The 55877-nt window shown below is 61.0% G+C and carries 58 protein-coding genes (2 of these 58 only partly in view); 20 read left to right on the plus strand and 38 right to left on the minus strand.

What is annotated here, in order from left to right; genetic code table 11:
- The 3 genes from HF949_RS11055 to HF949_RS11065 all read right to left on the minus strand — a co-directional run.
- Positions 1-320 carry the 5' portion of a LysR family transcriptional regulator gene (locus HF949_RS11055; RefSeq protein ID WP_292895165.1) on the minus strand. Its footprint begins 646 nt before the window's first position, so the window shows 320 of its 966 coding nt (coding positions 1-320); it begins with the start codon at positions 318-320; its stop codon lies off the left edge, out of view.
- Between the two features lie 65 nt (positions 321-385).
- Positions 386-2587, minus strand: a complete 2202-nt coding sequence (gene purL / locus HF949_RS11060; protein ID WP_292895168.1) for a phosphoribosylformylglycinamidine synthase subunit PurL — start codon at positions 2585-2587, stop codon at positions 386-388.
- A gap of 107 nt (positions 2588-2694) precedes the next feature.
- Positions 2695-4107, minus strand: a complete 1413-nt coding sequence (locus tag HF949_RS11065) for an aminotransferase-like domain-containing protein (RefSeq protein ID WP_292895171.1) — start codon at positions 4105-4107, stop codon at positions 2695-2697.
- Positions 4108-4188: 81 nt separating this feature from the next.
- Here HF949_RS11065 and HF949_RS11070 point away from each other — a divergent pair, with 81 nt between their 5' ends.
- On the plus strand, positions 4189-4416 hold the full coding sequence (locus HF949_RS11070) for a DUF1127 domain-containing protein (protein ID WP_404933195.1): 228 nt from the start codon (positions 4189-4191) through the stop codon (positions 4414-4416).
- 116 nt (positions 4417-4532) lie between these two features.
- On the opposite strand, the gene HF949_RS11075 is transcribed toward HF949_RS11070, so the two are convergent.
- The 6 genes from HF949_RS11075 to purC form a co-directional block, all read right to left on the minus strand.
- Positions 4533-5171, minus strand: a complete 639-nt coding sequence (locus HF949_RS11075) for a Pr6Pr family membrane protein (RefSeq protein ID WP_292895174.1) — start codon at positions 5169-5171, stop codon at positions 4533-4535.
- Between the two features lie 235 nt (positions 5172-5406).
- The gene (locus HF949_RS11080; RefSeq protein ID WP_292895177.1) at positions 5407-5847 is read right to left on the minus strand and encodes a hypothetical protein; all 441 of its coding nucleotides are present in this window, start codon (positions 5845-5847) and stop codon (positions 5407-5409) included.
- Positions 5847-6515 carry a phosphoribosylformylglycinamidine synthase subunit PurQ gene (gene purQ, locus HF949_RS11085; RefSeq protein WP_292895179.1) on the minus strand — a complete coding sequence of 223 codons (669 nt, stop codon included), beginning with the start codon at positions 6513-6515 and terminating at the stop codon, positions 5847-5849. Before purQ ends, HF949_RS11080 begins: the two co-directional genes overlap by 1 nt.
- Positions 6512-6778: a hypothetical protein gene (locus HF949_RS11090; protein ID WP_292895182.1), complete on the minus strand. Its 267-nt coding sequence runs from the start codon at positions 6776-6778 to the stop codon at positions 6512-6514. Before HF949_RS11090 ends, purQ begins: the two co-directional genes overlap by 4 nt.
- A gap of 20 nt (positions 6779-6798) precedes the next feature.
- Positions 6799-7041, minus strand: coding sequence for a phosphoribosylformylglycinamidine synthase subunit PurS (gene purS, locus HF949_RS11095; protein WP_292895185.1), 243 nt, complete (start codon positions 7039-7041; stop codon positions 6799-6801).
- Positions 7042-7070: 29 nt separating this feature from the next.
- The gene (gene purC, locus HF949_RS11100) at positions 7071-7859 is read right to left on the minus strand and encodes a phosphoribosylaminoimidazolesuccinocarboxamide synthase (protein WP_223020479.1); all 789 of its coding nucleotides are present in this window, start codon (positions 7857-7859) and stop codon (positions 7071-7073) included.
- 271 nt (positions 7860-8130) lie between these two features.
- Between purC and HF949_RS11105 the strand changes: the two genes are divergently transcribed.
- Positions 8131-8454: a DUF1476 domain-containing protein gene (locus HF949_RS11105; RefSeq protein WP_292895191.1), complete on the plus strand. Its 324-nt coding sequence runs from the start codon at positions 8131-8133 to the stop codon at positions 8452-8454.
- A 4-nt stretch (positions 8455-8458) separates the two neighbouring features.
- Positions 8459-9241 (plus strand): HpcH/HpaI aldolase family protein, encoded by a 783-nt coding sequence (locus tag HF949_RS11110; RefSeq protein ID WP_292895194.1) that lies wholly within the window; start codon positions 8459-8461, stop codon positions 9239-9241.
- A 6-nt stretch (positions 9242-9247) separates the two neighbouring features.
- Here HF949_RS11110 and HF949_RS11115 read toward each other — a convergent pair whose 3' ends face one another.
- Positions 9248-9796, minus strand: coding sequence for an RBBP9/YdeN family alpha/beta hydrolase (locus tag HF949_RS11115; protein WP_292900130.1), 549 nt, complete (start codon positions 9794-9796; stop codon positions 9248-9250).
- A gap of 220 nt (positions 9797-10016) precedes the next feature.
- On the opposite strand from HF949_RS11115, the gene HF949_RS11120 reads away from it, so the two are divergent.
- On the plus strand, positions 10017-10826 hold the full coding sequence (locus HF949_RS11120) for a VOC family protein (protein WP_292895197.1): 810 nt from the start codon (positions 10017-10019) through the stop codon (positions 10824-10826).
- 80 nt (positions 10827-10906) lie between these two features.
- On the opposite strand, the gene purB is transcribed toward HF949_RS11120, so the two are convergent.
- The 5 genes from purB to HF949_RS11145 form a co-directional block, all read right to left on the minus strand.
- Positions 10907-12214, minus strand: a complete 1308-nt coding sequence (gene purB, locus HF949_RS11125; protein ID WP_292900131.1) for an adenylosuccinate lyase — start codon at positions 12212-12214, stop codon at positions 10907-10909.
- 61 nt (positions 12215-12275) lie between these two features.
- Positions 12276-12773 carry a hypothetical protein gene (locus tag HF949_RS11130; RefSeq protein WP_292895200.1) on the minus strand — a complete coding sequence of 166 codons (498 nt, stop codon included), beginning with the start codon at positions 12771-12773 and terminating at the stop codon, positions 12276-12278.
- A 38-nt stretch (positions 12774-12811) separates the two neighbouring features.
- Positions 12812-13537 (minus strand): DUF2259 domain-containing protein, encoded by a 726-nt coding sequence (locus HF949_RS11135; RefSeq protein WP_292895203.1) that lies wholly within the window; start codon positions 13535-13537, stop codon positions 12812-12814.
- A gap of 30 nt (positions 13538-13567) precedes the next feature.
- Positions 13568-14581, minus strand: a complete 1014-nt coding sequence (locus HF949_RS11140; RefSeq protein WP_292895206.1) for a P1 family peptidase — start codon at positions 14579-14581, stop codon at positions 13568-13570.
- Positions 14581-15639, minus strand: coding sequence for a branched-chain amino acid ABC transporter substrate-binding protein (locus tag HF949_RS11145; RefSeq protein ID WP_292895209.1), 1059 nt, complete (start codon positions 15637-15639; stop codon positions 14581-14583). Before HF949_RS11145 ends, HF949_RS11140 begins: the two co-directional genes overlap by 1 nt.
- Positions 15640-15891: 252 nt before the next feature.
- Between HF949_RS11145 and HF949_RS11150 the strand changes: the two genes are divergently transcribed.
- Genes HF949_RS11150 through HF949_RS11180 form a run of 7 tightly spaced genes read left to right on the plus strand, consistent with a single transcriptional unit; the run spans position 15892 to position 22128 of the window.
- Positions 15892-16386, plus strand: coding sequence for a flavin reductase (locus tag HF949_RS11150; RefSeq protein ID WP_292895212.1), 495 nt, complete (start codon positions 15892-15894; stop codon positions 16384-16386).
- Between the two features lie 41 nt (positions 16387-16427).
- Complete coding sequence (locus tag HF949_RS11155) at positions 16428-17345, plus strand: AAA family ATPase (protein ID WP_441338364.1); 918 nt, start codon at positions 16428-16430, stop codon at positions 17343-17345.
- Positions 17346-18608 carry a vWA domain-containing protein gene (locus HF949_RS11160; protein ID WP_292895215.1) on the plus strand — a complete coding sequence of 421 codons (1263 nt, stop codon included), beginning with the start codon at positions 17346-17348 and terminating at the stop codon, positions 18606-18608.
- On the plus strand, positions 18601-18939 hold the full coding sequence (locus tag HF949_RS11165; RefSeq protein WP_292895218.1) for an XdhC family protein: 339 nt from the start codon (positions 18601-18603) through the stop codon (positions 18937-18939). The genes HF949_RS11160 and HF949_RS11165 overlap by 8 nt, the downstream gene beginning before the upstream one ends.
- Positions 18939-19643, plus strand: coding sequence for an XdhC family protein (locus HF949_RS11170; protein WP_292895221.1), 705 nt, complete (start codon positions 18939-18941; stop codon positions 19641-19643). Before HF949_RS11165 ends, HF949_RS11170 begins: the two co-directional genes overlap by 1 nt.
- Entirely contained in the window at positions 19640-21247 is a 1608-nt protein-coding gene (locus HF949_RS11175) for a molybdopterin-binding/glycosyltransferase family 2 protein (RefSeq protein WP_292895224.1), read from the plus strand. Before HF949_RS11170 ends, HF949_RS11175 begins: the two co-directional genes overlap by 4 nt.
- Positions 21244-22128, plus strand: coding sequence for an alpha/beta hydrolase (locus HF949_RS11180; protein WP_292895227.1), 885 nt, complete (start codon positions 21244-21246; stop codon positions 22126-22128). The genes HF949_RS11175 and HF949_RS11180 overlap by 4 nt, the downstream gene beginning before the upstream one ends.
- 9 nt (positions 22129-22137) lie before the next feature.
- Here HF949_RS11180 and HF949_RS11185 read toward each other — a convergent pair whose 3' ends face one another.
- Positions 22138-23169, minus strand: a complete 1032-nt coding sequence (locus HF949_RS11185; RefSeq protein WP_292895230.1) for a DUF1176 domain-containing protein — start codon at positions 23167-23169, stop codon at positions 22138-22140.
- 234 nt (positions 23170-23403) lie between these two features.
- Here HF949_RS11185 and HF949_RS11190 point away from each other — a divergent pair, with 234 nt between their 5' ends.
- On the plus strand, positions 23404-23880 hold the full coding sequence (locus tag HF949_RS11190; RefSeq protein WP_292895233.1) for a hypothetical protein: 477 nt from the start codon (positions 23404-23406) through the stop codon (positions 23878-23880).
- Here HF949_RS11190 and HF949_RS11195 read toward each other — a convergent pair.
- The 3 genes from HF949_RS11195 to HF949_RS11205 form a co-directional block, all read right to left on the minus strand.
- The gene (locus HF949_RS11195; RefSeq protein ID WP_292895236.1) at positions 23846-25255 is read right to left on the minus strand and encodes an MATE family efflux transporter; all 1410 of its coding nucleotides are present in this window, start codon (positions 25253-25255) and stop codon (positions 23846-23848) included. The two genes, HF949_RS11190 and HF949_RS11195, sit on opposite strands and share 35 nt — an antisense overlap.
- Positions 25256-25392: 137 nt before the next feature.
- Complete coding sequence (bmt, locus tag HF949_RS11200) at positions 25393-26421, minus strand: betaine--homocysteine S-methyltransferase (protein WP_292895239.1); 1029 nt, start codon at positions 26419-26421, stop codon at positions 25393-25395.
- Between the two features lie 80 nt (positions 26422-26501).
- Positions 26502-27353, minus strand: a complete 852-nt coding sequence (locus HF949_RS11205) for a helix-turn-helix domain-containing protein (protein ID WP_292895242.1) — start codon at positions 27351-27353, stop codon at positions 26502-26504.
- A gap of 185 nt (positions 27354-27538) precedes the next feature.
- Here HF949_RS11205 and HF949_RS11210 point away from each other — a divergent pair, with 185 nt between their 5' ends.
- Positions 27539-28552, plus strand: coding sequence for a fatty acid desaturase (locus HF949_RS11210; protein ID WP_441338365.1), 1014 nt, complete (start codon positions 27539-27541; stop codon positions 28550-28552).
- Between the two features lie 39 nt (positions 28553-28591).
- The gene (locus tag HF949_RS11215) at positions 28592-29299 is read left to right on the plus strand and encodes a phosphate/phosphite/phosphonate ABC transporter substrate-binding protein (RefSeq protein ID WP_292895245.1); all 708 of its coding nucleotides are present in this window, start codon (positions 28592-28594) and stop codon (positions 29297-29299) included.
- On the opposite strand, the gene HF949_RS11220 is transcribed toward HF949_RS11215, so the two are convergent.
- Both HF949_RS11220 and HF949_RS11225 read right to left on the minus strand, forming a co-directional pair.
- Positions 29296-31860 carry a GcvT family protein gene (locus HF949_RS11220; protein ID WP_292895248.1) on the minus strand — a complete coding sequence of 855 codons (2565 nt, stop codon included), beginning with the start codon at positions 31858-31860 and terminating at the stop codon, positions 29296-29298. The two genes, HF949_RS11215 and HF949_RS11220, sit on opposite strands and share 4 nt — an antisense overlap.
- A 28-nt stretch (positions 31861-31888) precedes the next feature.
- The gene (locus HF949_RS11225; RefSeq protein ID WP_292895251.1) at positions 31889-33457 is read right to left on the minus strand and encodes a trimethylamine methyltransferase family protein; all 1569 of its coding nucleotides are present in this window, start codon (positions 33455-33457) and stop codon (positions 31889-31891) included.
- A gap of 347 nt (positions 33458-33804) precedes the next feature.
- On the opposite strand from HF949_RS11225, the gene HF949_RS11230 reads away from it, so the two are divergent.
- Positions 33805-35184 carry an aspartate aminotransferase family protein gene (locus HF949_RS11230; RefSeq protein WP_292895254.1) on the plus strand — a complete coding sequence of 460 codons (1380 nt, stop codon included), beginning with the start codon at positions 33805-33807 and terminating at the stop codon, positions 35182-35184.
- Between the two features lie 238 nt (positions 35185-35422).
- Here HF949_RS11230 and mmsB read toward each other — a convergent pair whose 3' ends face one another.
- Positions 35423-36349, minus strand: coding sequence for a 3-hydroxyisobutyrate dehydrogenase (mmsB, locus tag HF949_RS11235; protein ID WP_441338403.1), 927 nt, complete (start codon positions 36347-36349; stop codon positions 35423-35425).
- A complete protein-coding gene (locus HF949_RS11240) occupies positions 36349-37518 on the minus strand; it encodes an isobutyryl-CoA dehydrogenase (RefSeq protein WP_292895260.1) in 1170 nt (389 codons plus the stop codon). Before HF949_RS11240 ends, mmsB begins: the two co-directional genes overlap by 1 nt.
- A gap of 125 nt (positions 37519-37643) precedes the next feature.
- On the opposite strand from HF949_RS11240, the gene HF949_RS11245 reads away from it, so the two are divergent.
- The gene (locus HF949_RS11245) at positions 37644-39113 is read left to right on the plus strand and encodes a cobyric acid synthase (protein ID WP_292900136.1); all 1470 of its coding nucleotides are present in this window, start codon (positions 37644-37646) and stop codon (positions 39111-39113) included.
- Between the two features lie 2 nt (positions 39114-39115).
- Here the strand turns inward: HF949_RS11245 and HF949_RS11250 are convergent, their stop codons facing one another.
- The 4 genes from HF949_RS11250 to HF949_RS11265 all read right to left on the minus strand — a co-directional run bounded on the left by HF949_RS11250 (position 39116) and on the right by HF949_RS11265 (position 41522).
- Positions 39116-39550 (minus strand): VOC family protein, encoded by a 435-nt coding sequence (locus HF949_RS11250; protein WP_292895263.1) that lies wholly within the window; start codon positions 39548-39550, stop codon positions 39116-39118.
- 64 nt (positions 39551-39614) lie between these two features.
- Positions 39615-40475: a helix-turn-helix domain-containing protein gene (locus HF949_RS11255; RefSeq protein ID WP_292895266.1), complete on the minus strand. Its 861-nt coding sequence runs from the start codon at positions 40473-40475 to the stop codon at positions 39615-39617.
- A gap of 40 nt (positions 40476-40515) precedes the next feature.
- Entirely contained in the window at positions 40516-40686 is a 171-nt protein-coding gene (locus HF949_RS11260; RefSeq protein ID WP_292895269.1) for a hypothetical protein, read from the minus strand.
- Positions 40687-40736: 50 nt separating this feature from the next.
- Entirely contained in the window at positions 40737-41522 is a 786-nt protein-coding gene (locus HF949_RS11265; protein WP_292895272.1) for a TSUP family transporter, read from the minus strand.
- Positions 41523-41792: 270 nt separating this feature from the next.
- Here HF949_RS11265 and HF949_RS11270 point away from each other — a divergent pair, with 270 nt between their 5' ends.
- Positions 41793-42209, plus strand: a complete 417-nt coding sequence (locus HF949_RS11270) for a TerB family tellurite resistance protein (RefSeq protein ID WP_292895275.1) — start codon at positions 41793-41795, stop codon at positions 42207-42209.
- A 29-nt stretch (positions 42210-42238) separates the two neighbouring features.
- Here HF949_RS11270 and HF949_RS11275 read toward each other — a convergent pair whose 3' ends face one another.
- The 5 genes from HF949_RS11275 to HF949_RS11295 form a co-directional block, all read right to left on the minus strand.
- Positions 42239-43873: an ABC transporter ATP-binding protein gene (locus HF949_RS11275; protein ID WP_292895278.1), complete on the minus strand. Its 1635-nt coding sequence runs from the start codon at positions 43871-43873 to the stop codon at positions 42239-42241.
- Complete coding sequence (locus HF949_RS11280) at positions 43870-44742, minus strand: ABC transporter permease (protein WP_292895281.1); 873 nt, start codon at positions 44740-44742, stop codon at positions 43870-43872. The genes HF949_RS11275 and HF949_RS11280 overlap by 4 nt, the downstream gene beginning before the upstream one ends.
- Positions 44739-45686 (minus strand): ABC transporter permease, encoded by a 948-nt coding sequence (locus HF949_RS11285; protein WP_292895284.1) that lies wholly within the window; start codon positions 45684-45686, stop codon positions 44739-44741. Before HF949_RS11285 ends, HF949_RS11280 begins: the two co-directional genes overlap by 4 nt.
- Positions 45687-45740: 54 nt before the next feature.
- Positions 45741-47222, minus strand: a complete 1482-nt coding sequence (locus HF949_RS11290) for an ABC transporter substrate-binding protein (protein ID WP_292895287.1) — start codon at positions 47220-47222, stop codon at positions 45741-45743.
- Between the two features lie 82 nt (positions 47223-47304).
- Positions 47305-48588, minus strand: a complete 1284-nt coding sequence (locus HF949_RS11295; RefSeq protein ID WP_292900138.1) for an acetylornithine deacetylase/succinyl-diaminopimelate desuccinylase family protein — start codon at positions 48586-48588, stop codon at positions 47305-47307.
- A gap of 190 nt (positions 48589-48778) precedes the next feature.
- Between HF949_RS11295 and HF949_RS11300 the strand changes: the two genes are divergently transcribed.
- Entirely contained in the window at positions 48779-49210 is a 432-nt protein-coding gene (locus tag HF949_RS11300) for a L,D-transpeptidase (RefSeq protein ID WP_292895290.1), read from the plus strand.
- 15 nt (positions 49211-49225) lie between these two features.
- On the opposite strand, the gene HF949_RS11305 is transcribed toward HF949_RS11300, so the two are convergent.
- From HF949_RS11305 to HF949_RS11330, 6 genes are all read right to left on the minus strand, one after another.
- Entirely contained in the window at positions 49226-50146 is a 921-nt protein-coding gene (locus tag HF949_RS11305; RefSeq protein ID WP_292895293.1) for a lipid A biosynthesis lauroyl acyltransferase, read from the minus strand.
- 10 nt (positions 50147-50156) lie between these two features.
- Positions 50157-51185, minus strand: coding sequence for a zinc-binding dehydrogenase (locus tag HF949_RS11310; protein ID WP_292895296.1), 1029 nt, complete (start codon positions 51183-51185; stop codon positions 50157-50159).
- 39 nt (positions 51186-51224) lie between these two features.
- On the minus strand, positions 51225-52445 hold the full coding sequence (locus HF949_RS11315) for a beta-ketoacyl-ACP synthase (RefSeq protein WP_441338404.1): 1221 nt from the start codon (positions 52443-52445) through the stop codon (positions 51225-51227).
- Between the two features lie 86 nt (positions 52446-52531).
- Positions 52532-53719 (minus strand): beta-ketoacyl-ACP synthase, encoded by a 1188-nt coding sequence (locus tag HF949_RS11320; protein WP_292895301.1) that lies wholly within the window; start codon positions 53717-53719, stop codon positions 52532-52534.
- Positions 53720-53753: 34 nt separating this feature from the next.
- The gene (locus HF949_RS11325; protein WP_007009717.1) at positions 53754-54032 is read right to left on the minus strand and encodes an acyl carrier protein; all 279 of its coding nucleotides are present in this window, start codon (positions 54030-54032) and stop codon (positions 53754-53756) included.
- Between the two features lie 107 nt (positions 54033-54139).
- A complete protein-coding gene (locus HF949_RS11330; RefSeq protein WP_292895309.1) occupies positions 54140-54691 on the minus strand; it encodes a histidine phosphatase family protein in 552 nt (183 codons plus the stop codon).
- Between the two features lie 130 nt (positions 54692-54821).
- Between HF949_RS11330 and HF949_RS11335 the strand changes: the two genes are divergently transcribed.
- Together HF949_RS11335 and HF949_RS11340 are read left to right on the plus strand one after the other, a co-directional pair.
- Positions 54822-55763 carry an AEC family transporter gene (locus HF949_RS11335; protein ID WP_292895312.1) on the plus strand — a complete coding sequence of 314 codons (942 nt, stop codon included), beginning with the start codon at positions 54822-54824 and terminating at the stop codon, positions 55761-55763.
- Positions 55764-55832: 69 nt separating this feature from the next.
- A protein-coding gene (locus HF949_RS11340; RefSeq protein WP_292895314.1) for an NAD-dependent succinate-semialdehyde dehydrogenase crosses the window boundary here: on the plus strand, positions 55833-55877 show its 5' portion. The gene runs 1413 nt beyond the window's last position; 45 of the gene's 1458 nt are visible here — the first part of the coding sequence; its start codon is at positions 55833-55835; its stop codon lies off the right edge, out of view.

The raw sequence follows: 55877 nt of genomic DNA on the forward strand, positions 1-55877 counted from the left end.
AGGAGATGGGCGGCAAGCAGTGGGGTGGTTGAAACCCTCAAAACCTGACGCGAATGACGGGCGTGGGCGCTGGCGAGATCGGAAAGCCGGGAGGCTCTCTCTTCGATCCGCTCGGCGAGAGGCAGAAGGTCCATTGCCAGTTTCGTAGGCCGAAAACCTTCCGGCATCCGCTCGAACAACGGGGTGGAGAGGGCGTGCTCCAGAGCATCAAGCCGGCGTGCGACCGTGGTCTGGCTGACGCCCAGCGATCGGGCGGCGGCAGCGGTGGACCCGGCACGTATCACAGCCAGGAGATACTTCAGATCGTTCCAGTCGTACATCGGCGCGCCTCCGGCCGAACTTTGCCTGAATCTAACAGGAGCGGAGACGCGCTGACAGACTCTTGTCAGGCCCCGTCCATGAAGTGTGGGAACCAGGCCTCGTGCGCCTCTTTCAGGGTTGTGACCGCGACAGGTGACGCTTCACCCAGCGTGAGCGCATCGCCACCGGTCCTGCCGATGACCACGGCCGCAACGCCCGCCGTTCTGGCGGCTGACAGGACCTCGTCGACGTTTGCGGTCGTCGCGACATACCGACCCTGATCCTCGCCGAAAAAGGCGGCAATCGGATTTTCGGGCGTTTCGATGGTGGCGCCGATGCCAGAGGCGATGGCCATCTCTGCCAGCGCAACGGCAAGACCACCATCCGAACAGTCGTGGGTGGCGGTCAACGCGCCGGAACGGATGAGGCCGCGCACGAGATCGCCGGTACGCTTCTCGTGGACGAGGTCGACCGGGGGAGGCGGGCCTTCGGCACGGCCATGAATATCACGCAGATAGACCGACTGGCCAAGATGCGAGCCCCAGCCTTCCGGCGCGCCGATGAGAACGATCGCTTCGCCTTTCGCGGAGAAGGCGGCGCGGCTTGCCTTTTGCCAGTCCGGGATAAGGCCGACGCCCGCAATGGTCGGGGTCGGTGGGATCGCCTCGCCGAGTGTTTCGTTGTAGAGCGAGACATTGCCCGACACGATCGGGAAGCCAAGCGCGGTGCAGGCCTCGCCGATGCCCTTGATGGCGTGGACGAGCTGGCCCATGATCTCCGGCTTTTCGGGATTGCCGAAATTGAGATTGTCGGTGGAGGCGAGCGGTTCGGCACCGGTGGCGGTGATGTTGCGCCAGCACTCGGCCACGGCCTGCTTGCCGCCTTCGTAAGGGTCGGCCTCGCAATAGCGCGGTGTGACATCAGACGAGAAGGCGAGGGCCTTTTTCTCCTGTCCGTCCACGCGGACAACGCCGGCATCCCCACCGGGGAGGTGCAGCGAATTGCCCTGAATGAGCGTGTCATACTGTTCCCACACCCAGCGCCGGGAGGAGAGATCGGGCGAATTGAGAAGCTTGAGCAGGCTTTCTGCGATGTCGGCTACCGGCACCGGCCCTGCGAGCGGTGCTTTCTGCTTCGGCTCGACCCACGGGCGGTCATATTCGGGTGCCTCGTCGCCAAGCTCCTTGATGGGGAGATTGGCCACTTCCTCGCCCTGATGCATGATGCGGAAACGCAGATCATCGGTCGTCTTGCCGACAATGGCGAAATCCAGCCCCCATTTGCGGAAGATGGCCTCGGCCTCGTCGCGTTTTTCGGGCTGGAGCACCATGAGCATGCGCTCCTGGCTTTCCGAGAGCATCATTTCGTAGGCGCTCATGCGTTCTTCGCGCACGGGAACCCTGTCGAGGTCGAGCTCGATGCCGAGATCGCCTTTCGCACCCATCTCCACGGCCGAGCAGGTTAGCCCCGCTGCGCCCATGTCCTGAATGGCGATGACGGCGCCGGTGGCCATTAGTTCGAGGCAGGCTTCGAGCAGGCATTTTTCGGTGAAAGGATCGCCGACCTGAACGGTGGGCCGTTTTTCGTCGATGCCCTCATCGAACTCGGCAGACGCCATCGTCGCCCCGCCGACGCCATCACGTCCTGTCTTGGCGCCGAGATAGACGACGGGCAGGCCAACACCTTCGGCCTTCGAGTAGAAGATCGCGTTGGTTTCGGCGATGCCGGCTGCAAAGGCATTGACCAGAATGTTGCCATTGTAGCGGGCATCGAAATTGACCTCGCCACCGACCGTGGGAACGCCGAAGGAATTGCCGTAGCCGCCAATGCCCGAAACCACACCGGCCACAAGATGCTTCGTCTTGGGATGATCGGGTGCACCGAAGCGCAGCGCATTCATGGCCGCGACCGGGCGCGCGCCCATGGTGAAGACATCGCGCAGAATGCCGCCGACGCCGGTGGCCGCGCCCTGATAGGGCTCGATATAGGAGGGGTGGTTGTGGCTCTCCATCTTGAAGACCACGCACTGGCCGTCTCCGATATCGACCACGCCGGCATTTTCGCCAGGGCCCTGAATGACCTGCGGGCCCGAAGTGGGGAGCGTACGCAGCCATTTTTTCGAGCTCTTGTAGGAACAGTGTTCGTTCCACATGGCGGAGAAAATGCCGAGCTCCGTGAAGCTCGGTTCACGACCTATCAGATCGAGGATGCGCTGATACTCGTCGGGCTTGAGGCCGTGGGCGGCGATGAGATCTTCGGTGATGGGGATGTGATTGGGAATGGTCATGTGGTCGGCATGGTCCCTGCAAAGGGTTGCTTTAGCTGTCTGAGGCTATCTGGGGCCTGCGTTACAGTATTGTGCCGGGATAATCCACTTCCCTTTGCCGGTTTTCATCAACCGTAATTGTCAAACCCGCTGATCGGATTGTCGAGAAGGCTTCTGAGCTTCCTCAGCCCCCGTGTCACGGTCTCCCGGCTCTCGGGTACGGTGAAGGCAATGCGGACACGGTGCAGGGGGCTGCCGGTCCGCCCCACCTTGAACTCGTCTTCGTCATCAACCAGGACATCCTCCTCCATTGCCGCCTGTTTGAAGGTGCTCGACAGCCATGGCTCGGGCAGTCTCAGCCACACAAATGGCGCATCCGGATGAGAAGTGAAGTCCTTTCCTGCAAAGACGGAGGCGGCAATTGCCTCTCGGGCCGCGATCTCCGCACGCACGCGGGCGTGAATGCTTCGGGCTTCTCCCGAAAGCACGAGCTGGGCTGCGAGTTCGGCAAGCAGAAAAGGTATGCCGCCGGTGATCATTTTGTGCGCAGTAAGCACACGCGAGACATAGGGCAGGGGGCTGGCGATCCAGCCGCCGCGCACGCCCGCAGCAATGGACTTGGACAGGCTCCCCACATGAAACGTGCGCTCCGGCGCCAGGGAAGCGAAAAGAGGCGGCGACTTGTCGAGAAGCGCGCCGTAAATATTGTCCTCGATCAGCCAGACATTGTGCGTCCTGGCGATATCCACAATGGCCTGCCGGCGCGCTTCGGGCATGATCGACAGTGTTGGATTGTGTAGCGAAGGAACCAGAAACACCAGACGGGGGTGTTGCTGGGCGCAAACCCGCTCGAAATCCTCTGGCACCATGCCCTCCTCGTCGATGGCGACCGAAAGCAGACGGCGGCCTATCACCGTGGCGCTACGGGCGACATGCGAATAGGTGTATTCCTCGAAGGCGATCCGGTCACCCGGCACGGTCATGGCTGCAATGGTTGCCAGAATGCCGGCATGTCCGCCGAGCGTGGGGACAATGGTTTCCGGCTGCGGGTTCCAATCGCCGCGCGCAAGCCACTGGCTGCCGGCTTCAAGCCAGCGCGTGGGGAGTGTGCGCGTGTAGCTGGCCACATCCGCCGGATAATCGCGGGCGATCCGTTCTGCAATCCTCGTCAGGACTTCAGCCTGGCCAACATTGGGCGCGGCAGTGGAATCCATGCGGGTCTTCCCCGGCTCTGGCAGTGGGCTGCGTGTTCCGCCGAATGGCTGTGCCTGCACACCATCCGGACGGACGGTGCGTATGCGCTCAAGCACATAGGTGCCGCGACCGACCTCTCCTGAAACCAGCCCGCGCTGGCGAACCAGAGAATAGGCCCGGCTTACCGTGCCAATCGTAACGCCAACGTCATAAGCAAGATTGCGCTGTGGCGGCAGCTTGGTTCCGGGCGTGAGCGTACCATTCTCGATATCGCGTTCGATCTGGTCTGCGAGACGCACATAAAGCGGGCCGGATCCGCGCTGAAGGTTTGGGAGCCAATTTGTCATGGTGACAATTATCTATATTGCACCCATATTGGAGTCAATGCATAGGTTCAATCGCTCCATTCCAGTAGAAGGAGTGATGCAATGGATGCAATCAAAACAATTGATCAGGGATGCAGGTCGGAGGCGCCGGAGCCAGCGAAGAAGTCATTCAGACCTGGTCTGCGCTCCGCTGTAGCACGGATTGAAGCCCTGTTTGACAAGCGCCGCAGCAGGCTGGCTCTGCTCGACCTCACGGACGAACAATTGCGCGATATAGGTGTCTCGCGAGAAGAGGCCCGTCGGGAAGGTCTCCGGTCGTTCTGGGAATGATCAGGCTGGTTTCGTCATCGCCATAACGATGGGCGCAGTCAATCCATTGGCTCAGGCTCTTGCCCAGAGCATTTCGCAGCCGGGAGTTTGTGAGGTTTGGGCGCGCTGGCCTGCTTCTATACGGAGGCGTTGGCGCGAGAGGGCTTTCCGCTTGCGATAAGGCGGTCCGCCAGCATTGCAATACGCCCAAGGAAGGCAAAAGTGACCAGAATGGCGGCTAGATAAAAGAGCACACTGGGCCATCCATTCAACCGTGCATCCAGAAAGTAATAGGGTACTTCCCCCGCGATCGGAGCGCGAACCAGGACATAGGTGACATAGAGAAGCGGATAGGCGAGCCAAAGGGGGAGGTGGCGCCAGGAAAGGCTGCCATCCGTACCGGCCACCAGCCACCAGATGAGATAGAGCACCGGCGCGACGTAGTGAAGCGCGACATCGCACACAAGGAAAAGGCCCTCTGGCTGCCAGATCCCGGACAGAAGCTGCCAATAGACGATACCGACCAGAAGGATCGATACCGCGACTCCGGCGCGAACCCAGGCCTGCGTGAAGAAGCGCGGAACACCCGAAAAGGCAGCCAGGTGGACGAGAACCACCAAAACATTTGTCAGAATGGTGAAATACGAAAAGTAGTGGAAGACCGACCCGACGAGACTGCGCCCTGCTTCCATGGAAGCCGGGATGGTCAGAGCGAATTGCACGACAAGCGCAAGCAAGCCGACTACGAAGCCGGCGATGTTCAGGATTTTCGTCATGCGGGTTCCCCTGGGCCGTTTGCGAGCGCTTGCATTAGTATGAGAATCTAAATTTAAAGTTTAAGTCTAAAGCATCAGCGCGAGAATCCACAGGGGTTCCTTACAAATCGCTGGCTGGACGCAAGCGCGACCAGAGCACCTGCATCGTCCAATACGGTCACCGTAGCGAGCCCATCGTCAAACTGCAAACGTCATCAAAACGGCGTTCGAAACTCAATTGCGTGGTTTTCCTGGCTCAGCAACCGGTTGTTCCGCCCGACCAGCGCATGATATCGGCGTTGATCCGGGCGCCGGTCTGCGTCGACGCCAGCGGTCCATAGGTCGAAATTGTCGTCGGGGATCCGGAAGCTTCAATGACCAGCAAGGGCAGCCCCTGCTGGTTCTTGCTGCGCATGATCAACAGCCGCGGTCGCCCCACCCGGGTATCCAGCTCCGGAATCATGTGGAGATTACGGAAGCGACGATCCCCGGAGCGCATCCAGCATTTTGCGCCATTGCTGTTGATCTTCTGAAGAGCGGCTACGGGAGTGGAGGCATCGACCTCGAGATTGAGTGCGCCACCCATAGGTTCGGTCTGGCATGCCGACAGAAGAAGCAGCGCTGTCATCAGTGCCGCACAGGTGGCACGACGTACCGGGTTTTGCGGATCTGAACCGGAATGTCCGGCGCGGCCCATCAGGCGGCCTTTCCAAGGACGCTGGCGAAGAGCGCGCGGCCGTCATCGCCGCCATGGGCGGCTTCGATCAGGTTTTCGGGGTGAGGCATCATGCCAAGCACATTGCCGCTGTCGCTGACAATGCCGGCAATGTCGTTCACCGAGCCGTTGGGATTGGTGCCCTCGGCGTAACGGAAGGCAACCTGGCCTTCGTCCTCGATCCGCTTCAGCGTCTCGGCGTCCGCGAAATAGTTTCCATCGTGGTGGGCGACCGGGCAGCGGATGATCTGGCCCTGCTGATAACCTCGCGTGAAGGGCGTGCTGGCGTTGGTGACTTCGAGCTTCACCTCGCGGCACACGAACTTCAACGAGGCGTTACGCATCAGTGCGCCGGGCAGGAGGCCCATTTCGACGAGAACCTGAAAACCATTGCACACACCCATGACGAGCACGCCCTTGCGGGCCTTCTCGGCCACGGCCTGCATGACCGGCATGCGGGCGGCGATTGCGCCACAGCGCAGATAGTCGCCATAGGAGAAGCCGCCCGGAATGACCACGAGGTCGACATCTGGAAGCTCGGTCTCCGTCTGCCAGACGGTGATCGGCGCCTTTCCGGAAATCTTGGTAAGCGCGGCGATCATGTCGCGGTCGCGATTGAGGCCGGGAAGCTGGATGATGGCTGATTTCATGGGGTCTGATCGCTTGGGCTGGGATCGTATGGTTTCTGCGGGCCTTCGGGCATTTCACGGAGTTCGAGGCGGCGTTCTATGCTGTCGTCATGGCGTTCGAGCATACCGTGGATATTGCGGGTGTCCTGCTGGATCGCAATCATATGCCCCTGGATGGAGACCAGCTCCTGACGGATCTCCGATTGAACGGCTTCGAATTTGTCCAGGCGACCCTGCATGCTCTTGAGAGCCTCATAAAGCAGCGCATTGGTGACGTCGCCCATGACGGTCTTTCTCCACAACCTCAGGTAACTGAGACAGTGTAGTCCTCAATCACGGTGTTCGCCAGAAGCTTTTCGCACATGGCGCTGAGGTCGCTCTCGGCCTTGGCCTTGTCGGAACCCTCAAGCTCCAGATCAAAGACCTTGCCCTGGCGCACCGAGCCGACACCGGGGAAACCAAGCGCATCGAGTGCGCCTTCAATGGCTTTTCCCTGGGGGTCCAGAACGCCGTTCTTCAACGTCACGGTGACGCGGGCCTTGATCACTTTGATACTCCCTGAATTTCCTGCCACGCCTAATGGCGTGTCTTGTTGTCTTTGGAGGATACGAGGACAGGGCCGTTGCCGCGCGGCGGCTCGTTCTCGTTCATGATGCCGAGACGACGGGCCACTTCCTGATAGGCTTCCACGAGCCCGCCCATATCGCGACGGAAACGGTCCTTGTCCATCTTGTCCTGCGTGGTGGTGTCCCACAGGCGACAGGAATCGGGAGAGATTTCGTCGGCCACGATGACGCGCATCATCTCGTTTTCCCACAGACGCCCGCATTCCATCTTGAAGTCGACGAGCTGGATGCCGACTCCGAGGAAAAGGCCAGTGAGGAAATCATTGACGCGAATGGCGAGCGCCATCATGTCGTCGATTTCCTGAGGACTTGCCCAGCCGAACGCGGTGATGTGCTCTTCAGAGACCATTGGATCGTCCAGCGCATCGGCCTTGTAGTAGAACTCGATGATCGAACGGGGCAGAACGGTGCCTTCTTCGATGCCCAGCCGCTTGGCGAGCGAGCCGGCAGCGACATTGCGCACAACGATCTCGAGCGGAATGATCTCCACTTCCTTGATCAGCTGCTCACGCATGTTGAGCCGGCGAATGAAGTGAGTCGGGATGCCGATCCGGTTCAGATGCTCGAAAATATACTCCGAGATCCGGTTGTTGAGCACGCCCTTGCCATCGACAATCTCGTGCTTCTTCTTGTTGAAGGCTGTGGCGTCGTCCTTGAAGAACTGGATCAAGGTGCCGGGCTCGGGGCCTTCATAAAGAATTTTGGCCTTGCCCTCATAAATGCGGCGACGACGGTTCATGGCTTTTCCTGGTCCGTTGCCTAGACAGGGAAACTTCGCGCGGAAGTTCCGCAATGCGGCAGTTTCATGGATGCATCGTTTCACGCGGTCTCTAGCGCAAACCCACTCATACCACAATTGCCATTTGTGATAGCCAACGAGTTTGTGCCCCACCGGCAAAGAACGGATGCGCCAAACGAGCGTATTGACCCGGGACGGGGCTTCTGGTTTCTGCTTCCCAATCAGATGTTTCCGCATCGCCAGACGATGCCCGAGCCGGAGGATTTGCGAAATGGCCAATATGAAAGACCGTGAAGACGCGTTCGAGAACAAGTTCGTTCACGACGAGACCCAGAAATTCAAGGCCATGGCGCGCCGCAACAAGTTGCTCGGCCTGTGGGCGGCCGATCTCCTGGGCAAAAGCGGTGACGATGCCGAAGCGTACGCACGCGAAGTCGTGAATGCCGATTTCGAGGAAGCCGGCGATGACGACGTGTTCCGCAAGGTGCGCAAGGATTTCGATGCGGCAGGCGTTCAGCAGTCGGATCACCAGATTCGCCGCACGATGGACGAATTGCTCGCCACGGCGATCGAGCAGGTCAAGAACAGCGAGTAGGCCCGTGTCAACACCGTCACTGGCCGCCCGGCTTGAAGCAGGCGAGAGCGTTTTCTCCGCCTGGTCTTCCATTCCCGATTCGCAGACTGTCGAGCTCCTTGCTGGCCTCGACTTCGGTGCCGTCACGCTCGATATGCAGCATGGCGGGCACCATGAAGACAGCGTGCTGCGCGGAATTGGCGCCATCCGGCTGAATGACAGACATCCTCTGGTGCGTATCCCGGTAGGGCGTTTCGACATGGCAAGCCGTGCGCTCGACATGGGCGCGGAGGCGGTGATCGCGCCGATGGTAAACTCGGTCGACGATGCTCGTGCATTCGCAGCGGCGATGAAATATCCGCCCGTCGGGCTCCGATCCTGGGGGCCTAGTTTCGCAATGCCCCGTGAAGGCGCGTCTGACGGTCAGGCCTGGCTTGAGACGGCCAATGCGGGCACGGTCGCCTTCGCCATGATCGAGACCCGGCAAGCGCTTGCCGCGCTTGACGACATTCTTGAAGTGGAGGGTATTGACGGTGTTCTGGTTGGCCCGTCGGATTTCTCCATCGCCTGGACGAACGGCAGGACGGTTGATCCGGCTCTTGAAGAGATGATGCCCGCGATTGCGTCCATTGCTCAAAAGGCCCGGGCTCTCGGTAAACACGCAGCCATTTACGTGGTCGATCCGCGCCTTGTCGGGCGTTTCTACGCCATGGGTTTCAGATTGTTCGCCATGGGATCGGAAGCGGCGTATATGGCTCAGGGCGCGCCGGCCATGCTTCAGGCCGCCCGCGATTCCGTTCAAAACTGAAGGCGTTCAGAGCTGCTGCAGGAATTTGGCGAAGGTCATGGAGCCTTCCGGCCACGGGCCAAATCCCGATTCGGCGTTGATATGGCCGGATTCGCCTGCATCCAGAAAAAGCGACCCCCACGCCGCGGCAATATCCTCTGCGACGTCAAACGCGCAGAAATGGTCGTTTCGGCTGGCGATGGTGATGGACGGGAAGGGTAGCGGGTCGCGCGGATAGGGGCCGAACGTCATCAGGTGTTTCGGCCTGATCCTGCTGTTGGCCACGTCCGGCGGTGCTACAAAGAACGCGCCGGCGACGGGTTTTGTAAATTCAGGAATTGCCTGCACGGCGGTGGCGACACCCAGCGAATGTGCGACCAGAACAACCGGCTTCTCCGCTTCATTGACGGCTTTTGCGACATTGGCGACCCAGTCTTCGCGCACTGGTTTCGACCAGGCTTCCTGTTCGACACGTCGCGCCGTGGACAGGCGGGATTGCCACCGCGTCTGCCAGTGATCGGGTCCCGAATTGGTGTAACCGGGGATGATGAGGATGTCTGCATCGGAAGCTTTCATGGCCGGCCATGTAGCCATCGTAACGGTTGCATGCAAGCGTTCGCCAATTGGAAGCACGATTTTGAATTGTCTCGAACGATAATTCATAATTGGTGTTGAAATTGTGAACGAAGTGTTCTCCCGACACATGCTTGTGCGCCCGGGTATGACACGCCAGTTTCAGGGAAACGCGAGGTGGCCCGTCGAAACGGCCGGCTGCCGCATTATTGGAGATATAGCCATGGACGGGTTTCCCTTCGCTGCAACCACCCCGGTGAGCATCGGTCGCGTGGGCCTGAGAGCACGCGATGCGCGGGCATTGGCCGCATTCTATGCCGATATCCTGGGCTTTCAGGAAATGGAAAGCAACGATGGCGCGATTGCGCTGGGGGCGGGTGGTCGCACGCTGCTGGAGATCGCCGAGGACCGCTTTGCCGAACCGGACAACCCGCGTGAGGCCGGGCTCTTTCACACGGCATTCCTGCTACCCGACCGCACCGATCTGGCGCGCTGGGCGCTTTTTGCGCGTGACCGGAACATGCAGATCGAAGGGGCTTCAGACCATCTGGTGAGCGAAGCCCTCTATCTTTCGGACCCTGAAGGCAACGGTATCGAGATTTATGCCGACCGCGACCCCGAAAGCTGGACAAAAAACGAAGACGGCATTGCAATGGCAACGGAACGGCTCGATTTTTCCAGCCTGCTGTCCACGTTGCCCGCGGGGGATAAAGGCTGGCAGGGCGCGCCGGAGAACACCGTCATCGGCCATGTGCATCTGCGCGTGGGCGACCCGAAGACGGCGGAGGCCTGGTGGCACGAGGCACAGGGCTTTGAGACGATGACCCGCTACGGATCGCAGGCCGTGTTTCTGGCAACAGGTGGCTACCACCACCATATCGGCGCGAACAGCTGGCGCAGCGCCGGGGCAGGAAAACGCAATCCCCACCGCGCAGGACTTTCCTGGCTGGAACTGAAGAGCAGGACTGCGACGGCGGGCATGGAGTTTGCGGATCCCTGGGGCACGGTGATCCGCGTTTCACCGGCGAGCTGATCGAGCTCCCAGCGTTCCACACAATAAAGCGCCGGCGTATCGGGTGACGCGCCGGCGTTCTTGCGTTCAGGGCGGAAAGATCAGCTTTCGCCGAAAACCCGCTCGAAGATCGTGTTCACATGTTTGGTGTGGTAGCCGAGGTCGAATTTCTCGCGGATGTCTTCTTCCGAGAGTGCGGCGCGAACGTCCTTGTCGCCCAGAAGTTCCTCAAGGAAATCGGCGCCTTCTTCCCAGACTTTCATGGCGTTGCGCTGCACCAGCCGATAGGCATCCTCGCGCGACACACCTGCCTGGGTGAGCGCCAGAAGCACACGCTGCGAATGGACAAGGCCACGGAACTTGTTGAGGTTTTTCTCCATCGCTTCGGGATAGACCACCAGCTTTTCCATCATGCCGGTGAGACGCATCAGCGCGAAATCGAGCGTGACGGTGGCGTCCGGGCCGATCATGCGCTCCACCGAGGAGTGCGAGATGTCGCGCTCGTGCCAGAGCGCCACGTTTTCCATGGCGGGCATGGCATAGGCGCGCACCATGCGGGCAAGACCGGTCAGGTTTTCCGAGAGCACAGGGTTGCGCTTGTGCGGCATGGCTGACGAGCCCTTCTGGCCCGGCGAGAAATACTCCTCCGCTTCCAGCACCTCGGTGCGCTGCAGATGCCGGACCTCGACCGAAAGACGCTCGATCGAAGAGGCAATCACCGCGAGGGTGGCAAAATACATGGCGTGACGGTCGCGCGGGATAACCTGTGTGGAGACGGGCTCCGGCTTCAGGCCCATTTTCTCTGCCACATGTGCCTCGACGCTCGGGTCGATGTTGGCGAAAGTGCCGACGGCGCCTGAAATGGCGCAGGTGGCAATCTCCTCACGCGCATTGACGAGGCGGGTGCGGCAACGCTCGAACTCGGCATAGGCCTGCGCCAGTTTGACGCCGAATGTGGTCGGCTCGGCATGGATGCCGTGGCTGCGGCCGATGGTAACGGTATCCTTGTGTTCGAAGGCGCGTTTCTTCAAAGCCGCGAGCAATTTGTCGAGATCGTCGAGCAGGATGTCGGTGGCGCGCACGAGCTGGACGCTAAGACAGGTGTCGAGCACGTCGGAAGAGGTCATGCCCTGATGCACGAAGCGGGCCTCGGGCCCGACAATCTCCGCCAGATGTGTCAGGAAGGCGATGACGTCGTGCTTCGTCTCGCGCTCGATCTCGTCGATCCGGTCGATGTCGAATGTGGCGTTGCCGGCCTTGTCCCAGATGGTCCTGGCAGCCTCTTTCGGGACAATGCCGAGTTCAGCCATCGCGTCTGCGGCATGGGCCTCGATTTCGAACCAGATGCGGAACTTGGTCTCGGGCGACCAGATGGCGGCCATTTCCGGCCGCGAATAGCGCGGGATCATGCGTGCCTTGCCTTCCATGAAAGTGGGGTCGGCGCCTGACTAGCAGAGCTGCGCGATTTCCTCAACGCGGCTTGGCGGCATAGAGGTAGGAGAGGGCAAAAAGTGCAGCCAATCCCCAGGGAAAATAGACGCGAAGCCCTATGACGGCAAATTGATAGACAGCACCCGCAGTGGTGAAAACGAAATGAAGTATCCACCGGATCGAAAAGGGATCACCGTGCCACTGAGCGTAATAGGCACGATACTGCAACGCGTACAGCGCTGCTGTGATGCAGATGGTGGCGGCCGCGAAGGAGACAAACGCGGCAGCGAAGCGAGTTTCCGGTTCGGATCTGCGTGCAAGAAGCGCCTGAAAAGTGTGGCCGAGAGGAAAAGCGAGAGCCGCACCAAGCGCAAAGATGAAGGTCAGCGCCGTCACTTGCGGCAATGTCTGCCATCCGCGTGACCACAGGAACACGAGCATGTTGACGCCCATGAGCACGCCCCAGACGAGTGCGCCCTTCAATGCCAGTATCGGCGACGGCAGCGCCTGCCGGAGTCTGACCAGACACCGCCTCACGGAGAAACCAGGCTTTCGTCGCCGCCGAACATCAGCGTCTAAAGCCGACCGGTAACGGCGATAAATCGATGGTCAGGCCCTTCAAAGCCCACTTTGCGCACGGCAATCATCACTGCGAAGACCGGTGTGCCACCGTCCGGATAGAAGGTCTGGATGCCGCTGATTGCATAACCGAGAGGGCAACCGCGGCTCTGTGGGATCGCACTGTCTTCATGCACAAGCACGGTTTCAGCCCCGGCCTCTGTGGCAATGCGGGTGAGGCGGAAGCCGGCCGGTTCGCCAAAACCATAACATTCTGCTCCGTCCGGCATGGGCAGTTCAGCCAGGCGGAATTCAAGAGGGCTGTCGATGGCGGGAAAAACCGGACGCGGATTGACGGCCATCCGGAAAGGATCTGCGGATTGCTCCGTCACGGCGTTCCAACCCGCAGTGAAACCACGATTTTCAGCAAGTATGGTGTCGGCAATGACGGATTGAGCCTGCGTTCTTGCCAGAGCGCGTGCATCGGAAATGCCAGCACCATCCTGCTCAAGGGTCACGCGGATGGGTGTGCCGGGGAGGAAACTGTCATTGGCGGTGTCGATGTAATAGCGATTTGCGTAGGGGAAGCCGGATCCGTCCTGAATGCCGAATTCCTCGAAGGCGAATGTGGCACCGTCCGCTGAAAAGCCGAGGACCTCGACCGAGGCCGTATCTCCCGCATGAGCCGAAGATGAGGTGGCAAGAAGTGTGGCGGCGCACAGTGCCATGAGAAAGTGCTTCATGATGAAATTCCTTTCGGCTGAATGCTGGTCTCACTGCCCTACGACAGATTTTTCCGCCCAAGTGGGAAATATATCACTTTTGTCCGGTTTCGCCGCGAAAACGCCCCTGGCAATGGCTCGTGCCATAGTTGCTGCGGCAGCGGCGTTGAGATCGATCACGGCTTCAAGGTCAAGGGGCGTTTCGCTGCGGCCGGTCGATAGCGCAAAGACAAGGTCACCGTCGACCGGTGTGTGCGCCGGCCAGATGGCGCGCGCGAAACCGTCATGAGCAGCGATGGCGAGACGTTTTGCGGCAGGTTTGTCGAGCTTTGCATCGGTGGCGATGACTGCAATGGTTGTATTGCCGCGCGCCGCCGTGCGCATCTTGGTGGTGACGGCGGAAGCATCCGCCGGCATTGGATGAGGCAGGCCGAGACCGCCAAACTCGTCATCGAGTTCAAAGGGGGCGGCCCAGAAGTGCGGTGTGTCGCCCACGGTGACGGAGCCCACCGCATTCACGGCAACGAGCGCACCGACAGTGATGCCATTTTCAAGCAAGGTGGAAGCAGAGCCGAGGCCGCCTTTAAGCGTGGCCGTGGTTGCGCCGGTGCCAGCACCAGCCGTGCCAATCTCGAAATCCCGTGATGCGGCCATGGCGGCCGAAAAGCCGAAATCCCGGTAGGGGGAGAAACGACCCCAGTCCTTGTCGCCACCATTCGGCAGGTCGAAGAGGATGGCGCCGGGCACGATGGGCACGCGAAAACCCAGAATTTCAAAACCCCGGCCCATCTCGCGCAGCGCCGCCTGAACGCCTGCCGCCGCATCGATGCCGAAGGCCGAACCGCCCGACAGTGTGATGGCGTCCACCCCGTCGACCAGGTTATGCGGCTCCAGCGCATCGGTTTCGCGTGTCCCCGGTGCGCCGCCAAGAACCTGAACACCTGCCGTCGCAGGTGTTTCGCACAAAATTGTCGTGACACCGGATTTGACGCGCTGGTCGGTGTGATTGCCGACCGTGAGCCCCGCCACATCGGTGATCAGGTTGCGGGGCCCCTTGCGCCACATCACTCAACCTCCTCAAACGTCTGCCCGTCAAAGAGGAACAGCCGGTAAAGGGGTTGCTCCAGATCGCCCTTCTCATCGAAGGAATAAGGTCCGAGCGCTGTCTGGAACGTGCCGGACTGGAGTGCCTGGACGATGGGGCCGGACCCGGCACGAAGCGCGGCGACGGCAAGTTCGGTGGCTGCAAAGGCAGGCAAAACGTATCCGTCGGGAACGATGCCTGCATCATCGAGGGCGCTTCTGGCGGTCTCGGTGGCAATATCGGCCCACCGCGGCAGACCAATCATCAGCGTTCCCTCCGCAAGCGGTATGGCGCTTTCCTCCGCGCGCAACGCTTCGCCGCCGGCAATGACCAGATCGTACTCCATGCCCGCTGCGTCGCGAGCCAGAATGGCAATATCGCTGCGATCACCACCCACGAATACATGGGTCGCGCCCGAGCGTTTCAGGCGGCCGGCCAGTGCGATCTGGTTGTCGAGCTGCGGGCGGAACGTATCGAGGAAGACGGGCTTGAGTTCCTGCAGCTCGGCAGTGGCGCGCAGGTTTTCCGCCAGTTCGCGCCCATAGATCGTCCCATCGTCCACAACGGCAAAGAAGGCATCACGCCAGCGGGGCAGGAGTAGACGAGCCACGGCATCGCGCTCCGCATCAGCTCGCGGTGCCGTACGAAAAATCGGCCAGCCTGTGCGCTCGCGCTGATCGGTCAGGGCTGAGGTGCGCACCCCGGGCGTTATGACGGGAATGCCGGCTTCCGCCAGGAGAGGGAGAGCTGCGTCGATGGCGTCTGTACACAGAAAGCCCACCACCACTGACACTTTCTGATCGATGAGTGAGCGGGCCGCGGCCTGCCCACCTTCAGTGCTGCACTGCGTATCGGCTTCAACGATCTGCGCACCGGTGGACTGAGCCGCCACACGCGCTCCGTCACGCATCTGCTGTCCAAGCAGCTCAAAATTCTCGGTCAATGGCGCGGCCAGCCCCACGAGCGGCTCCTGCGCATGGGCGGCAGGCTGACTGAAGGCAGCGAGGCTGCAAAAGATGAAAATGGCGAAGCGACGCATATCGTGGTTCAGTTACCCGTTTGACGGTCACGCAGTAGCATGGGAATCAGCCCGCCGGCATCAGAACTTAACCGCAAAGCTGCTGAACTGGTAAATAACTGTGTCATAAAGCACTTCTGGTAATAGTCTCGTGCCTGAAGTGTTCGGCTGGCGTACCGCTTTTTCTGCTTTTTGCACTGTCGGGTATCGGTGCGCCTTGGTATGGCTCTCCACCGACCCTATATCGCGCATGAGAGTTGAAAAGAGTTGACTGTGCTTAAGACCAACGAGATCGAGCCACGCCACTATCGCGATGCCATGGCACGTTTTGCCGGCGCCGTTCATGTGGTCACCACCGATGGGCCGGCTGGCAGGCGCGGCGTGACGGCCATTGCAGCCTGTTCGGTTTCCGACAATCCACCCACGGTGCTGGTTTGCCTCAATCGCGAAAACCCGAACAATGACAGCTTTGTGAAGAATGGTGTGTTCGCACTCAACACATTGACGGCGGACCATCAGGATCTCTCCAACGCATTCTCTGGACTAACCGGGCTTTCGCCCGAAGATCGCTTTGCTCTTGCGAATTGGGAAACGATCGCCACCGGCGCGCCCACACTTCCCGACGCGCTGGCTGTTTTCGACTGCCACGTGGTCGAGACCGTGGAACTGGGCACGCACCGGGTCTATTTCGGCCGGGTTGCCGGTCTCAGCATCGGCGAAAAATCCAGCCCGCTCCTCTATCATGAACGCGGCTACCGGGTATTGTAGCTTCTCGATCCTGAGCTCCATCCGGGAAACACTTTGGGGGAATGATGGCCCAATCGAGCACCCGCGGCCTGCCGCAATCCATCGATGAAACACTGGCGCTTCTGACCGAGGGCGGCTATGTGGCCGACCGCTCGCTTGCCACCGTGCTTTTTCTCAGCCTGACCATGCAGCGGCCGCTGTTTCTGGAAGGCGAGGCGGGTGTCGGCAAGACAGAGATCGCCAAGGTGCTTGCCGACCGGCTCGGCCGTAAACTCATCCGGCTGCAATGTTATGAGGGTCTCGACGTCTCCTCCGCCGTCTATGAGTGGAACTACGCCGCGCAGATGATCGAGATCCGCATGGCCGAGGCATCGGGCATTGATGACCGCGCGGAAATGGAAAGCGGTGTTTTTTCTGAAAAATACCTGATCCGGCGTCCAGTTCTGGAAGCGCTGGAGAGCAGCACCGGCGGACCGCCGGTCTTTCTGATCGATGAGCTTGACCGGGCCGACGAGGCATTCGAGGCTTATCTTCTGGAAGTGCTATCCGACTTTCAGGTGAGCGTGCCGGAACTGGGCACGATAAAGGCTGCCGAACCGCCGATTGTCGTCATCACCACCAACCGCACGCGCGAAATCCACGACGCGCTGAAGCGGCGCTGCCTATACCACTGGGTCGATTACCCGGACGCGCAGCGCGAGCTCGATATTCTTGCCCGCAAGGTGCCGAATGCCAACGCGACGCTCGCAAAACAGGTCGTGGTGTTCGTTCAGAAATTGCGTGAGCTCGATCTCTTCAAGGCCCCCGGCGTTGCCGAAACGATCGACTGGGCCACAGCGCTGACCGCGCTGGGCAAGGAGGCGCTCGATGCCGAAACCGTGTCCGACACAATGGGCGTTCTCCTGAAATACCAGGACGATATTGCACGGATGGAGGAGGGCGAGGGCGTGCGGGTTCTGGAAGAGGTGAGGGTCGGCTGAATGGCCGCCGCCCCGGCAATGCCCAAAGACGCCCTGCCAGAACCCGAGGGCGCGCGGCTTGCAAACCGCATTGTCGGCTTTGCCCGGATGCTGCGCCGCGCCGGTCTCAGGATCGGGCCTGCGTCAGTGATGGATGCGGTGCGCGCCGTGCTTTCGGTCGGCATTGAGAATCGCTCCGATTTCTACTGGACGCTGCATTCGACCATGATTTCACGGCGCGAGGACCACGCAGTGTTCGATGCCGTGTTCCGTCTTTACTGGGCCCGTCGCGAGGATCGCGACGATGCGGACGGCGGCGAGGATGGCGAGGAGGCGGAAGTGCTGCGCGAGAAAAAGCGCGCCGGCGACCGCCGTGCGGAAGATGCGCTCGAGGAGGAACGGCGCGCGATCATCAGGAAACGCCCGGAATTCGAGCTGGATGCGCGCCTTTCCTTTACGGCGATGGAGGTGCTGCGCGGCAAGGATTTCGCGCAGATGTCGGCTGCGGAGCTGGCGGAGGCCCGCCTTGCGATGCGCGACCTTGCCCTGCCGTTCGACAGGATAGCGACGCGCCGCTTCAGACCCGATCCCCATGGCGTGCGGATCGACCCTCACGCCATGCTGCGGTCGAGCCTGCGCACGGGCGGGGACCTGATCCTTCCGAAATTCCGCTCACCGCGTGAGACCGCCCCACCGCTGGTGGCGCTGGTGGATATTTCGGGCTCGATGAGCCAGTATTCGCGTGTTTTCCTGCATTTTTTGCATGCGCTGACGGAGAAGCGCAGGCGCGTTCACAGTTTCACCTTCGGCACGCGTCTGACCAACATCACGCGTGCGCTTAGCCGGCGTGATCCCGACGAAGCGATGCACGAGGCGTCAGACACCGTGCGCGACTGGTCGGGTGGCACACGGATCGGCACGGCGCTCGGTGACTTCAACCGCCTCTGGTCGCGCCGGGTTCTGGGGCAGGGCGCCATCGTGCTTTTGATCACGGACGGACTGGAGCGCGACCATATCGAGGTTCTGTCACGCGAGATGGAGCGGCTTTCGAAATCCTGCCGGCGGTTGATCTGGCTGAACCCCTTGCTCGGGTTTGACGGGTTCGAGCCGCGCGCACGCGGCATGCGGGCCATGCTGCCATATGTGGATGAGCTGCGCGCGGTGCACACGCTCGACGCGCTTGGTGATCTCGTGGCCGCGCTGACGGCACCGACAAGCAGCGGGGACTTGGCACGGCACTTCCAGCGTGCCCATATGAAAGGCGGGAGAAACGCCAATGTCTGATCTTGTTGAAAGAGACCATGCGCGCGATCCGCTGATGATCGCGGAGGAATGGATGAAGGCCGGCCGCGATGTGGCGATTGCCACCGTGGTTGAAACCTGGGGCTCTGCGCCGCGTCCGGTTGGCAGCCATCTCGTGATCGACGCGGACGGCAGTTTCGAGGGCTCGGTTTCGGGCGGCTGTGTGGAAGGCGCGGTGATCGCAGAAGCTGCAGATGTGCTTGCCGAGGGCAAGGCGCGCATGCTGGAATTCGGTGTCGCCGACGAGACCGCCTGGGAGGTGGGCCTTTCCTGCGGCGGACGCATCAGGGTTTATGTGGAGAGGCTTGGCTAGTGGATCCGCATTCGCTGAAGAAGCTGAACGCGCTGCGGCGCGACCGCAGGGCCGCGATCCTGTTGACGGATCTGGGCGACGGACGAGACCGGGTGATCTGCGAGGGCGATGCGGTGGCGGGAGCCCTGGGTGAGGCCGTGGCGCGCGTCTTCCGTTCCGGAAAATCTGGTGTGGCGGAGGTCGACGGTCGGAATTTTTTCCTCAACGTGCATCTGCCCGCGCCGCGTCTCGTGGTGATCGGCGCGGTGCATATCAGCCAGGCGCTGGCACCGATGGCGAAGATTGCCGGGTTTGACCTGACGATCATCGACCCGCGCACGGCCTTTGCCTCGCCGGAGCGGTTTCCCGGTGTGGCGCTTCACGCCGAATGGCCGGATGAAGCGCTGGCGCGCCAGCCGCTCGATGCCTATACGGCACTGGCAGCTCTCACCCATGACCCGAAAATCGACGATCCGGCCTTGAAGGCAGCCTTCGAGGCGAAGTGTTTTTACATCGGTGCGCTGGGAAGCCGGAAGACCCATGCCAGGCGTGTGGAGCGTTTGATGGATGCGGGCGTCGCCAGCGCCGCGCTGGAGCGGATCGATGCGCCCATCGGCCTCGATATCGGAGCAGCGACGCCGGCCGAGATCGCCGTGGCGGTGCTCGGCGCGGTTATCAGGGCGCTGCGGACGCGCGGGCTTGAGGCCGGGAGCGTTTCGACGTGAGGTTCGGGCCACTAGCCATAGATGAGGCAGAAGGGGCGGTGCTTGCGCATTCGACGCTGGCCGGCGGCACGCGCCTGCGCAAGGCGCACCGGCTGACGGCAGAAGACATTGCACTTTTGCGGGCGGAAGGTGTTTCGACCGTGATTGCGGCCAAGCTCGAACCTGACGATCTGGACGAGGATCAGGCGGCAGAACGGCTGGCGAAACGGCTTGCCGTTGACGGAATTGCCGTGCGGCCTCCCTCCACGGGGCGGGTGAACTTTTATGCTGAAAAGGCAGGTCTCTTCATCGTCGACAAGGAGGCTGTGGACCGGCTGAACGCCGTTGACCCGGCCATCACGCTTGCCACGCTGCCAGATTACAGCCCGGTGACCGAAGGGCACATGGTGGCGACGGTGAAGATCATCCCCTTTGCCGTCCCTGCTCGCAGGGTGAACGAGGCGGTGGACGAGATCCGTGAGGACGTGTTTCGCGTTGCACCGTTCCGGCCGCATTCGGTTGGCGTGGTGCAGACGGCGCTGGCGGGCCTGAAAGACAGCGTACTCGACAAAACGGCGCGGATCACTGGTGAGCGCCTGGCGCGTTCGGGGAGCCATGTCACGCGCGAGCTGCGGCCTGCACATGAGGCCGACGCCGTCGCGCGCGCCATCACGGCGCTCAAGGATGAAAGCGACATGCTGCTCGTTTTCGGCGCATCGGCCGTGTGTGACGCGGACGACGTGATCCCGGCTGCGATCCACAAAGCCGGCGGGACTGTGGAGCGGGTCGGCATGCCGGTTGATCCGGGCAATCTCCTGGTGATTGGCACCATTGATGGCAAGCCGGTGATCGGTGCGCCCGGGTGCGCGCGCAGCCCGAAAACGAATGGTTTCGACTGGGTACTCGATCGGCTGATGGCCGGGATCGCCGTTTTATCGTCAGATATTGCCGGGATGGGGGTCGGCGGGCTGCTCGCCGAAATTCCGACGCGGCCTCAGCCGCGCGAAGGAAAAGCCCCGTCGCGCGAGTTGGCTGTGTGGGGCGTGCTTCTGGCGGCTGGACAGTCGCGGCGGATGGGAGCCCACAACAAGCTCCTCGCCAGTTTCAATGACGTGCCGCTGGTGCGCCGGACTGGAGCCGAACTTGCGAAGGCCCACATCAAAGGGGCTGTGGCCGTGCTCGGGCATGAGGCGGAGCGGGTGAAGACGGCGCTTGACGGACTTGGTCTGCGCGTTGCGATCAACGGAGCCTATCAGGAGGGGCTGTCGACCTCTCTCAAAACCGGCATTTCCGCACTGCCGGAAGAGGCTGCTGGTGCGCTTATCATGCTGGCGGACATGCCGCAGATCGGAAGCGAGGATCTCAACCGGCTCGTGGACGCGTTTGTGAAGGCGGGCGGCAATTCCGTGGTTCGGGCAACCCACAATGGCAAACGCGGCAATCCGGTGATCCTTCCACGCGTGCTCTTTGCCGAAGTGGCGCGGCTTGAAGGCGACACGGGCGCAAGGCATGTGGTGGAACAGGGGCTGGTTTCGGTGATCGATGTGGAGACGGGTGCGGCGGCACATATCGACGTGGACACGCCGGAGGCCCTGGAAAAAGCGGGTGGCGTGTTGAATCAATGAGTTTCATTTCCATTACAAACCTCTGTTTTTTCTCCATTTTCGCGTTTTGTGGAGTAACAGCGACGCAGGCTTTCGAACTCGCTGCGCACAAGGACCGGCTCTTTGCCTATCCGGCTTTTCTTGGGACAAGTGATGGCGGCGCCTACCGCGTTGTCGACTACCAGGAAATGCGTGACATCAATGGCCGCGATGCTGTGCCGGAGCGCCGCGTCGAGGGCCGCTATGTCTCCACTGGTGTGCGCAGCGCGCAGCAGGAGCTTTCACTTCGGACAGAAGCCGGGCCGGTTCGATATTTTGCAGTGGGGAAGACCAGGGGCGCGAGCGCCATCGTGATCTATCTGCATGGGCAGGGCGGCAACCGACGGCAGGGTGTGAACGATTTCACCTTCGGCGGCAATTTCAACCGCATCAAGAACCTGATGGTGAAGAGCGGCGGGCTGTATCTGTCGCCTGATGTCGCGGATTTCGAGGCACGTGGGAAGCAACAGATCGCGGCGCTCATCTCCCATTACGCGGCCGCTTCGCCGGGCGCGCCCGTGTTTGTCGCATGTGGCTCAATGGGCGGCGTGCAGTGCTGGTGGCTGGCGGAAGATGCATCGATGGTGGATCGGCTAGGCGGGTTGTTGCTGCTCGGCTCCCTGTGGCATGAGGCGTTTCTCAAGAGCCCGGCTTTTGCAGCCCGTGTGCCGGTGTTCTTCGGTCACGGCAGCAATGACCGCGTGTTTCCGGTCGAGCGGCAGGAAGCGTTTTTTAGAAAAATCCTCTCATCGGCAAAGGGTTATCCCGCGCGCTTCGTGCGCTTCGAGACCGGCACCCATGGCACGCCGATCCGCATGACCGATTGGCGCGAAACGCTGAACTGGATGCTCGCGCAGCAATGACGCAAGGTTTCAGGGTCCAGTATGATAGTCGAGAATGGTGATGGGATCCTGCTCGCCATCATACGACGCATCAACATCATAGCGGACGAGTGTGAAGGTACCCTCGCGGAATATCCATGTGCCTGACGAAAAGGCGTCGCCGACGCCGCGCCATTTGTTGTAACTGGTGAGCGTCAGCGTATCAGCATCATAAGACGAGTTCACAAGCGTATTATCGGCAGTATAGCCAATGGTCCGGATGTCCTCCACCTTCCCCTCGGGATCATCGTCCTCATACTGAACGCTCGTTTCGGGTGTGGCGAATTGCAGTGGGGCAAGTTCGCCGTCCTCACCGGCCAGAATATAGGCGTGTATCTCGTTATATGCGCCGCTCCCGCAATAGAAGCGGAAGAGCCTGGCCTCGTGTTTCGGTGTGTCGAGACTCTCATGCGAATAGTTGAAGGCGATTGTGTAGGATTCTACCTGTTCGTCGCGTCCCTGTTCGAATGCCTGGGGGCAGCTGGCGCCATAAACAGACTTGAAGAGTGCCGTTGCGCTGGCCAAAATGGCGTCGGTTTCATCCGGAGCGCCATCACCGCAACTGGGCGGCAGAACGCTGGCGAGTTCGCCGGTAGCGGGTTTCATTTCCGCCTTTTCGATATGAAGCGGATTGTAAGGTGTTCCCTGGATCAACGGGTTTGACAGGCGCAGCGTATAGCAACCCGCAAAAACCCGTTCGTCGCCACCGCTTGCCCGCGCACGGATTGCCACGGGCAGTGAATAGACAATGCTGCCGGCAGCGCCCTCGGAGGTGGCTGTTCCCATTGCAAGCTCGACATGTTCCGTGTCGGCATAGCCTTGTTGATAGGCTTCGAGCGTATCGGCGGGCGGCGTTGCGAAATAGTCGTAGGCGCGGGCGTATTCCTTGCGGTTGACCGCGTTGTAGAGTGATCTCAACAGGGCCTGCGGCGTCGAACGGTCGTCCAGATAGGGTTCGTCCTGTGCAGTGACTGGCGTTTGCAATGCAACAAGGAATGCGACGGTGGCGAAAGCAGGTTTCATCAGGGCCTCCTCGGCTCGAAACGGCTTGCAGGGTAACGCGGGAAACATCGATTCGCACAGATAGTAGCGTTTGAAGATTGCCCACATTGTGATCACCTTCAGGGGCGGGTCGTGCATTTTGTGCCTGTTTCAAATAGAGTGGAGCAGAGATGCATTTTCTTAACCGCCCGCCGCTAAGGGTGCGCCTGGTGCGGATTGGATGATTGGAGCTCTTGCACCGGCGGGAGATGCGACATGGCCATCGGGAGAGGCCGCGATTTTGCGGCATTGCTTGATGAACTGATCAGTGAAGACAATGAGCATGCGGGCGGTGTGCCTGCGAGCCTCAATTCTCTCGACTATCTTTCCGTGGCGGAGGAACTCCACTCAGGCCGCATCAACTTTACCGACCGGCGCGCGCAGGTGGAGTATGACGAGCACCAGTCGGCGGAGCCGGTCGAGCCAGACACCAAGATTGCAGAACCGCCCCCGGCTCCACCGCTGACCACCGACCCCGACGATATTGCCCGTGAACTCGGTCTGAGCCAGGCCATCGAGCCGAAACTCCTTGATCGGTTGCGGCGGGAATTCGCCTTTCGCAATCACCCCGACCGTGTGCCTGCTCATCTGCGGGCGAATGCCATGATGCGCATGCAGGTGGCGAATATGCTGATCGACGAAGCCAAACGCGGAAAATTCAAGCCGCACGGGGCTGGTGAAGCCAGGGCATGAGGCGCTCGCGCCTCAGCCAGCGCACATAAAGCAGCACCGAAACGATGGCGAGGCCGCTTACGAGGCCGATCCAGATGCCGGGCCCGTCCATGCCGAGGACAAAGGCGAGGACCACACTCGACGTCATGCCAAGCCCCCAATAGCCGAACAGCGAATAGATCATCGGCACTTTCGTGTCGTGCAGGCCACGCAACATGCCGGCAGCAACCGCCTGCGCCCCATCAAATATCTGGAACAGGCCGGCAAAAGCCAGGAAGGTGACGGCAAGGGCGATGACGTCGGCATTTTCGGCCAGATCTAGATCGATGAAAGCGCCGATCAATGGTCCTGGAAGCGTGACCATGATGACGGCCATCAGCGCCATGAACCCAACCCCCATGACGAAAGCGGTCCAGCCAGCGCGGGTTATCGCGTCCCGGTTCTGCGCGCCGAACGCACGACCAACGCGGACGGTTGCCGCCTGCGCAAGCCCCATGGGCACCATGAATGTGATGGAGGAAATCTGGATGGCAATGGCGTGGGCGGCCAATGCAGGCGCACTGATCAGCCCCATCAGAAGGGCCGCGGCATTGAAGATCGTGACCTCGAACGTCATCGCTCCGGCAATTGGCAGACCGAGGCGGATCAGCTCGAAGAAGCGCGGCCAGTCGGAGCGCCAGAAGCGGCCAAAAAGCTGGTAGCGGCGGAACTGGCGTTCGATGGAAACGACCAGTGCGAGACCGAGAAACATCAAAAGACTTGAAAGCGTGGTGGCGATGCCGGATCCGGGCACACCAAGTGCCGGAAAGCCGAGATTGCCGAACATCAGGCACCAGTTGGCCAGCACGTTGAAGGCCACCATGATGAACATGATGGTGAGCGCCCATCCCGGGCGTTCCAGCGCCGAAATGAACGAACGCAGGACGATATAGCCGAAAAAGGGCAGAGCCGCCCATTGAAGCGCACGCACATAGCTGCCGGCCACGGCAGCGAGGTCTGGCTCCTGTCCCATCCACAGAAGGACCCGCTCGGACTGCCAGAGCAGGAGCCAGATCGGAATGGAGACGACGATGGCCAGCCAGAGCCCCTGCCGTACGGTGCGGCGCACGTCGCGCACCGCGTGAAGCTTGCGTCCGAGCGCGCTCGCCATCATGGGGGAGGTGGCAAGCAGCAGGCCGAGGCCGAAGATGAGCGGCGCAAAATAGAGATTATAACCGAGCGTCCCCGCTGCCAGGGCATCCGGTCCCAAACGCCCCATCATCATGACGTCGGTGGTTGTCATGGCGATCTGGGCCAGATTGGTGAGCACCATCGGCCATGAAAGCGCCAGCATCGCCCGCGCTTCGGCGGTCCACGGATTGGCCGGCGCGCGGACGCCGGGAGCGATGGCAGTCATGTCGTTTACCCCTTATGGCGGGCGGAACATTCAACGCCTGCCGGAATCATGCGCGGAAGGAGGATGCCTTCGGCGAAGAATTGCTTTTACCGCTACCAGCCAGACAGGCAAGCCGCTTTCGTTTGGTCCAGCGGCCCTTAACCGCGCCCGCGCCGGGATCTGCGCGTGCCGGTGCCTGCGCCGCTTTCGGATGCCGCCTTGTTGCGCAAGGGGCCGACGCGGGCAACGATCTCCTCGATGCCCGGACGGTTTGCGGGCTTCCTGTGTCCGTCCAGCGCAGTGCGCATGGCCGCCAGATGCTCGAAGGAGGTGCCGCAGCAGCCGCCAATGATCTTCGCGCCGCCATCGACGGCAAGCCGCACATATTCGCTCATCAATTCGGGCGTTCCGGAATAGTGAACCTCGGTGCCTCGGAATTCCGGAATTCCGCAATTGCCCTTGACGACCACTGTGGCGTCCGGCCGCGCTTCCGTCATGTCCAGCAAAGACGCCAGAATGTCGGGCGCGCCGACGCCGCAATTGGCACCGACCGCGAGAGGCGCCTGGGGCAGGTCGTCAACAACGGTGTGAATGTCTTTTGGTGCAAGGCCCATCATGGTGCGGCCGGCTGTGTCGAAGGAGCCGGTATAGGTGTAGGGAAGGCCAGCCCGGATCGCGGCTTCCGCCGCCGCGCGGATCTCGTCGGGCGCAGACATGGTTTCGATCCATGCCACTTCCGCGCCTCCTGCCTTGAGACCTTCCATCTGCTCGGTAAAAGCGTCCACCGCTTCCTCATAGGTGAGCGCGCCAAGCGGCACGAGAAGCTCGCCCGTGGGGCCGACGGAGCCCGCCACGATGATGCGGCGTCCGGCCTTTTTGGCGATGCGGCAGGCGATCTCGGCTGCCTTGCGGTTCAATTCGTGGACACGGTCCTGTGCGTTGTGCAGCTTGAGCCGGTGACGCGTGCCGCCAAAGGAATTGGTCAGGATGATGTCGGCGCCGGCATCGACAAAGCCCTGGTGCAGGGCTTCGATCTTCTCAGGCGCATGCTCGTTCCAGAGTTCCGGCGCTTCGCCCGATTCCAGGCCCATGGCGAAAAGGTTTGTGCCTGTCGCGCCATCGGCGAGGAGAACACCCCGTTCCGCAAGCAGCGCGTCGATGGGGTTCGCGAGGGGCTGGGACTGCATGGGCGCGCCTTCCATTCGGGCGAGGCTTCGATATGGGGAAAGGATATAAAGAAATCTTTATGTCCGTCAATCCGCCATTCTCATCCAAGCCGAAGGCTTTTGACAAAACCGGCCGCCTCATGGGCATTGATCTCGGCATCGCGGATCAGCCCGTCGAAATGCCGAGTAAGGCGCTGAAGGGAGCCAGTGGAGCTGATCACCAGATACATGCCACCCATATAAAGGGCTGCACGATAGGGGCCGAAGATCGTGTAGGGCGCGGAATAGCGGCGGCGACCATCGAACAGGAACAGACGGAAGGTGGGGTAGAGATCGTCGAGCAGGCGCGCCATGTGGATGACCTGTTCTGCCCGAACCTGCTCGGGCAGGGTGCGCCACACGCCTTCGCCCTTGGCGAACAGCTCCAGGGTCTGCCGGGGCATGCAGACCTCCATGTCGGTCTCGGGCCGGCGGTTATAGTCCACACGATACCGGGCCTCGCTGATCTGCGTATCGCGGCGCTGCGGCATGGCCTCGGCTTCATAGTGAATGACAGCCTCAGTGCGCAGGAGGTCGGGAATGCCCGAGGGCACGTAGCGGATCTTGGTGCCGACAGCCTCGGCATGCCATTTCGCAAGCATTGTGTCGTCGAACCCGCCCTGAGCCTCGGCGATCTCGAGGCTTTCGCGCAGGTCGCCGGTGATGCCCTCGTCCTGGCTGAGGCCCAGCAGCCAGTCGAGCGACACTTTGTGTTCGGCGGCGATGTTGATGAGCGTCTCGGCGCGCGGGAGGCGGGTGGACGCACCCGAGAGCAACTGGGAGAGGGCGGACCGGTCTATGCCGACGGCCGAAGCAAAGGCCGACTGGTTGAGACCCGAGCGTTGAAGCAGCGTTTTCAGGCGCTCACGGAAAGTGCCCGAGAGATCACGCTTGTCGATGACAGATTTGTCCATCCTGCAGCTCAAACATCCGATGACTTAAGTAAACACTTGATATGATTGGTGCGCATTGTCAACGAATAGTGCGCATTCTCGCATTGCGTGTATTTCCGTCTACTGACAGGATTCTGTCAGCATCAATCAAGCGCCGCTGTGGCGGGCAATGAAGCCTACCGGGGGKGGCGCGGAATCGGAACAGAATGCGTATGACGACCGTAAGCCGGGGCAAACGCCGCGCGGCAATGGAATGGCCGACCTTTGCCCTGATCATCGCCTGCCATGCTGCCTGGGCGATGGCCGGGTTTGCTCTGTGGCCCGGCTGGCCGCTGGCGGCGCTGGCCCTCCTGACAATGACGATCGCGCTCCAGAGTTCGCTCATGCATGAATGTCTGCACGGGCATCCCACGCGCTCCTCTGCCATCAATGAAGCGTTGGTGTTCCTGCCCATCGGGCTCGTCTATCCTTATCGCCGGTTCAAGGCGCTGCATCTGCGTCATCATGCTGACGAACGGCTGACCGATCCGTTCGAGGATCCGGAGAGCCATTACAGGGCCCTCTGGCAATATCAGGAAATGCCGGTCTGGGCGCAGCGCCTCCTGACAGTCAACAACACGATGATCGGGCGTTTCCTGCTTGGGCCAGCAATCATGAATGCAGGCTTTCTGATTTCGGAATGGAGGCTGATCGGCGAGAATGCGCCCGGTGTGCGGAGGGCCTGGCTGCTGCACGGGGTGGGGCTGGCCGTTGTTCTGCCCATCATTGCCTACGGTTTCGGAATGCCGGTGTGGCTTTATGTTCTCGTGCCGGCCTGGCTCGGACAATCGCTGATTTCGCTGCGCACCTTTGCCGAGCATCAGTGGTCGGAACGACCGGACGGGCGGACCATCATTGTTGAGCGCTCGCCGTTATCGCTCCTGTTTCTCAACAACAATCTGCATCTCGTTCATCACAAGATGCCGAGCGTGCCGTGGTATCGGCTTCCCGCACTCTACCGTGAGCGGCGGGCGGAGTGGCTCGCCATGAATGGCGGTTACAGCTATGCCGGTTACTGGGCGCTTCTGAAGGACTTCGCCTTTCAGGCCAAGGAGCCGGTACCGCATCCGGTCTTGCGGCGCATGCCGGAAGCTTCGCGCGGTTTTCGCCCGCGGGCGCATGGGCGCAGGATTGGCGGGCAGGGAACAGTGCCCGTGCCGGCAAGGCCGGTGAAGGAGTGAGCGCTTGCCTTGTGCACTGGCGACGTTGAATAAAAGCGCATGAGTGAATGGATTGCAGCCCTTCCCATGTATGACTGGCCCGAGTGCCGGGATGAAACCGATGCGCAATGGCGAAGCTGGCTCGACGCGCTGCGCGCCCGTGGCATCGATGCGCCAGAAAACCTGACGCGCAGCGGTGACCTGCAGGCACTTTGGCGAAACCCGCATCTGCTTCTGGCGCAGACATGCTGGGGGCCGATGGAGGCGGGGCTGGCCGAGCATGTGTGTGTGATCGGGCAGCCGGATTATTCAGCCTATGAGGGCGGTGAGGGGGCGTATTATTCGAGTGTGATCCTGATGCGGAAGAGCGTGGCTCGCTGTGACGTCGCTGCGCCCGCAGACGGGCGGGCGCATTTACCGCTTGATCTCATGCGGGGAACACGCCTCGCCTATAATGAAGTGCTCTCGCGCTCGGGCTTTCTCGCCCTGATTCAGGATCTGAAAGAGTTCAATGAAACCATTGATCTTTTTGCAGAAACACTTGAAACGGGTCGGCATCGCGCTTCGCTTAAAGCAGTGCGGGACGGGCGGGCGGATGTCTGTGCTGTCGATTGCCGGAGCTGGGCGCTGGCACAGCGTTTCGAACCTGGTGTCGATGGCCTGCGTATCGTCGGCTGGACAGCGAGGCGACTGGGGCTTCCTTATGTCACGAGCCGGAAAACGGACGCGGAAACGGTTGCGTCGCTGCGAGCAGCGCTTCTCTCCTAACTGCGCATTCTCTCACCCGCGGGGTCGAAGGGCGGCCCGACATTGATGCGCGCGGGACAGCGGCGGCCCAGGATCTCGATCTCGAAGAGGCCGGTGGTCTCGTCGTCGGAAAGAGCAGCCGGCACATAACCCTGCGCCATGGATTTTTCGACCGAATGGGCGTATCCGCCGGAGGTCACCCAGCCGACGACGCGCCACGCGCCATCGACCATGCTGGTGCCGGCCTTGGCGATCTCCCTGCCAGCTTCATCGAAGCGGGGCGCGCCATAGCCGTGTGGCGGTTCGACGGTGCCGAAATCCTGATCGCCGACCTTCGCCCAGATCGGCTCGTCGCCCATCACATCGGCGTCTTCGGCCTCGACGATGAAGGAGACACGGCGCAGACGCGGTCCCTCCTGCTTCTCCTCTATGGCGGCCTCGCGGCCGATGAACTCCCCCTTGTCCAGCTTGACGAAACGCTCCATGCCTCCCTCGAAAGGGCCATAGATCGGGCGCAGTTCGCGGAACCAGGTCGGGAAATTCTTTTCAAGCCGCATCGAGAGCAGCGCGCGCATGCCGAAATCAACAATGTCGAATTCGGCGCCCGAACCCTTGAGCGCCGTATAGACCTGGCGCTGACAGGCCGGCGGCATCCAGATTTCATAGCCGAGATCGCCGGTGTAGGTGAGCCGGTTGACCATGCAGGGCGCGCCGGCGACGGCCATTTCGCGGAAATCCATGAAGCGAAAGGCATCTTTCGAAATATCGATATCGACCAGTTTTTCGAGAACGGCGCGGGATTTCGGTCCTGCAAGCGACAGACCGACAAGGGTCTGGTCGAAGCGATGGACGTGCACCGTGCCGTCGGGCGGCAGGTGCTTTTCGAACCAGCGCATATGGTAGATTTGCGCGGCTGACGAACCCCAGACCATGAAGCGGTCGATGCCGTCTTTCGGACCACGGTTGGCAATGGTGAAATCGCCGATGAGCCTGCCGACTTCGTTGAGCATGGGAGAGAGGACGATGCGGCCGGGCTTCGGCAGGTGATTGGTCATCAGACGGTCGAGGAAGGCCCGCGCACCGGTGCCCGAAATCTCATACTTTGCAAAATTGGCGATCTCGGTGATGCCCACGCGCTCGCGCACGGCGCGCACCTCTTTCCCAACAGGCGCAAAATCATTGGACCGGCGGAAGGAGACGACATCCTTCGGTTCGGTGTCTTTTGGCGCGAACCAGAGGGGTGTTTCCAGTCCCCAGGAATCGCCCATGACCGCATTGTTGTCGCGCACCATGATGTCGTAGAGCGGCGTTGTCTGCGCCGGGCGGGCTGCCGGCAGTTCTTCATTGGGGAAGCGGATGGAAAAGCGGCGGGAATAGTTTTCCCGCACCTTGGCGTTTGTGTAGCGCAGGCTTGCCCATTCGCCGAAACGGGCGACATCCATGCCCCAGACATCGAATCCGGGGTCGCCATCGACCATCCAGTTGGCAAGGGCAAGCCCGACACCGCCACCCTGGCTGAACCCGGCCATGACGGCGCAGGCGACCCAGTAATTGGTGAGACCCTGAACCGGGCCGACAAGCGGGTTGCCATCGGGGGCGAAGGTGAAAGGGCCGTTGATCACCTGCTTGATGCCGGCGTTTTCCAGCGCCGGAAAATGGCGGAAGCCCACTTCAAGAGAAGGAGCGATGCGATCAATGTCCGGCTCCAGAAGCTCATGGCCGAAATCCCACGGTGTCTCGAGCGGCGACCACGGCTTCGCCGCCTTCTCATAGGTGCCAAGCAGAATGCCATTGCGCTCCTGACGCGTGTAGATCTCGCCCTTGAAATCGATCACACCGATCATCTCGCGGCCGGTTTCGCGGTTGAAAGCCTCCACTTCCGGCATGGGCTCGGTGAGGAGATACATGTGCTCCATGGCCAGAAGCGGCAGTTCCAGGCCCGCCATGCGGCCCACCTCGCGCGCCCAAAGGCCGCCGCAATTGACCACGTGCTCGGTTTCGACCGTGCCTTGCTTGGTGGCAATTTTCCATGTTCCGTCAGAGGTTTGCGTGAGTTCCGTGACTCGGTTTCTAAGCACGATTTCGGCACCGAGTTTCCGCGCGGCTTTCGCATAGGCATGGGTTGTGCCGGAGGGATCGAGATGGCCTTCGACCGGGTCCCACATGGCGCCGACGAAGTGGCGTTCGTCCATGAGGGGGAACATGGATTTGGCTTCAGACGGTGTGATGAGCTCGGTCTCTATGCCGAGATAGCGGCCCTTGGCGTGGGCAAGGCGCAGAAAATCCATGCGCTCTGGCGTGTCGGCCAGCATGACGCCACCGGTCAGGTGCAGGCCGCAGGACTGGCCGGAAAGTTCTTCGATTTCCCGGTAGAGCTGGACCGTATAGGCCTGAAGCTTCGCAACGTTGGGATCGCCATTGAGCGTGTGAAATCCGCCTGCCGCATGCCAGGAAGAGCCGGAGGTCAATTCAGAGCGTTCAATCAGCATGACGTCGCTCCAGCCGGCGCGGGCAAGGTGGTAGAGCACCGAACATCCGACCACGCCACCGCCGATCACAACTGCTTTTGCATGGGATTTCATAAGGTTGCACCTGTTACTGGAATCGGAACTAGAAATCCGTAGGCGCACCGCCCTCTCGGATACGGCGCTCGACGAACTCGTTAAGCTCGTCGCGAATTGCTTCCTCCATCGGCGGAAGCTCGTACATGGCAAGCCGCTCCTTCCAGAGCCGGTTGGCGTGATCGATCGCGGTGGGAGAGCCGGCCTGCGCCCAGGTCTCGTAATTGCGCCAGTCCGAGATGATGGGAGAATAAAAGGCCGTCTTGTAACGCGCCTGTGTGTGCGGGGAGCCAAAGAAATGTCCGCCTGGGCCGACATCGCGGATGGCATCGACACCAAGCGCGTCTTCCGACAGATCGAGCGGTTGCAGAAACTCGGCCACCATCTGCAGCAGGTCGATGTCGAGCATCATCTTTTCATAGGAGCAGCACAGCCCGCCTTCGAGCCAGCCGGCGGCATGTTTGACCATGTTTGCGCCGCCCTGAATGACACCCCAGAGCGAAAAAGTACTTTCATAGGCGGCCTGCGCATCGACCGTATTGGCGGCACAGACATTGGAGCTCCGATAGGGGATGCCGTAGCGCCGGGCGAGCTGTCCTCCCAGAAGCTGGGCTTTCATGTATTCGGGCGTGCCGAAAGCCGGCGCCCCGGAGCGCATGTCGACATTCGACGTGAAGCCGCCATAGCCGACGGGAGCGCCCTTGCGGACCATCTGCGCAAAGGCGATTGCGGCAAGAGCCTCGGCATTCTGCTCAACCACGGCACCGGMGATGGTGACTGGGGCCATCGCGCCAGCCAGTGTGAAGGGTGTGATGATGACGGCCTGTCCGTGGCGGCTCATCTGGATGATGCCTTCCATCATCGGTACGTCGAGCCTGAGTGGCGAGTTGGTGTTGATAATGGTGAAACAGGATACCTCGTTGGCAAACTGCTCGGCGCTGACCCCGCGAACGATCCGGGCAATTTCCAGACCGTCGAGATTGCGTTCACGCCCCAGCGAATAGATGTGGAAGGCCTTGTCGGTCAGGGTGGCGATGTCGCGCAGGCACTCCAGGTGCCGGGTGGAGGGGTGAATGTCGATGGGTTCGACCGGATAGCCCCCCTGGCACTGGATGATGTTGTGCATCTGCGAGAGCTTGATGAAATTCCGAAAATCCTCCTGATTGCCCGGTCTGCGGCCGCGGTCGAGATCGGAGCAATTGGGCGCGGACGCCATCTGCGCGAGAATGAGGCTGTTGCCGCCCATATGGAGATTATGCGCCGGGTTGCGTGCGTGGACCTCGAACTCGGATGGGCAATGAGCGATGTAGTCGAGGATCAAAGCGGGATCGAAATGAACGCGCTGGGTATCGGCGCGCACATCGGCGCCATGGGCTTTCATGATCGCGCGCGCTTCGTCATGAAGCACCTCGACGCCGATCTCGCTCAACACGCGTAGCGAGGCCAGATGTATGGCTTCAAGCTGGTCTTCAGAAACGATGCGCGTGGGCTCGAACGGGTTGACCAGGCGACGAAAAGGGGGCTGTTCGAAATGTGACGTGCTGGCGCGCTTTGCGGCACGCCCGCCGCGCCTCGAGCGGGCGGAGCCGGGATCAGCGGTTGCGAGGTCCTGCGTCATGGGCATCCTTCGTGACTGCTGCACATTCTCGATGATGGAGCCAAGATCGGCGGGATACGGCAGGGCTGGCGACCTGTAGCGTCAGAGATGCGACATATTCGCCGCCGCGCGGGTGGGGCGGTACGGGCAATCCTGCTTGAACAGCGCAGTCGTGTGCGGCTAGAGTCTCCTCATGAAGCACCGTGCGACCCACGAACATGGCATCTTGCCGGCGGCCAAACCGTCGCTGCGTACGCGGCACGCGGAATTGCTGCGGCTTTGTGCGCGCATCGGATATTCGCCTCCGGCTTCTGTTTGAACGAGGCTCCGGCGTTGCCGGATCATTTCAAGCAGAAGAGGCCAAACTCATGACCTATCAGAATTTTTCGCTGAAGCAGCTTCAGACAATGGACGCTGCGCACCATTTGCATCCATTCACCGACCACAAGGATTTGCGGGCCGCCGGTTCACGCATCATCACCCGTGCCGATGGGCCTTTCGTCTATGACATGGAGGGCAACGAGATCCTCGACGGGATGGCCGGCCTTTGGTGCGTGAACATTGGCTACGGGCGCGATGAGCTGGCCGAAGTGGCCTATGAACAGATGAAGGAGTTGCCATATTACAATTCCTTCTTTCGCTGCTCGACGCCTTCACCGGTGCTGCTTTCGCAGAAGCTGGCGGAGATCGCGCCGGAGAACATCAATCAGGTCTTTTACGGGTCGTCCGGCTCGGAAGCCAATGACACGGCGCTGCGGCTGGTGCGGCATTATTGGGCACTTGAGGGCAAGCCGGAAAAGAACCGCATCATTTCGCGCAACTGGGCCTATCACGGCTCCACCGTTGCGGCGACGTCGCTTGGCGGCATGGGGGCCATGCACGGGCAGCTCTATGGCGCCGTGCCGAACATCGACCACGTGATGCCGCCCTATGCGTTTGATCTGAGGGAAGCGGGCGAGAGCGACCATGATTTCGGATTGCGCGCAGCCAAGGCAGTTGAGGATGCAATCCTCGCGGCTGGGCCGGAGCACGTTGCAGCCTTCATCGGTGAGCCGGTGATGGGCGCGGGCGGCGTCAAGATCCCGCCGGAAAGCTACTGGCCGGAGATCGACCGCATCTGCCGGAAATATGACGTGCTCTTGATGCTGGACGAGGTGATCACCGGCTATGGCCGTACGGGCGAGTGGTTTGCTGCCAGGCGGCTCGGTCTTCAGCCAGACACGATCACGACAGCCAAGGCCCTGACGTCCGGATATCAGCCGCTTTCAGCACTTCTGGTTGGTGATCGGATTGCCGAAACGCTGGTCAAAAAGGGCGGAGAGTTCTTCCATGGCTACACCTATTCGGGGCATCCGGTAGCCTGTGCGGTGGCGCTGAAGAACCTGGAAATCATCGAGCGGGAAGGGCTGGTAGAGCGTGTGCGCACCGACACTGGCCCTTATCTCGCCGAAGCATTGCAGGCGCGCCTCGGCGACCATGGTATTGTCGGCGAAGTGCGTTCCTTCGGCCTTATGGCGGCAATCGAGATCGTCTCGGGCAAGGAAGCCCGCAAACGTTTTCCCGGTGAAGGGGCCGCCGCTTCATGCGTGCGCGACCACGCTATCGCGGGCGGCATGATGATGCGGGCCGTTGGAGACACGATGATCCTGTCACCACCCTTGATCTGGACGCGCGAAACCATCGACATGGCCTGCGACCGTATTTCTGTGGCATTGGATAAGGCCGAAGCGGAGCTTCGTAAAAGCTGACGATCCAACAAGGAAAAACCGCGTGTCTTCGGGCGGGAAGAGACGCGGTTTTACATCACTCGAATACTTCTCTTCGCCATTACGCAACACTGCGAAGAGTTCCCGTACCGGTACGCGAGACCTGATCCGGCGTCGGGGAGGCTTCAAAGCCGCCTCGACGTCATTTCTAGCCGCTCATGGTTACCGGGAAGTTAGCGCGAAGTATAAAATCGCTTTTTTTTGCCGGCATTCTATATTTTCAGCTTTGCTTGCCGCGCAGGAAATTGATGATCCCGGAGAAATCGGAGCCTTCGTGCCCCATGGCGTTGAACAGCGTATAGAGCTGGGTGGCCTCCGCGCCGAGCGGAGTGGCAGCGCCGGCGCTCTGGGCGGCTTCCTGTGCCAGTTTCAGATCCTTGAGCATCAAGGCTGCCGCAAAGCCTGGCTTGTAATCGCGGTTGGCCGGGGAGGCAGGCACCGGACCAGGCACGGGACAATAGCTTGTCAGAGACCAGCACTGGCCCGAGGATGTGGAGGCCACGTCAAACAGCGCCTGATGGGAAAGGCCGAGCTTCTCGGCCAGAACGAAGGCTTCGCCCACGGCGATCATCGAAATCCCGAGGATCATGTTGTTGCAGATTTTCGCGGCCTGACCGGCGCCGCCATCACCGCAATGGACGACGCGCCCCGCCATCGGTTCGAGAATCGGACTGGCCCTGGCGAATGCGTCCGCCGAGCCGCCGGCCATGAAGGTGAGGGTGCCTGCTTCCGCTCCGCCCACGCCGCCGGACACCGGCGCGTCTATGGAAAGAAGCCCGTGCTCGGAGGCAATGTCATGCGCCTTGCGGGCTGACTCCACATCGATGGTGGAGGAATCGATCAGGAGCGCACCCTTGCGGGCCTTAGCAGCAATGTCGGCATAGACGGACAGCACGTGTTTGCCGGCAGGCAGCATGGTGATAACGACGTCCGCATCCTTCACCGCCGCCGCGGCACTGGCCATGACCGTGACGCCGTTTCGCGTGGCGGTTTCAAGATTTTCCGTGACAAGGTCGAAACCCAGTACCGTATGCCCTGCCTTGACGAGATTGGCGGCCATGGGGTTGCCCATATTGCCGAGACCGATGAATGCGATGCTTGCCATATATTCCTCCCGGGAGCGGCGATGCGGTTTCGGCGGCGGGATCAGCTCCGGCCGACCAGATGCCTTGCAATGATGAGGCGCATGATCTCGTTGGTGCCTTCGAGAATCTGGTGAACGCGCAGGTCGCGCACCAGTTTTTCGACGCCGTATTCATGCAGATATCCATAACCGCCATGCAGCTGGAGCGCGTCGTTGGCGATTTCGAAACAGGTGTCGGTGACGAACCGCTTGGCCATGGCCGACCATTTTGAGGCGTCCGATGTCTTGGCGTCCAGCTTGGCTGCGGCGGTGTAGAGCATCATCCGTGAGGCCTGCAGATTGGTTTCCATGTCGGCAAGCTTGAACTGGAGCGCCTGAAAGCGATTGATAGCCTGGCCGAACGCCTCGCGTTCGCTCGTGTAGGCAAGGGCCTTGTCGAGCGCGGATTGGGCGCCACCCAGCGAACAGGCGGCGATGTTGAGACGCCCGCCATCAAGCCCGGCCATGGCAATGCCGAAGCCGGCGCCCTCATTGGACAGAAGGTTTTCGGCAGGCACCTTACAGTCCTCGAAGATCACCTGGCGGGTCGGCTGCATGTGCCAGCCCATTTTGAACTCGGCCGGGCCGAAGGAAAGGCCGGGCGCATCCTTTGGGACGACGACCGTGGAAACGCCCTTGGGACCGTCTTCGCCGGTGCGCACCATGGCGACATAAATGTCGTTTTCGCCAGCACCCGAAATGAACTGTTTGGTGCCGTTCAGCACGTAGTCGCCGCCGGACTTGACGGCCTTGGTCTTGAGGGCGGCGGCATCAGAGCCGGAACCGGGTTCGGTCAGGCAATAGCTTGCGAGCCATTCCATCGAGGTGAGTTTCGGCAGGAAACGCTGGCGCTGTTCCTCGTTGCCGAATGTGTCGATCATCCATCCGGCCATGTTGTGGATGGAGATGAAAGAGGAAAAGCCCGGACAGGCGGCAGCAAGGGCCTCGAATATCAGCACCGCGTCGAGCCGGCCGAGCGCCGAGCCACCGACATCGTCGCGCACATAGATGCCGCCGAACCCCAGCGGACCGGTCTCGCGCACCACATCGGCGGGAAAATACTTTTCACGGTCCCAGTCGAGTGCGTGCGGGGCGACGCGATCGGCGGCGAAGCTCTGCGTCATTTCCTGAATGGCGCGCTGGTCTGCGTTGAGCCCGAATTGCTCCGCAGCCTGTGAAACGCTGGCGTCCATAACGTCCTCCCGAAATGGAATTCCTTCCCTGATCGAGCAGTTTAGTGCATTGAGTGGACCGCGCAATGCGAGGTGTGGCACAGGCGCTGTGCATCAAACGCGGTGAGGATTTAGACGGGATGACCATGGCGCGCGCGATCATGCTGCAGGGTACGGGCTCGGATGTGGGCAAATCGGTGCTGGTGGCGGGGCTCTGCCGTATGGCGAAACGACGGGGGCTCAAGGTTCGCCCGTTCAAGCCGCAGAATATGTCGAACAATGCGGCCATCGCAGCTATTCCCGGATCCAGCGAAATGGGAGAGATAGGGCGGGCGCAATGGCTGCAGGCTTTGGCCTGTGGGGTTGCGCCGACCGTGGACATGAACCCGGTGCTGATCAAGCCGGAGAGCGACACGGGCGCGCAGCTTGTGGTGCAGGGGCAATCACGTGGTTCGGCGCGGGCGCGTGACTATCAGCGCAGCAAGGGTGCATTGATGGCGCCTGTGATGGACTCCTTTGAGCGGTTGCGCAAGGAGGCCGACCTGGTGATTGTCGAGGGAGCCGGATCGCCGGCCGAGATCAATCTGCGCGCACGCGACATCGCCAATATGGGCTTTGCCACGCAGGCCGATGTGCCTGTTGTTCTGGTGGGGGACATCGACCGGGGTGGGGTGATCGCGGCGCTGGCCGGCACCCATCTCATTCTCGACGAAGCCGACCGGCGCATGATCGTCGGCTATATCGTGAACAAGTTTCGCGGCGACCTCTCGCTGTTCGATGACGGGATCGCCGCCATTCACCGGTTCACGGGCTGGCCGTCCTTCGGCGTCGTGCCGTGGCTTGCAGAAGCGCATCGGCTTCCGCCGGAGGATTCCGTCACACTGGCGCGGCGCTCGAGCCCGCTACCGGCAAAGCTCAAGGTTGCGGTGCCGATGCTTTCGCGGATCGCCAATTTTGACGATCTCGATCCGCTTTCCGCCGAACCGGAAGTGGAGGTGGTGTTCGTACCGCCGGGCGAACGGCTACCGCGCGATGCAGAATTGATCGTGCTGCCGGGGTCAAAGTCGACCATCGGCGATCTGGCGTTTCTGCGCCGTCAGGGCTGGGACGAGGATCTCAAGGCGCATCGGCAACGCGGTGGACACATTGTCGGTCTATGCGGCGGATATCAAATGCTCGGCCGTAGCGTCGAGGATCCGGAAGGGTTTGAGGGAACGGCAGGCCGTGTCGAGGGGCTCGGGCTGCTTGATGTGGAAACGGTCATGCAGCCGCAGAAGGCGCTGCGCGAGGTTGAAGCCGTCTCACGCCCATATCTGATGTCGATCAGCGGCTATGAAATCCACATCGGTCGGACCTTTGGGGCCGACTGTGCCCACCCAGTCGCCATGATCGGCGACAGGGCGGAAGGTGCCATGAGCAGGGACGGTCGGGTATTGGGAACCTATCTGCACGGGCTGTTCAGTTCCGATCCGTTTCGGGCCCGCTTTCTCAGTGAGTTCGGCATACAGACCGGTGGCGCGGGTTATCGTCTACAGGTCGAAACCGCGCTCGACGACATCGCGCAAAGGCTGGAGGAGCATCTCGACTGCGACGCTCTGTTGGCAGCCGCACGCTGAAACTATTCTGCGGTCGGGCTTTCATGCGCCTTGGGCCAGTAAGTGCCAAAACACCAGATATTGCCCTCCGGGTCGGCGCAGATGAAATCGCGGCTGCCGTACTCCGTGTCGCGGAGACTCTGTAGGGTTTTCGCGCCGGCGTTCTTTGCCCTGGCAAAGAGCAGGTCCGTGTCGTCCACCGCCACATAAGTGGACTTTCCACCCGCCTGGCCAGCTGTTCCAACGAGATCACCATAGGCATCGGCCGCCGCTTCACCGACCATGATCATGGATGATCCAAGAGCAAGTTCGGCATGGACAATGCGGCCGTCGTGCTCGTGCTGGGCGTGAACACGGAAGCCGAACGCTTTCTCTAGCCACGCGATCATGCGGGCGGCATCACGGTACCGAAAAGTGGGATAGATGCGAGGCGCTTCAAGCGAGGCGAACTGGTTCATGATGGTCTCCGTTTTGTTTACGCAGCAGCTTGGCAGCGACACACGGACCCGTCTTGAAGAAATGTTACCGCCGATCAGCGCACCGGCGCTTCCACCCGGATGGAGTCTCGCCGCAAAACTCCAGAAAATCGCGGCTCATATGAGCCTGATCGGAAAATCCGCACTCCTGTGCAATATCGGCCCAGGAGCGCTGACCTGTCATCGCGAGGCGACGCACATGATGAAATCGCACCATGCGCGCATAGGTTTTGGGAGCAATGCCGACATTACGGCGGAATATCTCGTTGAGATGTTTACGGCTGCAATCGAGTTCGGCTGCAATCGTGGTGATGGACACTGTTCCCTGGCTTGCGGCGATGTGACCGATAGCCGTAGCGGCTTGTCGGTCGGATGGGGGCTGTTCAAGCAAGCGCCGGTAGACAAGCGTTTCGACGAGATCGAGGCGACGCTCCCAGTTGGGCTCTTCCTCCAGACGGTCACGCAATCGGTGGGCAGACAGCCCGAGGATATCGTCCAGCGGAATCATACGGGCAGCAAGTTCACTCATGGGCACGCCGAAAAACCTGTGTGCGCCGGTCGGGGTGAAGTCGACCTGAACACAGGCGCTCTCGCCACGGGAATCGATGATCGCCGGGCCGGCAAAAAGACCGGATGTGAAGCAACCGAACCGTTCATGCTGTTCCGGCACCCTGCCGAGCGCAATCGCAAAGGAGGATGAGAAACTGAAAATAAGGGGAACGGCCAGAGAGGCAGCCTCGATCTGGCGAAAGTGTCCCTTTTTCCTTTCTGCATAACCGGTAATGCCAAGCACGGCATCGCAGAACGCCGGCTGCGGACGACGGTGGCGCAGGAAAAAACAGTCAGGATCCGGCGGGAGAATCTCTGCCGCCGTGGTCAGACCCGGTAGTCCTGAACCATCATACATCCAGGCACGATACTGCCGCCCGCCGCATCTGAAAAGACGGTCAGAAGCCCTTCAGCACCGCGCCTCCGGCAAGAAGAATATAAGCCAGGCTCAAGATCCAGAATGACGGGATCGGCACGAAGGAGAGGAGGTTCAACGCCGCGAGAAGTGCAATCACGGCGATCACGAGGCTGAGAAGAAAGACGAGCTTTGAGGGTGCATTGAGTGTCATGGGTATCCCCGGTCAGGTTTAAGCAGGGGTACGTTAAAGCTCGTCGCAACTTATAGGCCAATATATCGCAGAAGCGGGTTGTTGCCGTCCATAAGAAGCCTTGTTGCCAATGCCACACAGACGAGAACAAGAAGAGGCTTGATAATACGCGCGCCCTTTTTCATTGCGAAAGCAGCACCGATCCGGGCTCCGGCAATCTGCGCCAACCCCATGATCAGCCCGACCTTCCAGGCGATGGCGCCAACTGCGGCAAACGCTGCAAAGCCGCCAACGTTGGACGCGAAGTTGAGAAATTTGGTATGCGCCGTCGCCTTAAGCAGGCCCTGTCCGGCAAGGCCAACAAAAGCGAGCATGAAGAACGACCCCGTTCCCGGGCCAAATGCGCCATCGTAAAATCCCAGAAGCGGGGCAATGGTGAGACCAAACAGGAATGGTGAGATGCGTTGGGCACGATCGATATCGTTCAAATTCGGCTTGAACGCGAAATACAGCGCAACGGCTATGAGCAAAAATGGAAGCATACCACGCAACAGTTCGGCTGGCAGGACAGTGGCCACAAGCGCGCCGGCGATGGACGCGAGAAATGAGAAGATGGCGGGAAAAATCTGGCTTGAAACGCGCACGTGACCGGCTTTCGCATAGGCATAAACAGCCGCGCCGCTCCCAAACATCCCCTGCAGCTTGTTTGTACCCAGCGCAAGCACGGGCGGGAACCCGGCGAGCAGCAATGCAGGGATGGTGACCAGGCCACCGCCGCCGGCGATCGCGTCCATAAAGCCGGCAAAGAAAGCTGCCAGCGCCAGCAGCAGGAGAATTTCGAGACTTGCTTCAAACATATTCAGGGGGTAGCCAGCGATGAGATGGCTTCTTGCAGCACAAGCGGATGGAGACCGCAAGGTGAATTGATGATTGTACATGAAGCTTTGTGCTGTGGCGCTATGGATAGGGAATGAACTTGACGACGACGCGCGGCAAAGCAGTCTGGAAGTGTCCGAATTGAGCTCTGTCCCGCCGGCGGAGCTGTCTGAGAATGTTTTGCGCAGTTTTGCGGGAGCGCGGCGGCGCTTTGGTGTCGTGGTAATGGGGCAGGGAACCGGGAGAAAGCCATGTTCGCATCGGCAGAATCCGATGCAGATGCAGGAGGGCATGCGATGACAGCCGCCATGAACGCAATGGCTGCCGAAGTGCTTTTGTTGCTGCGGCTGGCTTTGACCGACGAGGCCGTGGGGCCGCGGGAGGCAGCTGTTCTGCGCCGCTTCGCCGCCAGCGCCCTTAAACTCTCCGAAGAAGAGGTCGCAGAAATCATGTCTGCGTTAGTGGACCTAACGTCGGAAGCCGAGATCATGCAGGCCAGAATGAATCTGCGACAGTTGAGCCATGCAAGGCGGCTTATCCTCGCAGAAACCCTGTTTGAACTGGCAATGCGCGATGCCGAACTCTGCTGTCGGGCCGAGCGGCTTACAACACGCGTCTGTGACGTCCTGGCACTTGGTACTGAGGAAGTCGCTCATCTCTCGCGCTGATTTGTGGAACGTTTGCAGCAGCAACGCTTCTAGTCGCCAGTGGCCCGCTGCCGGGTAGCCACAGCCCGTTCCAGATCAGGTGCGGCGGCAACCAGCGCACGTGCTGCTTCCGATTTTGGGTTTTGCAGGACGGTCGCTGTGGGCCCGCTTTCCACGATCCTCCCCTCATGCATGACCATGACATCGTCGGTAATGGCACGGGCAACTGTCAAATCATGCGTGATGAAGAGATAGGTCAGATCGAGACGCTGGTTCAGATCGGCGAAGAGATCGAGCACCTGCGCGCGTATGGATACGTCGAGCGCTGAGACGGGTTCGTCGGCCACGATCAGCTTCGGTCGGGTGATGATGGCGCGGGCAATCGAAATGCGCTGGCGCTGGCCACCGGAAAATTCGTGCGGATATTTATGCATGTCGCCCGCGTTAAGACCCACCGATTCCAGTGCTTCGGCAACACATTCGCGGCGCTGTGCCGCCGTAGGCTTCCGGTCGAGCAGATGCAAAGGCTCGGCAACCAGCCGCTCCACCCGGTGGCGAGGGTTGAACGAGCCATAAGGATCCTGAAAAACCACCTGCATGTTGCGCCTTGCATGGCGAAGCTCGTACTCACTCCTGCCGCCGAGCGTTTCACCGTTCAGCCGGATCTCGCCCGCAGTTGGCCGGTCGAGTGCGAGAATCATGCGGGCAAGGGTCGACTTGCCGCAGCCCGAACGTCCCACCAGGGCAACAGCGTGACCGGGCGCCAGGGAAAAACTGACGTTGTCAACGGCGCGAAAGGGCTCGGGTTTGGCGAAGAGCCCCTTGCGGCGGCCGGGATAATCGCGCGTGACGCCGGAAACCGAAAGCAGAGGCTGCGGTTCTTGCTTTTCGGCCTTCTCCTGTGAACGTGCGCGGGCCGGTACGTGTGTGGAGGCTTCTGCGAGCTGGCGCGTGTAAGGGTGTTTCTGTTCGCTCAAAACCCCGACCGTCGGGCCGCTTTCCATCACCGCACCATTGCGCATCACGCTCACGCGGTCGGCCATGTCGGCAACGACGGCAAGGTCGTGCGAGATGAGCATGAGACCCATGCGATTTTCCGCCACCAGATCGCGCAGGAGATCGAGGATCTGCGCCTGGAGTACGACATCGAGTGCGGTGGTGGGTTCGTCTGCGATCAGGAGCTTGGGTTTCAACGCGCAGGCAATGGCAATGACGACGCGCTGGCGCTGGCCGCCAGAGAGCTCGTGCGGAAAGCGCGAGAGCGGGAATTTGGCCTCGGGCAGGCCGACCCGGTCGAGAATGGCCCGGGCACGGGCTTCGGCGTCCGGGCGATTGGCGCCCGTGTGCCAGCGAATGCCCTCGGCCACCTGTTCGCCAATCGTCTTGACCGGGTTGAGCGCGGTCATCGGCTCCTGAAAGACCATGCCAAGATCATCGCCGCGCAGCCGGCACATGGCCTCTTCGGGGGCTGCCAGAATGTCTACCCCGTCGAAGGTGACGCGGCCCTTCGCGCGGGCGAGCTCCGGCAGGAGCTGCATGACGGTGAGGGCGGTCATGGATTTTCCGGAACCGGATTCGCCAACAACGCCCAGCACTTCGCCCGGGGCGATCCGAAGGTCTATATCTCTGAGAACCGGGTGACCGGCGATCGAGAGCGACAGGTTTTCGATTTCAAGCAGGCTCATCGCTCGCGCCTCAGTCTCGGGTCGAGAAGGTCGCGCAGGCCATCACCCAAAAGGTTGAGCCCGAGCACGGTTATCACGATGGCGAGGCCCGGAAAGACTGCCAGATGCGGGGCAATCATCATGCGGGTCTGCGCCTCGAATAGCATGCGGCCCCAGGAAGGCATGGGAGGCTGCGCGCCAAGGCCGAGATAGGAAAGGCCCGCTTCGGCCAGAATGCCGAGCGCGAACTGGATGGTGCCCTGCACGAGCAGCAGCGCAGCGATGTTGGGCAGGATATGCTCGATGGTGATGAGCGCCTTGCTCTTGCCGGCGGCACGGGCCGCGAGAATGTATTCGCGCGGCCAGATGGAAAGCGCACCCGCGCGCGCCACGCGGGCAAAGACGGGAACGTTGAAAATGCCGATGGCGATGATGGCGTTGATCGCGCCGGGGCCGAAAATGGCGGTGATCATGATGGCTGACAGGAGGGCGGGAAAGGCGAAGACGAGATCGTTGAAGCGCATCAGGATTTCATCGATCAGGCCACCACGGGCCGCAGCCCATGTGCCGAGCGGGACACCGACCCCCATGCCGATGCCGACAGCGACGATGGCAACTGCGATGGAATTGCGCGCGCCAATCATGATCATGGAAAGAATGTCGCGGCCGAGGTGATCGGTGCCGAGCGGATGAGCAAGCGAAAGGCCCTTCATGCGGTCGGCAACGACGAGATGGGTAATGTCGTAGGGTGTCCACAGGAAGGACAGGAGCGCCATCGCGGCAACGAGGATGGTGATGATGGCACCAATCACGAAGGATCGATTGGCAAAGGCCATCTCGAGGAAGTGACGCTCCGGTGGAGGAGAAGGAGGCGGCGCATCCGGGGTCATCGGCGTGTCCTCAGGCGCGGATCGACGATGGCGTAGCCGATATCGACGAGAATGTTGACGGCGATGACCGTGGCGACGAGCAGCATAACCACGCCTTCCACGACGATGAGATCGCGCTGGGTGATGGCCTGGAAGATCAGGCGCCCGAGACCGGGCAGATAAAACACATTCTCGATGATGATGGTGCCGGCAAGCAGAAAGGCGAATTGCAGGCCGAGAATGGTGAGCACCGGGATGAGCGCATTGCGTAGCGCATGATGCCAAAGGACAATGCGGCGCGGCATGCCTTTGGCGCGCGCGGTGCGGATATAGTCCTCGCCGAGCACTTCGAGCATGGCCGAACGGGTGACGCGGGCGAGGATGGCCGCCTGCGGCAGCGCCAGAGCGATGGCTGGAAGAAGAAGGGCTTTGAACCCGGCCCACAGCCCTGCATCCCAGCCCGGAAAACCGCCGGCGGGCACGAGGCGAAGCCATACGGCGAAGAGATAGATCAGGATGAGCGCAAACCAGAAATTGGGGATGGCGACACCGATCTGGGCCGCGCCCATGCTGATTGTGTCAGCAGGCTTTCCGCGCCTTGAGGCGGCGAAAATCCCGACGGGCAGGGCGATTGCCGTGGACAGGAAGAGCGAGATGAGCGCGAGCGGCAGAGACACCAGGACGCGCTCGCCGATCAGTTCGAGCACCGGCGATGAATAGGTATAGGAATTGCCGAAGTCGCCAAGCGCCATGCCGGCAATCCAACCGAAATAACGCAGGAGAACCGGCTGGTTGAGGCCCATTTCCTCACGCAGGGCAGCCAGCGCCTCGGGTTGCGCGTTCATGCCGAGCATCAACAGGGCAGGGTCGCCCGGGACGATTTCCAGAACCAGAAACACCACGGCGGACGCCACTACAAGAGTGACAAGGCCGATGGCGATGCGCTTTGCGAGAAAGGCGAGCATGGTCAGGTCCGGACCTCTCGCGGCCTGTATCGGCCGCGGAAATCCTTTCGGCCTTTAATCAGACCATTTCACCCCTGTCAGGTCGTTGGCCTGAATGGGCGAGTTTTCCCACATGCCCTGAAGCTTGGCGTCCCATACGCCGATCTTGGGAAGCTGGAACATGAAGCCGTTGACTGCATCCTCGGCGATGATTTTCTGGGCCGTCTGATAGAGCTCGATCCGCTTTTCCGGCTCGGCGGTTGCGTCGAGCGCGTTCATGACTTCCTTGAAGGCGGGGTTCTTGTAGTTGAAGTAATAATCGTCGCGGGCATAGATGTTGATGTCGTTCGGCTCCGTGTGGGAGACGATGGTGAGATCGTAATCCTTGTTCTTGAACACCTGTTCAAGCCACTGGGCCCATTCGACGGGTATGATCTCCAGTTCTATGCCGACCTGGCGCAGCTGCGAGGCGACGACCTGTCCGCCATCGCGCGCATAGGCCGGAGGGGGGAGCTTGAGCGTGGCCTTGAAACCGTCGGGGTAGCCGGCCTCCGCGAGGAGTGCTTTCGCCTTTGCGGGATCGTAGGGATAGGTGCCGGTCAGGTCCACGTAGGCTTCATTGGCGGGCGAGAAATGCGAGCCGATGGGCGTGCCGTAGCCCGAACCATTGCCGGCGATGATCTCTTCCCGGTTGAGCGCATGGGCGATGGCCTGACGCACCTTGATGTTGTTGAAGGGTTCCTTGCCATTGTTGGTGGACAGGATTGTTTCGCCCTCGGTGGCACCAATGGCAACGACGAAGCGCGGATCATTTTCGATCTGGCTAAGCGCATCGCCGGCGGGCATCTGCGGGAAAGCCTGCACATCGCCCGATAAGAGCGCGGGAATGGCGGCGGCGGCATCGGGAACAACGCGGAACTCGGCCTTTTCAAGCGCAACCGGCTCACCCCAGTAGTCCGGGTTCTTCACCAGCGTGACGGACGACCCCTTGGCCCATTTGTCGAATTTGAAGGGACCGGTGCCGATCGGCTTTTCCTTGTTGGTTTCAGCCGATTCGGGCGCAACGATGACCGCATCGCCCCAGCCCAGATTGTAGAGGAAGGAGCCCTGTGGGGCCGACAGCATGATCCGGATTGTCTGGGGGTCGATTACTTCGACCGTGTCGATGGCCGCAAAGAGTTGTTTTTGCGCATTGGTTGAATTTTCGGCGCGGGCCCGATCCAGCGTGAACTTCACGTCCTCGGCATCAAACGTGGTGCCATCATGGAAAGTCACCCCGGAGCGCAGCTTGAAAGTGTAGGTCTTGCCGTCGTCGGAAACCTCCCAGCTCTCGGCGAGCGCGGGCAAAACCTCACCGTTTCTGCCGATGCGGGTCAGGCCCTGAAAAAGATTGGCGTAAAGGATTTCGTCGATCGCGGCGGCAGCACTGGCGGTGGGGTCGAGATGAGGCGGCTCCAGAACGACGCCGATCACGAGATCGGTGCGGGCAGCCAGGGCCGCCGTTCCTGCAGCCAATAACAGCGTCGCGCCGCCGATAATGGACTTGATCGTGTTCATGTCTCTCTCCCGCAGGGCCGTGTGATTTTTCAGGATTGAAGCGTGATTCAGCGCGGCTGTAAATCACGCATTGAAATGAGGTTTATCGCGGCGGAACGACACCGCGCAACAGAACGTCGAGGCTCATCGCCATGACGGTGGCTGACTGCACCATATCTTCGATGCCGACCCATTCGTCGGGCTGGTGGGCAAGGTCGAGAATGCCGGGGCCATAGGCAACGCAGTCATGAAGGTGGCCGATGCGCGAAATGTGCTTCTGGTCGTAGGTTCCAGGTGAAATCACATATTCGGGTTCCTTGCCGAATACCTCGCGAATACCCGCAGCAATGGCGCTCGGCACGGGCGCGTCTTCTTCCGTCATGAGCGGCAGAACCTCCATCAGATCGCGCATTGAGTAGTCGAATTTCGGACGCTCGCGTTTCAGGCGTTCCAGTATGGAGACCACTTCGCCTTTCACCTCCGAAATGTCTTCCTCGATGAGGAAACGGCGATCGATCACCATGCGGCAGGAGTGGGCCACATTGGGCGCGGGGAGCCCGGGGAAAAAATCCTCCGTCTGGCCGCCATGCACCGAGTTTATGTTCATGGTGGAGCGGCGCGCGCCCTCGGGCACGACCGGCATCCGTGTTTCCTTCGCGTCCAGCGCAGGGAACAGCTCTTCCTCGAAGGCATGGAGGAGCGCGCCCATGTGGCGAATGGCCGAATCGCCGAGGAACGGCATCGCACCATGGGCAATGGCGCCGCGCGTCTCGATTTCCGCCCACCACACACCGCGATGGCCAAGACAGATGCGGTCCTTGTTGAGCGGCTCGGGAATGATGACGTGATCCACGCGCGGCTTCGAAAAGAAGCCGTCCCGTGCAAGATAGGCAACCCCGCCAAAGCCGCCGGATTCCTCGTCCGCCGTGCCGGAAATCTCGATGGCACCGGGAAAATCCGGATAGATCTCCAGAAACGCTTCGGCTGCGATGATTGAGGCAGCGAGGCCGCCCTTCATGTCGCAGGCGCCACGCCCGAAAACCTTGCCGTCCTTCACGACGGCGGCATAGGGGTCGACCGTCCAGCCTTCACCGGCTTCCACCACATCGATATGGGAATTGAAATGCACTGTGGCGCCGGGGCTGCGACCCTCGCGCCGCGCGATGACGTTTGTGCGCGGATAGCGGTCTGAATCGCCCGGAGCGCCCACACCCCGGACGAATTGCGTGGCAAAGCCCCTGGCTTTCAGCCGACGCGCAATGTATTCGCAGCACGGCGTATACGCGTCTCCGGGCGGGTTCACCGTGGGAAATCGTATCAGATCGGAAGTGAGTGCGACGAGGTCGTCCGTCCTGCGCCGCACCGCCAAGGCAAGCTGTTCGTTCATGAGGGCAATAGAGCGGCATGTGGCCAGCTTGGCAAGATCGCGCGCGCACGGAAATGTGAAGAGGTAGAACTTGTCGCGCACGAGGCAGTATAGTTCTATTTACCAAGGACATTTGGGGTTTTGTCATGAATTGACGTTAGATGCGTCAAGACAACGGGTAGAAACTTAACACATGTAGCGGGGGGCGCTCATGAAACGGTTTTTCTTTGCATTGGCCTTGGCCGGCCTGATTCTTTCGGGCGGCGCAACAGAAGGCTTTGCGGCACGGCTCGTGGCCAAAGTCAGCTTGTCGAAGCAGACAATGACGGTCATGCATGGCGGACGCGTGTTGCACCGCTGGCGGGTATCGACCGCGCGTCGCGGCTATGTGACGCCGCGGGGGCAGTGGCGCCCCACCCGCATGCACAAGATGTGGCACTCGCGCAAATACGACATGTCGCCCATGCCCTATTCGATCTTCTACTATGGTGGCTATGCGATCCATGGCACCAATGCGGTGTCGAAGCTCGGGCGGCCTGCCTCACATGGATGTGTGCGCCTGCATACGGCCAACGCGAAGCGGCTTTATTCGCTGGTGCGGAAGGTCGGGCCGCGCAACACGCGGATCGTCGTCACGGATTGAACGTCCGGAGGCAGGCTACATTTCCCACCGCTTGTGGAACCACATCCACTGGCCGGGATCCTCGCGAACCCAGCGCTCCACAACGTCGTTGAGCAATTGAGCGCTGGTATCGATGTCGATCATGCCATCCGCCTGCCTTGGCAGGGCGATCTTGTCTTCCACGATGAGACGATAGCGGCCGCCAGGCAGGCGCTTGCAGCGGGCCGGGTAGACATCGCAGCCATATTGACGCGCAAGTTTGGGCAATAGCGGGTTGGTCTTGCATTCGCGGCCGAAGAAGTGCGTCTTCACGCCCTTGCGGAATTTCTGGTCGACCAGAACGCCGATATTGCCGCCATCGTCCAGAACGCGGGCGAGTTGAAGGGCCGCCCCCGCCTGTGAGGGCACAAGCCCGCCCATGGCGCTGCTGCGGGTTTTCAGTATGTAGTCAGCTACATAAGGATTGTTGGGCGGTCGGAAGAGCGATGTGGTGGCGAGCTCGAAGCGGGCGGCAGCGATCGGCAGGAATTCGAAATTGCCCAGATGCCCGGTGAAGAAGATGTGCGGAACGCCCTTCTCGTCGCGCAGGCGCTTGAAGATCTCAACACCTTCCACCTCGACACGGCCAGGGGTTTCAGCCTCCGGATCGAAATCGAACAGCTTGTCGAGAAACACATACTCGGTTGCAAGACGCGCCATGTTGCCCCACATGTCGAGGGCGATGGTCTCGATCTCGGCTTCGCTCTTTTCGGGATAGGCCTGCCGCAGATTGTCGACTGCCAGTCGATGACGGCCTACTTTGGGCCCGAGTTTGCGGGCGACCTTTTCAGCCAGACCAAGCGCCTTTTCTGGCGGCAGCTTGCGCAGAAGTGTCAGAATACCGATCACCATGCGCGCGGTGAGCCAGTATTCCAGCGTCTTGAGCCGTTTGCCGATTGAGTAGAGAAAGCGCTTCATGGGGCGCAGGTCAGTCCACGCGCAGGATGATCTTGCCGAACACGTCGCGGCCTTCCATGCGAGAAAGCGCCTTGTCTATATCGGTAAAGCTCACCTCGGTGTCGATGACCGGAGAGCAGAGCCCACGCGCCATCTTCTGCATGGCGTTGGCCATGTTTTCCATGCGGCAGCCGAAGGAACCGAAAATCTTGAGTTGCTGCTGGAAAAGCTGCATCAGGTTCATGTTGGTGGAAACACCGGAGGTGGACCCGCAGGTGACGAGGCGTCCGCCGCGCTTCATGGAAAGGAGCGAGCCCGCCCAGGTGTCGGCGCCTACATGCTCGAACACCACATCGACACCGCGCTTCTTTGTGATCTTGCGCACAACCCCCTCGAAGCGGTCCTCGCGGTAATTGATGACGTGATCGGCGCCAAGTGCCCTGGCTTTCTCCACCTTGTCTTCGGAGCCCACCGTGGTGATGACGGTGCAGCCCAAGCTCTTGGCAAGCTGGATGGCGGCGGTGCCGATACCGGAGCCACCGGCCTGAACGAGGATCGTTTCGCCGGGCTCGAGCTTAGCATTGTCGAAAAGCATGTGCTCGACGGTGCCGAAGGTGACGGGCGCGACGGCAGCACCGATTTCGTCCACACCGGGCGGTGCCGGGACGAGGAGACGTGCGGGCAGATTGATTTTTTCCTGTGCAAAGCCATCAAGGTGAAAACCGTGCACGCCGGAGACATGTTCGCACAGATTGTCGCGGCCTTCGCGGCAGGGGCGGCACAGGCCGCAGGTGCGTGCGCCATAGATGGAAACGAGCTGGCCTGGAAGCAGATTGCTGACGCCGGGACCAACCGTCTCGACCACGCCGGACGCCTCGGCTCCAACCACAAGCGGCATTTTTCGCTTGGCAAACGCCATGCCGCGCCAGCCCCAGACATCGATGTGGTTGAGGGCGACGGCACGGATCTTCAGGGTCACTTCGCCCTGTCCGGGAGCCGGGGGCGGCGCAAGATCGACTGTCTCAAGCTTGCGATCGGCGACGAGTTGAAGTGCGCGCATAATGAATTCCGATGGTTTTGGGCAATTGAACCCGGTCGATTAGACCGGTTCGCGGGCCATGACAAGGCAGGTGTTCTGTCCGCCGAAGCCAAACGAGTTGGAAAGAACGGTCGAAACCTGCGCTTCGCGCTTCACGTTTGGCACCACGTCAAGCTCGATCGCCGGGTCCGGCGTGTCATAGTTGATGGTGGGCGGAATGATGCCTTCACGCATGGTCATCAGTGAGAAAACGGCTTCGATGGCACCGGCTGCAGAGAGCGTGTGGCCAATCATCGACTTGTTGGAGGATATTGGGGTGGTCTTCATGCGCTCGCCAAAGACGGTGGAAAGCGACAGATGCTCCATCTTGTCGTTTTCCGGTGTCGACGTGCCGTGGGCGTTGACATATTCGATCTCGTCTTCGGCCATGCCGGCATCCGCCAGGGCCGCGCGGACCGCGCCGATGGCGGGCGAGCCGTCGGGCTTGGAACGGGTGCGGTGGAAATCATCGGCCTTTTCGCCGCAGCCGCGCATGATGCCGAGGATTTCGGCACCGCGCGCAAGGGCGCTTTCCAGAGATTCGAGCACCAGCGCGCCGGCACCTTCCGCCAGAACGAACCCGCTGCGATCCTTGGAGAAAGGACGCGATGCCTTTTCCGGCGCGTCGTTCTGGGTGGTGAGGGCGGACAGAAGCGAGAAACGGATGAGCGCTTCGGCTGTTGCCGATCCGTCCGCACCGACGGCGAGCGCCCGGTCGCATTCGCCACGACGGATCGCCTCCGCGCCCAACTGGATCGCGGTCGCACCCGACGCGCAGGCAGTCGACATGGTGATGGGCAGTCCGCGTGTTCCGTAGCGCTCGGCAAGCCTGTCGGCGATGGTGCCGAACTGGCTTTCCTCAAAAAGCTCCATGGCGCGGGCTTCCCTTGCTGCTTCGATGAGCGAGGGATTGCCGTTGTGACTACGGGCTTTGGCGTAAAGCGCTAGACGGTGATGCCAGTCTAGCTCGACCGGAGGCGCTGCCAGAAAGAGCGGTCCACCGAAATCGGAGGCGGGCAGACCGGACTGTTCGATGGCTTCCGCGGCCACGAGATCGGCGAGGTGGTGCGTGTGGACGCTCGCCCCTTTCGTGCTCGACGGCAGGAAATCGACCATACCGGAAATCGTGGTGGCCAGATGATCGGTAGGAAAGCGCGTGATGGGGTGGATGCCGGACCGCCCGTTTATCAGCGCATCCCAGTTCTCTGCGCGGCCCTGGCCGAGAGAGGTGACGACACCCATTCCGGTGACGGCGATAACGGGTCTTCCAAAGCTGTCGGTCGTTTTCACGGGATCGCTTTCTTCAAAATCCTCCGGGCCGGCGGGCGTCAGGCCCTTTTTATGAGGCCCATGCCTTCGTAGCAGTGGTAGCCAATGGACGTCGCCAGAACGGTATCGAGGCTACCGTCGAATGCAGCTTCGGTTGCACTGTCGAAGGCCGGGTAGGGGTTGCCATGATGCAGCGCAAGCGCTGCAAGCGCCACTGCAAAGGGAAACTGCGCTTCCTTCATGTGGCCGGTGAGCGTTGAGAAGCCGCGCAGCGCAACGTTGTCGTGACAGGAAAGCGCTTCGCGTTCGGCGGCCGTTGCCGCATCGGCGCCGGATGCGCCCGAAAGAGCCAGAACCGGGGTCTGGGGCAGAGGAAGCCGATCAAGCATCTCTGTGATACCGGCGACCAGCGGTTCACTCCGGCGGCGCGTGCGGCGTGAGACCACCGGTCCCATCGAAGCGTAGGCGTTGCGGCCGCGCTTTTCCGCATGCTCGCGCGATTCCAGAACCAGAAAAGAAGCGCCGGAACCAGTGACCACACCGCCGCCCTCTGCATCTGCGCGTTGCCAGACGGGCTTCCAGTCTTCGCGATGCAGAAAACCGGCCAGTTCATAGGCAAGCAGCATGTCTGAATGCTCGGTCTGGAAGGATGCACCAACCAGAACATGCGAGGATTGTCCGGAGCGGATGCGCGCGGCAGCCGTCTCGATCGCCGAAACACCGGCACCTTCCTCGCCCATGAAGGTGCGGGAAGAACCGGTCACCTTGTGGACAATGGAAATGTTGCCCGCAAGAAGGTTGGAAAGCTGCGCAAGAAACAGCGTCGGCCGCAGCTCGGTGGTGAGCTTCTCGTTTAGCAGGATGTCATGGTCGTCACGCTCGAGCGATGCGGCGAGGATGGCCTCGTCCACGGTCTCGTCACGCTCGCCACCACCGGCAGCCACCACCATGTCCATGGTCGCGCAGAGCGCCTCGTCGTCCTTGAGCCCGGCATCGTCGAGCGCCAGCCCTGCAGCATAGGTGCCAAGGCGCTGCCACGTCTCCATCTGGCGCTGATCCCCGCGGCGGGGGATCTGCTGGCCCCAGTCGATCTCGGGCAGGGGATGAATGGTGTATGGCGCAAACCGGTCCCGATCGAGGACGGGAGAGGGCGTCTTCGCCGTGAGCGCCTGCCAGTGGGCGTCCGCGCCCTCGCCAAGCGAGGAAACAATGCCCATCCCGGTAATAACTACGTCGCGCGCGCTCATGCCGCTCCCTTCAACGGTCTACTGTCAGGAAAACTCAGCCGGCCTTTGCAGCCACCAGGTCGTCGATCTTGGCACAGAGGTTTTTCATGACGAAATACTCTTCCGTCGAAACCTTGCCGTCATTGACTTCCTGGGTCCACTTTTCGAGCGGAACCTTAATGCCGAATTCCTTGTCGATGGCAAAGACGATGTCGAGGAAGTCGAGGCTGTCGATGCCCAGATCGTCGATGGTGTGGCTTTCGGGTGTGATTTTCTCGCGATCGATCTCGCTGGTCTCAGCGATGATGTCGGCAACCTTGTCGAATGTCGTCACGTGCGGCCCTCAGTCTGGGGAGATTCTCTTACAATAGGATGATCGTGGGGTCTCTAATCGGTTTTTGCCGGTAGGAAAAGGGGCTATAGCTACCGCTGATGGCACGATCAGTTGAATTTGATGCGCGCGGCCACGGCGAGACTGTCGCCTCCGCGTGACAAAATAATGGCTTCGCCTTCTCGTGCGGGCGCACCGATCAACGCCTGGATGACTTCAAGATGGGTGATCAGAAACAGGTTTCCCGATCCGGTGTAGCTGTTGATTCGCTCCAGAATGTCCGCCTTCTGATTTTCCATGGCGCTCTCGTCTGATGGCAGGTCAAGCGCGGGGAAGGCTTCCATCAATGTCGGGCCGAATGCCTGGGTTGCGGTGTCGCGGGTACGGCAATAGCGGCTGGCCAGGACCTTTTCCACCGGCGCCGCGCGCGCCTCGATGAGCGCGCCGATGCGTCGGGCCTGCAGGCGTCCGCGCTCGGAAAGGTTGCGTTGGGTGCCACATTTCTCAAGGTCGAAATTGGCCGGATCTCCGTTTCCCGGTGCAATCGCGTGCCGCATCAGAACGACCTGTCCGCCGTTGCGCAACAGCGCCCACCCGGCCTCGGTTGCCTGCGCTGGAAGGACGCTGAAAACAAAAATGATGGCAACAAGCAGGCGAAGCATAGGGCAATCCTCAAACTATTCTTCCTAGCATATAGGCACAGGGACCGGACTTGAAAGCCGCCTTGCTGCCCTGAGTGGATTTGTCTGACTGATGGTTTCCCTTGGCAACCATTGCGGCTAAACAGTCTGCATGTCTCCGCTTGTTGAAACCGTTTCCTTCGTTTTTGGGCTTGTTGCATTCGGCTATGTGGCCGGCTGGACCGGTCTGCTAAAGCCGCAGACGGGTGACGCCCTGAGCGAATTCGCCGTGACCATCGCTGTGCCACTTCTGCTTTTCCGTACGATGGCGGGGGCGGCATTTGACGGCAGCCTGCCATGGGCCCTCTGGACCACCTATTTTACCGCCGTCGCCGTCGCCTGGGTGGCGGGGCATTTTACGATTGTCCATCTGTTCGGGCGCGATGCCCGCGCCGGCGTGGTTGCCGGTCTCTCCACGAGTTTTTCCAACCTCGTCCTTCTTGGCATCCCCTTCATGCTCGGCGTGTTCGGCCAGGAGGGGTTTGAGATCCTGTCGCTGATCGTGTCGATCCATCTGCCGATCATGATGGGAATGTCGATTCTGCTGTTCGCGCTTGTCGGTCGCAAGGGCGGGAGTGCGCTTTCGGTTCTCCGCGAGTTTCTGACAAAGCTTTTTTCCAGTCCGCTGATCATCGGCATCGTTGCAGGCCTGCTCTGGCGTTTCTCGGGGTTTCAAATGCCGGCTCTCGGTACCCGGTTTGTCGATGCGCTTGCCAATGTCGCCGGCCCCGTTGCGCTTTTCGCCATGGGCCTCGGATTGCGCCGGTTTGGCATTTCGGGCGATGTGCGGCCCGCAATCGTGATTGCCGGGCTGAAACTTTTCCTGATGCCTGCCGTTGCCCTTGGTGTGGCGCTTGTGATTGGCCTGCCGGTCTTCAGCGCGCAGATCGCCGTCATTGCTGCAAGCCTGCCGTCAGGGGTGAATCCGTATCTGATTGCCTCGCGCTTCGGTACGGGGCAGGCGCTCGCTTCCAACGCGATGACCATCGCCACGGCTCTGGCGGTGCTATCGGCCGCGTTCTGGTTATCGGTGCTTCACTGGCTCTATCAATGAGGCCAGCTAGCCTCTAGCCGGGATAGCGGAGGACGGTACGGTGCCGCGCAAACACAGGAGAAGATGCAGATGCTTCAGAAGACCAGTCATTTCATGCGCCAGGCAAATTTCATT

The sequence above is a fragment of the Nitratireductor sp. genome, from assembly GCF_017794765.1.
In the GTDB taxonomy this organism is placed as follows: domain Bacteria; phylum Pseudomonadota; class Alphaproteobacteria; order Rhizobiales; family Rhizobiaceae; genus Nitratireductor.

Coding starts and splice junctions, on each gene's coding strand:
- purC (WP_223020479.1), bottom strand. CDS start 7,859: ATGAACCGTCGTCGCCGCATTTATGAGGGCAAGGCCAAAATTCTTTAT.
- HF949_RS11115 (WP_292900130.1), bottom strand. CDS start 9,796: ATGAAAGCTTCCGATGCAGACATCCTCATCATCCCCGGTTACACCAAT.
- HF949_RS11195 (WP_292895236.1), bottom strand. CDS start 25,255: ATGACTGCCATCGCTCCCGGCGTCCGCGCGCCGGCCAATCCGTGGACC.
- HF949_RS11240 (WP_292895260.1), bottom strand. CDS start 37,518: ATGGACGCCAGCGTTTCACAGGCTGCGGAGCAATTCGGGCTCAACGCA.
- HF949_RS11135 (WP_292895203.1), bottom strand. CDS start 13,537: ATGAAGCACTTTCTCATGGCACTGTGCGCCGCCACACTTCTTGCCACC.
- HF949_RS11180 (WP_292895227.1), top strand. CDS start 21,244: ATGAGTTTCATTTCCATTACAAACCTCTGTTTTTTCTCCATTTTCGCG.
- HF949_RS11250 (WP_292895263.1), bottom strand. CDS start 39,550: ATGAACCAGTTCGCCTCGCTTGAAGCGCCTCGCATCTATCCCACTTTT.
- HF949_RS11190 (WP_292895233.1), top strand. CDS start 23,404: ATGGCCATCGGGAGAGGCCGCGATTTTGCGGCATTGCTTGATGAACTG.
- HF949_RS11270 (WP_292895275.1), top strand. CDS start 41,793: ATGTTCGCATCGGCAGAATCCGATGCAGATGCAGGAGGGCATGCGATG.
- HF949_RS11300 (WP_292895290.1), top strand. CDS start 48,779: ATGAAACGGTTTTTCTTTGCATTGGCCTTGGCCGGCCTGATTCTTTCG.
- HF949_RS11090 (WP_292895182.1), bottom strand. CDS start 6,778: ATGGGCGACGTCACCAATGCGCTGCTTTATGAGGCTCTCAAGAGCATG.
- HF949_RS11230 (WP_292895254.1), top strand. CDS start 33,805: ATGACCTATCAGAATTTTTCGCTGAAGCAGCTTCAGACAATGGACGCT.
- HF949_RS11210 (WP_441338365.1), top strand. CDS start 27,539: ATGCGTATGACGACCGTAAGCCGGGGCAAACGCCGCGCGGCAATGGAA.
- HF949_RS11215 (WP_292895245.1), top strand. CDS start 28,592: ATGAGTGAATGGATTGCAGCCCTTCCCATGTATGACTGGCCCGAGTGC.
- HF949_RS11155 (WP_441338364.1), top strand. CDS start 16,428: ATGATGGCCCAATCGAGCACCCGCGGCCTGCCGCAATCCATCGATGAA.
- HF949_RS11065 (WP_292895171.1), bottom strand. CDS start 4,107: ATGACAAATTGGCTCCCAAACCTTCAGCGCGGATCCGGCCCGCTTTAT.
- HF949_RS11220 (WP_292895248.1), bottom strand. CDS start 31,860: ATGAAATCCCATGCAAAAGCAGTTGTGATCGGCGGTGGCGTGGTCGGA.
- HF949_RS11265 (WP_292895272.1), bottom strand. CDS start 41,522: ATGTTTGAAGCAAGTCTCGAAATTCTCCTGCTGCTGGCGCTGGCAGCT.
- HF949_RS11140 (WP_292895206.1), bottom strand. CDS start 14,581: ATGTGGCGCAAGGGGCCCCGCAACCTGATCACCGATGTGGCGGGGCTC.
- HF949_RS11075 (WP_292895174.1), bottom strand. CDS start 5,171: ATGACGAAAATCCTGAACATCGCCGGCTTCGTAGTCGGCTTGCTTGCG.
- HF949_RS11305 (WP_292895293.1), bottom strand. CDS start 50,146: ATGAAGCGCTTTCTCTACTCAATCGGCAAACGGCTCAAGACGCTGGAA.
- purB (WP_292900131.1), bottom strand. CDS start 12,214: ATGATCCCGCGCTATTCGCGGCCGGAAATGGCCGCCATCTGGTCGCCC.
- HF949_RS11335 (WP_292895312.1), top strand. CDS start 54,822: ATGTCTCCGCTTGTTGAAACCGTTTCCTTCGTTTTTGGGCTTGTTGCA.
- HF949_RS11105 (WP_292895191.1), top strand. CDS start 8,131: ATGGCCAATATGAAAGACCGTGAAGACGCGTTCGAGAACAAGTTCGTT.
- HF949_RS11080 (WP_292895177.1), bottom strand. CDS start 5,847: ATGGGCCGCGCCGGACATTCCGGTTCAGATCCGCAAAACCCGGTACGT.
- HF949_RS11120 (WP_292895197.1), top strand. CDS start 10,017: ATGGACGGGTTTCCCTTCGCTGCAACCACCCCGGTGAGCATCGGTCGC.
- purL (WP_292895168.1), bottom strand. CDS start 2,587: ATGACCATTCCCAATCACATCCCCATCACCGAAGATCTCATCGCCGCC.
- HF949_RS11320 (WP_292895301.1), bottom strand. CDS start 53,719: ATGAGCGCGCGCGACGTAGTTATTACCGGGATGGGCATTGTTTCCTCG.
- HF949_RS11160 (WP_292895215.1), top strand. CDS start 17,346: ATGGCCGCCGCCCCGGCAATGCCCAAAGACGCCCTGCCAGAACCCGAG.
- HF949_RS11310 (WP_292895296.1), bottom strand. CDS start 51,185: ATGCGCGCACTTCAACTCGTCGCCGATCGCAAGCTTGAGACAGTCGAT.
- purQ (WP_292895179.1), bottom strand. CDS start 6,515: ATGAAATCAGCCATCATCCAGCTTCCCGGCCTCAATCGCGACCGCGAC.
- bmt (WP_292895239.1), bottom strand. CDS start 26,421: ATGCAGTCCCAGCCCCTCGCGAACCCCATCGACGCGCTGCTTGCGGAA.
- HF949_RS11255 (WP_292895266.1), bottom strand. CDS start 40,475: ATGTATGATGGTTCAGGACTACCGGGTCTGACCACGGCGGCAGAGATT.
- HF949_RS11165 (WP_292895218.1), top strand. CDS start 18,601: ATGTCTGATCTTGTTGAAAGAGACCATGCGCGCGATCCGCTGATGATC.
- HF949_RS11295 (WP_292900138.1), bottom strand. CDS start 48,588: ATGAACGAACAGCTTGCCTTGGCGGTGCGGCGCAGGACGGACGACCTC.
- HF949_RS11290 (WP_292895287.1), bottom strand. CDS start 47,222: ATGAACACGATCAAGTCCATTATCGGCGGCGCGACGCTGTTATTGGCT.
- HF949_RS11285 (WP_292895284.1), bottom strand. CDS start 45,686: ATGCTCGCCTTTCTCGCAAAGCGCATCGCCATCGGCCTTGTCACTCTT.
- HF949_RS11185 (WP_292895230.1), bottom strand. CDS start 23,169: ATGAAACCTGCTTTCGCCACCGTCGCATTCCTTGTTGCATTGCAAACG.
- HF949_RS11315 (WP_441338404.1), bottom strand. CDS start 52,445: ATGGGTGTCGTCACCTCTCTCGGCCAGGGCCGCGCAGAGAACTGGGAT.
- HF949_RS11205 (WP_292895242.1), bottom strand. CDS start 27,353: ATGGACAAATCTGTCATCGACAAGCGTGATCTCTCGGGCACTTTCCGT.
- HF949_RS11275 (WP_292895278.1), bottom strand. CDS start 43,873: ATGAGCCTGCTTGAAATCGAAAACCTGTCGCTCTCGATCGCCGGTCAC.
- HF949_RS11145 (WP_292895209.1), bottom strand. CDS start 15,639: ATGCGTCGCTTCGCCATTTTCATCTTTTGCAGCCTCGCTGCCTTCAGT.
- HF949_RS11260 (WP_292895269.1), bottom strand. CDS start 40,686: ATGACACTCAATGCACCCTCAAAGCTCGTCTTTCTTCTCAGCCTCGTG.
- HF949_RS11280 (WP_292895281.1), bottom strand. CDS start 44,742: ATGACCCCGGATGCGCCGCCTCCTTCTCCTCCACCGGAGCGTCACTTC.
- HF949_RS11070 (WP_404933195.1), top strand. CDS start 4,189: ATGGATGCAATCAAAACAATTGATCAGGGATGCAGGTCGGAGGCGCCG.
- HF949_RS11245 (WP_292900136.1), top strand. CDS start 37,644: ATGGCGCGCGCGATCATGCTGCAGGGTACGGGCTCGGATGTGGGCAAA.
- HF949_RS11330 (WP_292895309.1), bottom strand. CDS start 54,691: ATGCTTCGCCTGCTTGTTGCCATCATTTTTGTTTTCAGCGTCCTTCCA.